Below are 57,671 nucleotides of genomic sequence, written 5' to 3'. Positions count from 1 at the left end.
CGTGTAATCGCGGTAGTTGCGCGCCAGCACCACGCCATTGCGGTCCGTGATCTCGCCGCGCCTCGGCGCGATCGGCACCACGGCAATGCGGTTGCGGTCCGCCCTGGCCGCCAGCCCCTCGTAGCGCACGACCTGGAGCTGCCACAACCGCCAGCCCAGGATCGCAAAGCAGGCCAGCACGAACAGGCCGGCCACCAGCACGCGCAGGAAGATGCGGCGGCGCTGGAGATGGCTGGTTTTCTTGAACTCGAACATGCCGGAATCCCGCCTAGACGGAGCCCGCATCCCCGGCATCGCGCCGGCGCTGTGGCATGAGCAGCAGCATATCGGCCAGCGGCCAGAGCGCAACGGTCAGCAATGCGGACAGGGCCCAGCCCCAGCCGGCCCAGCCGCCCATCAGCCAGGCGTAGGCGATCTGCCGGATGGCCATGGCCAGCACGAACACGGGCAGCAGATGGACCGCCTGCACCACGGCATTGAAGCGGCGCAGCCGGCGCGCCAGCAGGACGGCGCCATAGGCGACCAGCGTATAGGAAAGCGCCTGGCCGCCCAGCAGCATACCGTCGTGCACATCCAGCAGCAAGCCGAAGAAGAATGCGGTGAGCAGGCCGACGCGGCGCGGCTCGTTCAGGGCCCAGACCGCGATGACCAGCAGCAGCAGGTCCGGCGCCGGCGCCCACTGCCGCCACGGCAGCAGGGAAATGAGCCAGGCCAGGAGAATCGTGAACCAGATGAATACCGGGCTGGACGGCTGTTTGAACGGCGCCGTATCCACCGGCGCCAGACGGCTGAGCGACGTACCGGCCGCGCGTCCGCTTCTGGCCGCGTTCATTGAACGCCCCCCTCGGCATCGCCCGGCGCCCCGAACGTGTTCTCGACCAGCAGCACCAGGAAATGCCGATAACGCTCCGGATGCGACAGCGGCGTGGCGACGCCTACCGCGAAACCGGAGGCGGTATCGTGATCGATGCGATCCACGCTGGCGACGGACAAGCCGGCGGGAAACACGCCGCCCACGCCGCTGGTGATCAGCACGTCGCCCTCTTCCAGGTCGACGTCCTCGGTCAGGTAGCGCACCTCGACCTTGCCGCTCGCGCCCGCGCCGAATGCGATCAGGCGCAAACCGTTGCGCATGACCTGCACCGGGATGGAGACGGCTTCGTCCGTCAGCATGGCCGCTTCCGCGGTATAGGGGGTGACACGCACGACCTGCCCCACGATGCCGCCCTCGTCGATGATGGGCATGCCCGGCCTGATGCCGCTGCTTTCCCCCTTGTTGAACACAAGGTGGCGCGTATAGCGGTTGGCGGGCTCGTACAGCACCTCGACGGCGACCGACGGCTGCGTGACCGTGCCGGCCACGTTCAGCAGGCGCCGCAATTGTTCGTTTTCAGTGGAAAGCTGCGCCGCATGCGTGGCGATCTGGGCCAGTTCGATGCGCTGGCGCTGCAGGGCTTCTTTTTCGGTGCGGGCGATTGCCGCGCCATCGATCCAGTACTGCACGTGGCTGACAGCATCGCGCGGCGCCAGGACCAGACGCTGGAAGGGGTAGATGCCGACGGAGACAGCTCGGCGCAGGGGCTCCAGCGTCTGCCAGCGCGCATCGGTGATCAGCAGGGCGAGCGCGGCCAGCACCAGGATGACGAGACGGACCTCGGCAGCAGGTCCGCGCCTGAATAGCCTAAGCGATCCGTTGTCTTGCATGAGTCTGCGTACCAGGGTCCAAGGTCTGTAACACTATAGCCGACCGTCCCTCATGCGAGGCGCCTGATCTATCGGGCTAACAGACCCTTAATCGCGTTACCGGCGCCATTGCCGGACCGCGCGCCTGGCAAGCGCCCGCCCCGGCACCGTACCGGACGTTTCGTCAATCGTAGATGAAGACAGTGCCGAGGCGTTCGAGATGTTCGAGCGCTTCGCCGCAGCCGCGCACCACGCACGTCAGGGGGTCTTCGGCCACGATGACCGGCAGGCCGGTCTCTTCCTGCAACAGGCGGTCGAGGTCGCGCAGCAGCGCGCCGCCGCCGGTCAGGGCAATGCCCTTGTCGGTGATGTCCGCCCCCAGTTCGGGAGGGGTCTGTTCCAGCGCCGTCTTGACTGCGGAGACGATCTGGTTCAGGGGATCGGTGAGGGATTCGAGGATTTCGTTCGAGGAAACCGTGAAGCTGCGCGGCACGCCTTCGGACAGGTTGCGGCCCTTGACCTCGATCTCGCGGATCTCGGAACCGGGGAACGCCGTGCCGATTTCTTTCTTGATGAGTTCGGCCGTGGGTTCGCCGATCAGCATGCCGTAGTTGCGGCGGATATAGTTGATGATGGCTTCGTCGAACTTGTCGCCGCCGACGCGCACCGAGCCCTTGTAGACCATGCCGCCCAGCGAAATGATGGCCACTTCGGTCGTACCGCCGCCGATATCCACCACCATCGAGCCGCTGGCGTCGGAAACGGCCAGGCCGGCGCCGATGGCCGCCGCCATGGGCTCTTCGATGAGGAACACCTGGCTGGCGCCCGCGCCTTCGGCCGATTCGCGGATGGCACGGCGCTCGACCTGCGTGGAGCCGCAGGGCACGCACACGATGATGCGCGGGCTGGGCGCGAACATGCTGCGCGGATGCACCATGCGGATGAACTGCTTTAGCATCTGCTCGGTCACGGTGAAGTCGGCGATGACGCCGTCTTTCATGGGCCGGATGGCTTCGATGTTGCCGGGCACCCGGCCCAGCATCTGCTTGGCCTCCTGGCCGACTGCCTGGATGATCTTCTTGCCGTTGGGGCCGCCATCGTGCCTGATGGCGACGACGGACGGCTCGTCCAGCACAATGCCCTTGCCACGCACGTAGATGAGCGTGTTGGCCGTGCCAAGGTCGATCGCCATATCGCTGGAGAAATAACTGCGGAGGAATCCGAACATGGGCGCTCAGCTCATAGAAATCTGGGTTGGGAACGCATTGGCCGCACCGCTCGCGCACAGGCCGTGTACAGACGGCCGCAAAAGGCCGCCGTCGACCAACGGTTCTAAACCGATAATGATAACTTATAATTGGCATTCGCCAGGAAAGCAGGCGCCTGTTTTTCCGTTTTTTTCAGCAACGCCGCCGTTGCGGAAACACGGCCCGCCCCGCTTCTCCCCACATACCTTCATGCAGGAAACACATCCTCCCATGACCATCAACGATCAAGATCTGCTGCGCCTGGCCAAGCTGTCGCGCATCGAGATCACTCCGGAAGAACTGGCCGGCACGCGCAACGACCTCAACCGCATCCTGGGCCTGATCGCCGACCTGCAAGCAATCGATACCAATGGTATCGAACCCATGGCGCACCCGCTGGAAGCGCACCAGGACATCGCCCTGCGCCTGCGCCCCGACGAAGCCGCCCCCACGCAGACGGCCGAGCAGCGCTCCGCCCTGATGCGCAACGCCCCCGCACAGCACGACGGGCTGTTCCTGGTGCCCACGGTAATCGAGTAAGCCATGCCGACGAACACACTTTTCCAATACAGCGGTATCGCAGCGCTGCGCAAGGCGCTGGCCGAACGCCATACCAGCGCCACCGAGCTGGCCCAGGACGCACTGGCGAACCTGAAGGCCCAGGCGCACCTGAACGCATTCCTGCACGTCGATGACGATCTTACCCTGGCGCAGGCCAGGGCCGCCGACGCCCGCATCGCGGCGGGCAGCGCCACCGCCCTGACAGGCATCCCCATCGCCCACAAGGACAATTTCGTCACGCAGGGATGGCGCACCACCGCCGCCAGCAGGATGCTGGCCGACTATGTCAGCCCGTTCGACGCCACCGTCGTGCAAAAGCTCGGCCAGGCCGGCGCGGTATCGCTGGGCAAGCTGAACTGCGACGAATTCGGCATGGGCTCCTACAGCGAGAACTCGGCCTTCGGCCCCGTGCGCAATCCCTGGGACACCGATGCTGTGCCCGGCGGTTCTTCGGGCGGCTCGGCCGCCGCCGTGGCCGCCGGTCTCGCCGCCGCCACGACAGCCACCGACACCGGCGGATCCGTGCGCCAGCCCTCGGCGCTGTGCGGCGTCAGCGGCATCAAGCCCACCTACGGCACGGTCTCGCGCTTCGGCATCATCGCCTACGGCTCCAGCCTGGACCAGGCCGGCATCATCGCCCGCAGCGCCGGCGATCTGATGGAAGTGCTGGACACGATCAGCGGCTTCGACCCGCGCGACGCCACCAGCCTGGAAACCTGCGACGGCGCGCCCAACGCGCCCGGCCGCATCCGCGCCGACTACGCCGCCGCCGCGCAATCGTTCGACGCCGCCGGCGCCAAGCCCCTGCTGGGGCTGCGCATCGGCGTGCCGCGCGAGTTCTTCGACGCCGGGCTCGACGCCGAAGTCGCGCATGCCATCGAAACCGCGCTGCAGACGCTGGAATCCCTGGGCGCCGTGCGCGTCGACATTTCCCTGCCGCTGACGCGCCTGTCGATTCCCGCCTATTACGTCATCGCGCCCGCCGAGGCCTCGAGCAACCTGTCGCGCTACGACGGCGTGCGCTACGGCCATCGCGCCGCGCAATACGGCGACCTGGAAAGCATGACGGGCCGCTCCCGCGCCGAAGGCTTCGGCGTGGAGGTCAAGCGCCGCATCATCGTGGGCACCTATGTGCTGTCGCACGGCTACTACGACGCCTACTATCTGCAGGCCCAGCGCGTGCGCCGCATGATCGCCAACGACTTCCGCAAGGCGCTGTCCGAGTCCTGCGACATCATCCTGGGCCCCGTTGCGCCCCATACGGCAAAGCGCATCGGCGAAGACCGCGACGACCCGACCGCCGCCTGGCTGTCCGACATCTATACGCTGGGCGTCAGCCTGGCCGGCCTGCCGGCCATGTCCATTCCGTGCGGCTTCAGCAATGCCGGCAAGCCCCTGCCCATCGGCATGCAGCTGATCGGCAACTACTTCAACGAAGGCAGGCTGCTCGCCGTGGCCGACCGCTTCCAGCAACACACCGACTGGCACCAGCGCAAACCGGGACAATACTGATATGGAATGGGAAACCGTCATTGGGCTGGAAGTCCACGCCCAGCTCTCCACCGCATCCAAGATCTTTTCCGGCAGCAGCACCCGCTTCGGCGCGCTGCCCAACACGCAGGCCAATGAAGTCGACATGGCGCTGCCCGGCAGCCTGCCGGTCATGAACCTGGGCGCGGTCGAGCGCGCCATCCAGTTCGGCCTGGCCGTCAACGCCACGGTATCGCCGCGCTCCATCTTCGCCCGCAAGAACTACTTCTACCCCGACCTGCCCAAGAACTACCAGATCAGCCAGTTCGAAATCCCGGTCGTCGTCGGCGGCAGGATCGATTTCTTCGTCGGCGAGACCGAATCCAGCGTCAACCTGACGCGCGCCCACCTGGAAGAAGACGCCGGCAAGTCGCTGCACGAGAACTTCACCGGCCCGCATGGCGAATCCTCCACCGGCATCGACCTGAACCGCGCCGGCACGCCGCTGCTGGAGATCGTGTCCGAGCCCGAAATCCGCTCCGCCGCGCAGGCCGTGGCCTATGCCCGCGCCCTGCACAGCCTGGTCGTCTGGCTGGGCATCTGCGACGGCAACATGCAGGAAGGGTCGTTCCGCGTCGATGCCAACGTCTCGGTGCGCCCCAAGGGCCAGGCCGAGTTCGGCACGCGCTGCGAGATCAAGAACCTGAACTCCTTCCGCTTCCTCGAGCGCGCCATCCTGCACGAAGCCCAGCGCCAGATCGAACTGATCGAAGACGGCGGCAAGGTGGTGCAGGAAACCCGGCTGTACGATGCGGACCGCGACGAAACCCGCAGCATGCGCAGCAAGGAAGACGCCAACGACTACCGCTACTTCCCCGATCCGGACCTGCCCCCGCTGGTCATCGGCAGCGACTGGATCGACCGCGTGCGCGCCGCCATGCCCGAACTGCCGGCCCAGAAGCGCGAGCGCTTCACGCGGGACCTGGGCCTGAGCGCCTACGACGCCGCCCAGCTGACGCAGGATCGCGCCACGACGGACTACTTCGAGGCGCTGGTGGCAGCCCTGCCGCAAGGCCAGGCCAAGCCCGCCGCCAACTGGGTGCTGGGCGAGCTCTCCGCCACGCTCAACCGCGAAGACCTGTCCATCGCCGAAAGCCGCGTGGCTCCCGCCGCGCTGGCCGGACTGATCGCGCGCATCATCGACGGCACCATCTCCAACAAGATCGCCCGCGATGTCTTTGCCGCCATGTGGGAAGGCGAGCACGAAGGCAATGCCGACGCCATCATCGAGGCGCGCGGCCTGAAGCAGATCAGCGACAGCGGCGCCCTGGAAGCCATCATCGACGAAGTCCTGGCCAACAACCAGAAGTCGGTCGACGAGTTCCGCTCGGGCAAGGACAAGGCATTCAACGCGCTTGTAGGCCAGGTCATGAAGGCCAGCAAGGGCAAGGCCAACCCCGGCCAGGTCAGCGAACTGCTGAAGGCCAAGCTGGGCTGATACCCCTCCCCTCGATCTTTCGTTGCAGGCCAGGCCGGGCGCCTGGCCTGTTTTTACGTCCAGTCCACGCAAAAACAACAATACGCATGAAGACGCTGATTTCGCAGACCCTGAAATTCCTGTTCCTGATCTTTGCCGCCGTCGTACTGAGCAAGCTCATCTTTACCTTGCTCAATCCGAACCTGCGTGCGCTGCTGTCCACCGAAGGCAATGCTGCGAGCCTGCTTTGGGGCCTGAAGCTGGACCTGAGCGCGACGGCGGCGCTGAGCCTGCTCGCGACCCTAGCCTACTTTGCGGAGAATTTCTGGTCCAGGCGCTTTCCGCTGACCCGGATCGTGCTGCTGGCCTGCCTGTTCTGGGCCGTCGGCAGCACCGCCGTCGATGCCATCTATACCCAGGACGTGGGACGCCACATCACCTTCGAGCTCTTTACCGGCGCCGACATGGAAGGCGGCCTGATCGGCACGGCGCTGTCCGACTATCCCGCGCACTCCGCCATCGCCCTGCTGCTGCTTGCCGTCAGCGCCATCCTTTGCAAGCGCCTGGCGCTTCCCGGGTTTTCCATCCATTCAAGCTACGCGGGCCTGGCGCTGTTCTGGGTGGCGAGCATCGGCCTGCCGGTCACCGCCGTGCGCGGCGGCTGGATGGATGTTCCGCAGACACCCATGAGCGTCTACAACATCGGCAGCCCCGAACAGGCCAAGCTGGCCTGGAACGCGCCCTACGCCATGACCTATTATCTGCGCAAGGGCTCCAGAAAAGCCGCCCGGCAACTGAGCGCGGCCCCGCGCGAGGAGGATCTGCAGCGCGTCCGGCAGTGGGCCGCCCCGCGGGCCCCGGCGCTGGACGGACTGAAACACGCCAATATCATCCTGGTGCTGCTGGAAAGCTGGACCGCCGCGGACCTGCACAGCTATGCCGCCGAGGCGGATGCCGCGCCGTTCTTCGACAGCCTGCGCGCCGGCAGCTTCAGCACCTCCAGCATGTACGCGGACGCACAGCGCACGGTGGAAGGCATGTTCTCCGTTTTCTGCTCATTTCCCAATCCCATCGGAACCGGCGTGGCCGGCACGCAATTGCAGACGCTGCCTTACCGGTGCCTGCCGCGCCTGCTGCAGGAAGCGGGCTGGCAGACGCATTTCGTGCAGGGCAGCGGCAAAGGCATCGTGGGCGCTTTCGCGCAAAGCCTGGGATTCGAGCATTCGTACGGTAAGTCCGATCCCGGCTTCGAGGGGCCGACGAACCACTGGGGGTACATGGACGACGGCGTCTATGCGTTCGCGCAACGGACCATGCAGGCGCTGCCTTTTCCCTTCTTCATGGCCATCAACACCAACAGCACGCACGACACGTTCCTGCCCGACGAAGCGGACTATATCTACGGCAAGGAGAGTCCTGTCGCCATCCGCAGGGCGGTGACCCGCCATGCGGATGGCGCCCTGGAACGCTTCATCAAGGCAGTCAGGGAAGCCGCCAAAGAACCGACGCTCGTCGTCCTGGTGGCAGACCACACCAAGACGGCGGACGGCCCCGGCACAACGGGCAAGGCCATTCCTTTCCTGATGTTCTCGACCGATGGATCGCTACCCGCGCAGCATCGCCACGTCAACGCTTCGCAGCGCGACATTGCTCCCACCATCATGGAATGGCTGGGCGGCTATGTTCCCTGGTTCACGGGCAAGTCGCTGCTGAACGGCGGCTACGACGGCAAAGCCAGCTTCTCGCAGGGCAGCATCGTCAACTGGCTGGAGAAGGACAGGATGATCAGCTTCGACAGCGCCAACGAAGCGGCGCCAGCCCAGTGCTTCAATCTGGACGACGCAGGCCTGTCCCAGACGCGCACAGCATGCGATGCGCCGGACTTCCGCGCCATGCTGGAAGACGCCCTTGCCTATACGCGCTACACACAGGACCTGCTCTTCTCGGGCAAGACGGCGCAATATCCTTTTGCGCCGGGCGAAGCGCTGCGATCAGACCCCGTAGCGCCGCCTGTAGGCAGCAACCGCCTCGCGGTGCGCTGACAGCCCGGCATTGCCTTCCAGGAATTGCATGATGTCCGCCAGCGACGCGATGCTGACCACCGGCATGCCGTAGCGCTGGCTGACTTCCTGCACCGCCGAGTGCGCCGACAGAGCGTCGTCCGCGCCGGCGCGCTCCATGCGGTCCAGCGCGATCAGCACAGCCGCGGGCTCGGCCCCGGCCTGGCGGATGATCTCCACGGATTCGCGCACGGAAGTGCCGGCCGTGATCACGTCGTCGATGATCACTACCTTGCCCTGCAGGGGAGCACCCACCACGGTGCCGCCTTCGCCGTGATCCTTGGCTTCCTTGCGGTTGAAGGCGAACGGAACGTCGGCCTGCCCGCGCGACGGGTGCTGCGCCAGCGCGATCGCCGTGGCGGCCGCCAGCGGTATGCCCTTGTAGGCCGGACCGAACAGCATGTCGAACTGAAGGCCGGAATCGACCAGCGCCTGCGCGTAGAATTGCGCCAGGCGACCCAGCGATGCGCCGGTATTGAACAGGCCGGCATTGAAGAAATAGGGACTCAGGCGGCCGGATTTCACCTTGAATTCGCCAAAGCGCAGTACATCCTGCTGCAGGGAGAAGCGCACAAAATCCGTACGGTTTGCTGATTGTTCGACTGACATGCCTGGATCATCCGGTCATATTGAATGAAAACGCGTCATTATCCGGCAAAAGCGGCAGCACCGCCACACGGAACATGGAGGCACCGGAAGCAGCATCCCCGCTGCCGGTTCCGGGCCCCTCCGGGGCAAATCCCGGCGTAAGCCCATATACTGTTGGCCTTCAACGCTTTCACCACGATCACAGGCAGGAGCATCAACGTGCTACGCATTACATCCCTGAACGTCAACGGCATCCGGTCCGCCTTCCGCAAAGGTCTGCAGCCCTGGCTCGAAGCCAACAGCCCGCACATCGTATGCCTGCAGGAAATCAAGATCAGTAGCGACGACCTGACCGAGGACCTGCGCAATCCGCCCGGCTACCAGGGCTTTTTTCATCATGCCGAAAAGAAGGGCTACAGCGGCGTCGGCATCTACCTGCGCGACCAAGCCGCCAGCATCGCGGAAGGCATGGACTGCCCCGAGTTCGACCGCGAAGGCCGCATCCTGCGCGCCGACTGGAAGGACTTTTCCGTCATCAGCGCCTACCTGCCGTCAGGATCCAGCGGCGACGAGCGCCAGCAGGCCAAATACCGCTTCCTGGACCATTTCGGCGACTGGATCGACGCCCTGATGCAGGAACACCGCAGCACCGGACGCGAGTTCGTCATCTGCGGCGACTGGAACATCGCGCACAAGGAAATCGACCTGAAGAACTGGAAGGGCAACCTGAAGAACTCGGGCTTCCTGCCCGAAGAACGGCAATGGCTGACCGAGGTCTTCGACCGGCGCGGCTTCGTCGACGTGTTCCGGCAACTGGTGCCCGACGCGGAGCAATACACTTGGTGGAGCAACCGCGGCCAGGCCTGGGCCAAGAACGTGGGCTGGCGCATCGATTACCAGATCGCCACGCCTGGCCTTGCCGGCAAGGCCAGGCAGGCGTCCATCTACAAGGACGAGCGCTTCAGCGACCACGCGCCCCTGACGATCGACTACACCTGGTAAGCAGGCAAATTTTCATATTACAAGTTGTCACCAATATTCACAAGTGAATATAATGAAAAGAATTTATCAAACTTACACTGTCAATATAGTCATACCCGGCATTTGATTTTCGACGCTTCCATGGCGGCGCTTCCCGCTCGCGCCGGGCCAACCCTGATGCGCAGAGACTTCTTTTCCTCAAGCAAAGCCTATCGCCAATGAATCAAATGCCCATCGATATCCTGAAGCGGTCCCGCATCGCGACCCTGGTTGTCGATGACGAGGGCGCCATCCTGCTCTTCAATGCGGGCGCGGAAGCGCTCTGGCAACGGCGGGCCGAGGAAGTGCAAGGCCGGAAGCTGGCGACGCTGCTTCCCGCGCACACCGACGGCGCCACGGGCAGGCCGCAACTCAAGCCGGGCGCATTCCTGCTCGTGCGCGACGCCAAAGGCCGCCAGCACCCCATGCGCGTGCTGACCGATACGCAACAGCACGACGGCCGTACGCTGCACACGCTGTTTTTGTACGACGATCCCGTGACCGGCATGCAAAGCACGGCGCTGGATGCCGTCATGCAGGCACGCCCGCTGCACGACACCCTTCAGCGGCTATGCGCCGATCTGGAACAACTGATGCCCGACAGCCGGGCGATCCTGCTGCTGGCCGACGAGCGCGGCCGCCTGCATCATCCGATCGCTCCGGAAGATACGCCTCCGGAATTGCTGAAGGCGTACGAAACACTCGAAACGAGCGGACGCATGGATATCTGCTCCATGGCGGCCAGCACCGGAGACGACCTGTACGCCGGCGACATTTCGGGCCATCCTCACTACATCCACTGCCGGCGGGCCGCCGTGAATGCGGGGATGCGCTCCTGCAGCGCGCTCCCAGTCAAGAGCGACAGCGGCGCCGTACTGGCCGTGCTGGCCCTGCTGTCCAGGAACGAGATCCAGTATCGCCCGGACAGCAACCCTCTGGTGCGCACCTGTCTGCAATTCTGCCGGATCGCGCTGGAGCGCGAAAAAACGCGCGAGCACATCCATCACCTGACCTTCTACGACAGCAGCACTGGCCTGCCCAACCGCAGCATGCTGCAATCCAGCGTGACGCGCCTGCTCTACCGCCATCGGCACAGCGCCCTGCCGCTGTCCCTGTTGCTGATCAAGCTGCACGACATCAACCGCGCGGCCGCCGCGCATACCGACGACAGCATCGACAGCCTGCGTCAAGCCTTGATCCGGCGCATCCAGAATGCCACGCGCCAATCCGACATCACCGGCATCATCGCAGTCGATAAAATCGTCATCGTGCTGCCATGCTGCTCCACGCAGCAAGCGCTCGCGGCCGCGGAACGCTTCCTGCATGAACTGCGCAAGCCCGTGCTGCTGGACGACAGCCTTTCGTATCAAAGCAACATCAGCATCGGCATCGCCGCCAGTCCGGACGACAGCGACGACTTCGACACGCTGGTGCGCCACGCATCGGTCGCCATGCAATATGCGGCCGACGACAGCCGCCAGAGCATCCGCGTATTCCAGCCCGACATGAACCAGGTGGTACAAGAACGCCTGCGCCTCGAAAACGACCTGCGCGATGCGCTGCGCACGAACAAGCTGCACATGCACTACCAGCCGCAGGTCGGCAGCGATCCCGATACAGGCTTGCTGGGCCTGGAAGCCCTGACGCGCTGGCAGCACCCCGAACTGGGCAACATCCCGCCCGCGAAATTCATCCCCCTTGCCGAAGAGTCCGATCTCATCGACGACATCGCATTCTGGACCATGGATCACGCCTGCAGGCAGCTCGCTCAATGGCGCAGCCGCGGGCTTCCCATTCCGCGCGTCGCCGTCAACCTGTCCGCGGTCAACCTGCAGAACCCCGGCCTGCCCGGCAAGGTCGCCGCCATCCTGTCCGCCTGCAAGCTGCAGCCGTGCGACCTGACACTCGAGATTACGGAAAGCGCCGTCCTGCATCCGGACCAGACCATCGGCATCAATGTCTCCGCCCTGCACGACCTGGGCATCCTGCTGTCATTGGACGATTTCGGCACCGGCTACTCCAGCCTGGGCCATCTGCACCATCTGCCCATCCAGGAGCTGAAGCTGGACAGCAGCTTTATTTCCGATCTGGAGCACAGCACCACGGCGCAGATATTGACGCGCTCGATCCTGCAACTGGCCGAGAACCTCGGGCTGCACGTCGTGGCGGAAGGCGTGGAAACGGAAAAACAGCGCGAGTTCCTGCAGCGCCAGCACTGCAACGCCCTGCAGGGCTACCTGATCTCCCGCCCCCTGCCGCCGGCCGAACTGGAACGCTGGCTGGCGCGGCAGGACTGAGCGGGCCGCTACGAGCCCTTGGCGAGCGAAGCCAGCTTCTCTTCCAGCGCTTCCTGCGTCATGGCGCCATTGACGCGGCTGCCGTCGGCAAACACGATGGCGGGCGTGCCCTCGACCATCAGGCGCCGGCCCAGCGCCATGAGATCGTCCAGCGGCATGTCGCACTCAGCTTCCGGCGGCGTCTCGCCGTCGAGCATCCAGGCCTTCCAGACTTTCGCCTGGTCCTTCGCGCACCAGACATTGCGCGACTTGACAGTGGAATCGTCCGACAGAATGGGGAACAGGAAGGTGTACACCGTCGTGTCGCCGACTTCCTGCAGCGTCTTGTGGAACCGTTTGCAGTAGCCGCAGTTGGGGTCTTCGAATACCGCCAGCTGATGCGTGCCATCGCCATACACCTGCTTGACGGCGATCTCCAGCGGAAGGTCGGAGAACGCCACGCGGCTCAATTCCTCGAGCCGCTGCGCGGTCAGGTCCTTGCGGCTCTGAGTGTCGATCAGCGCCCCCTGGAGCAGGAAATCGACATTGGCATCCGCATACAGCAGATCCCGCCCGATGCGAATCTCGTACAGGCCGTCGAAGGGCGTGTCGCGCACCTCGCTTACCTCGACGCCAGGGAACCTGGCCTCGAAGCGTTCCTGGATCTGTTCCGGCGTTGCGATCGTGACGGCGGTCACTTCCTGCCTGACGGCTTCCTGCGCCGCCTCCGGTTGCGGCGCCGAGGGCTGTGTTTCATCGGCCCAGGCCGGACCGGCCCCTATGAGCAAGGCCGCGCCCGCGGCGGCCAGACTTTTCCAGTACATGCGATTGACTCCTTGTGTTACTCGTTTGCGCTTCCTACTGCCTGCCGGCGGCGCCCGCGATGAGAAGCTGCTTGAGCAGCGGCGCGCGGTCGACCAGCGCCATGCCCGCGTTGCGCGCCCATGCGATCGGCGGCGCCTGTACGGAAAACAGGCGGTGCAACCCATCGGTCGCCAGCCGCATGGCCAGCAGCGGCTCGGCCCGCCTGCGCCGATAGCGGCGCAGCACGGCCAAGTCGCCGGCGCGGCGGAAAGCTTCTTTTTGCGCCAGCACCTCGACCAGCGCCTGGACGTCGCCCAGCCCAAGATTCAGCCCCTGCCCCGCCAGCGGATGCACGCGGTGCGCGGCATCGCTGACCAGGGCCACGCCCGGCGCAATCATATCGCTGTGCTCCAGGAACAGCGGAAAGCCGAACACGGGACTGCGGACCTTCAGGCGGCCCAGCGCGCCTTGCGTTGCATGCGCAAGCCGGGCTTCCAGCCACTGCGCCTGCTCCTGCGCGGGCAATGCCAATAAGGTTTCTGCCTTGCCGGCCGGCATGGACCAGACCATGGACACCTGCGCGCCCGCCGCCGTATCCGGCATGGGCAGCAAGGCCAGCACGCTGTCGCCCATAAACCATTGCATCGCCGCGCCCTGATGCGGCAATTCGGCATCCAGATGCGTCACCACGCCCGTATCGCCATAAGGCGAGGAATGATGCGCAATGCCCGCCGCCGCGCGCACGGCCGACGATGCGCCATCTGCGCCGACGACCAGGTCCGCGGCCAGGCGCTTGCCGGACTCGGCGACTACCGCGCCCGGCTCCAGCGAACGCAAGGCCTCGCCGTGCCAGGGCACGCCCAGCACATCGGCCACCTGACGCAGCGCGCGCTCCAGCTCGCCCGACTCGACGATCCAGGCCAGCGCCGGCTGCGCCGCCTGCCAGGCGTGCAGATTCACTTCGCCGCTGGCATCTCCGAACACCTGCATGGATTCCACTGCCGTCACGCGCCGCGCATCCATCAGGCGCCAGGCGCCGAGCTGCGCCAGGAACTGCTGGCTGGCCTGCGAAATGGCGTAGACCCGGGGATGATAGGCATCGTCGCGAGCCGGCGGCAAAGCCACCTGCGGCCCCAGCAGGCTGACCCTGAAACCCTTCTTGAACAGGCCGACGGCGGCCGCCAGCCCTGCAATGCCTGCACCGCAGACAACAATCGTATCCTGACTCATCGTGCCGAAGGCGCTCCTGCCTGCTTGGGCCACAAGACCCACATTTCACCCTGCTGCTTCATGCGCCCAGCCTGGGCGCCAGCCTGGTCTCCGAAGCCCCAATAGTAATCGGCCCTGGCCGCCCCCTTGATGGCGGCCCCGGTATCCTGGGCGAACACCAGGCGGCGCAGCGGGCGCTGCTCCGCTGGATACTGAGTCGCCAGGAACACCGGCGCGCCCAGGGGCACGAATTCGGGATCCACGGCGATCGCCCGCTCGCCGACCAGCGGAATGCCGTAGGCGCCCTTGGGCCCCAGCTCCGGATCGATGACGGGCTCTTCGCGGAAGAACACCATGGCCTTGTTGGCGTTGAGCATCTCCTGCACGCGCGCGGGATTGCGCTGCGCCCAGGCCTTGATGTTCTGCATGGAAGTCTGCGCCAGAGGCAGCTCTCCCTGGTCGGCCAGCCAGCGGCCGATGGACGAATACGGCCAGCCATTGTGATCGGCATAGGCCAGGCGGATCATGGAGCCATTGGGCAGCTGCGCACGCCCCGATCCCTGTATCTGCAGGAAAAACGCCTCGACTGGATCATCGACCATCACGATGGCCTTCGGCGGGGACGCCGCGGCCGCGATATCGGCCCGCGTATCGTAGGGAACCACGCGCTTGCCCTGCAGCTTGCCGCGCACCCGCTTGCCCGCCAGCTCGGGATACAGCGACCCCAGGTCGATGGTCAGCAGATCGTCCGGCGCGGCGTAGAGCGGCCACTGGTAGGCGCCGTCGCGCTTGCGCGACGCCCGCACCAGCGGCTCGTAATAGCCCGTGACCGTATTGCGCGCCGGTTTGCCCGCCGCATCCAGCAGCCGCCAGGGCTGCAGATGCTGCTGCAGGAATGCCCGAACTTCCGCCTGGCCCGCGCTTTCGCCCATGGCGGCCGCGGCCTTGCAGACCGGCTGCCAGGCGCGCGGCGCGGCGCGCGCGGGCATGGCCAGCGACCCGGAAACGGGACGCATCAGACCCTTGCAGTTATTCAGGAACCCCTTCCAGACCAGGGACAGGTCATCCTCGTTCCAGCCGGGCAGCGCCGCCCAGGTCACGGCCAGGAACTTCCCCTTGAGCACGCGCGGACTGGTTTCCGGCAATACCGACAGATCGGGCACCTGCAGCGGACGGGCGGCGATGTCGTCCACCGCAGGCTTGCCGCTTTCGCCAGGCTCGGCGGGAAAGCCCGTATCGTGCGGGGGAACCGAGGAACAAGCGGCCAGCAGCGCCAGCAGGCCGAAGGAGGAGAGTCGTTTCAGATTCAGCATTCAGCAATCTTTCGGTATTTCGGATGACGGCTACGGCCGGATCGGCGCCCGCCCATGGTGGGCGGCCGCGCATGCCCGCTGCACCGGGGACGGCCCCGGGAGCGGCATCCGGAACGAACACCGGACTGCCCGGCGGTTCTGCCGGGCAGTCCGGGCGGGAAAACTGCAATAATGGCACAGTAACGCCAAACGGTGTCCCGAACAACCTGTGAAACTCATTGTTCCATGTCAAATCTTCCGCTGCCGCCCGCCCGCATATCCCCCAGTCTCCTGGCCGCCGATTTCGCCCGCCTGGGCGAAGAAGTCCGCAACGTCATCGCGGCCGGAGCCGACTGGATTCACTTCGACGTGATGGACAACCATTTCGTTCCCAATCTCAGCATCGGACCCATGGTCTGCGAGGCCATCCGCCCGCACACCGAGGCGCCGATCGACGTGCACCTGATGGTGGAGCCCGTCGATGCGCTGGTTCCCCAGTTCGCCAAGGCCGGCGCAAACATCATCACCTTCCACCCGGAAGCGTCGCGCCACCCTGACCGCACCCTGTCCCTGATCCATGACCACGGCTGCCGGGCAGGCCTGGTATTCAATCCCGCCACGCCGCTGGCCTGGATGGATCACGTCATGGACAAGCTGGACATCGTCCTGCTGATGTCGGTCAATCCAGGCTTCGGCGGGCAGGCCTTCATCCCCTCCACTCTGGCCAAGCTGAAGCAGACCCGCGCGCGCATCGACGCCTGGGTGCAGGCGGGCGGACAGCCCATCGCCCTGGAGGTCGACGGCGGCGTCAAGGCCGACAATATCGCCGCCATCCGCGCGGCGGGCGCAGACACCTTCGTGGCCGGCTCCGCCATTTTCGGCAAACCCGACTACAAGGCGGTCATCGAAGAGATGCGCAGGGAAATCCTGAAAGGGGAGTCGCTGCAAGCGTAAGCGCTTCGGCCGCACTGGCCGGCGCGGCTTGAGCTTCATGCCGCCTGGTACGCGCCGGGCCCCGGCTCAGCCCGAGGCCGCCACTCTTCTGGCGCGCAGATCGGCCAGCTCCGACGCGCCTGGCTCGCGTTGCCTGGCCGGTATTTCCCGAGGCGTGCTGCGGCGCTCGACGAACATGGCATTGCCAGCCGTCTTCTTGGCCTGCGCCTTGGCCGAAGCCGCCAGCTCCGCCACGAAATGGCTGGACAGCCCTGTGTTGCCTGGAATGGTGGTGATGCCCAGCGAGATCGTGACCAGGTCGTGGAAGACCTCCTGGCCTTGCCTGTTGCGGGTGGTGTAGCCTCCGGCCAGCACGTCGGCCTGCCTGTAGATGGACTGCGTAGCGGGCATGAAGCGCTGCAGAATGGTTTCGCAGCGCTCCCGCCAATCGGCGCTGCCGAACACGATGATGAAATCATCGCCGCCCACATGCCCGAGGAAATCCTTGTCCGGATCCGTGCATTCGCGCAGGAGGTCGGCCGTCATCTGAATGACTTCGTCCCCCTTCAGGTAGCCGTACAGATCGTTGAAGGGCTTGAAGTTGTCCAGATCGCAGTGGCAAACCGCAAACGGTTCGCCTGCCCGCAGCAGCCCTTCGATGTATTCGCTGACCGGCACATTGCCCGGCAGTTGCGTCAGGGGATTCGCATACCGCGCCGCCTTCAGCTGCATCTGGGTGATTTCGCGGATCAGGTCCTGGCCGTTGCCGACCCCGATGCACCGCCCATCCTCGACGATGATGAAGCCGTCGCTCAAGTGCTGCGGACTGACCTCGGTGATCAGGTGCCCCAATTCCTGCAGGCTGGTTGCATGATCCACCACCAAAGGCTCGTTTTCGATGAACTGCGAACAAGGCTTGCCGCCATACAGTTCGCGGTGATAGGGCCTGGCCAGCCGCTCCAGCATCCGCAACCGGTTGATCAGGCCGATCGGCTTGCCATGGCGCTGCACGACCAGCGCCTGCAGATCCGCCTGCTGCTTGAATATCTCGTACACCTCATTGGTCCGCGCGCTGTGCTCCACCACCGGCACCGAGCGCAGGATGCTGCGCGCCGTCGGCTTGCGCACAGCCACCGATATGGCGCGGTCGCCGCGATGCTCGGACATCGCGGCCATCGTCTCCAGCAGCGACTGCGGCAGCTTCCTGGCTGGCATGCCGGCCGGCCTTGACAGATAGAAACCCTGCCCCAGCGGAATGCCGATGCGGATCACGGCCTCGAGCTCGGCAGGCGTCTCGATGCCTTCGGCGATCACCAGGGAGCAGGACTGGCGCGCGATTTCCAGGATGGACCGGACGAACTGCCGCTTGACCGGATCGGACTCCAGCCCGCGGATGAAATACTTGTCTATCTTGACGAATTCCGGCCGCAGCTCGGACCATAGCCGCAGGCTGGAAAAGCCGGCGCCCAGGTCATCGATGGCGACCTGCAGGCCATAGCTGCGGTAATCGGCCGCGGCCTGCCGCAAGCGATCGTAGCTGGAGGTGGAAGCGGATTCGGTCAGCTCGATGACCAGGGAGCCGATGTCGTCATCGCCCGCCCCAGACCGCTGGTGCAGGATATCCAGGCCTTGAGCCGGGTGCAGCAGTACTTCAGGGCTGACGTTCAGGAATAGCTTGCCCTCCAGGCCCAGCTCATGGAAGCGCGCGATGTGCGCGGCGCGGCAAAGGCTTTCGAGCTCGAGGGAGCGCCCGCTTGCGCCGGCGACGCGGAACAACACTTCGGGGGAAAACAACTGGCTGTCGACCGGGCCGCGGATCAGGCCCTCGTAGCCGACGATGTCGCCCGTACGCAGATCGGCAATGGGCTGGAACAATGGCGTAAGCGCCCTGCGTTCCAGGATATCGCCAAAACCGCTCAACAGGCGCGTGTGCGCCTCCGGAACGGGAGATGCATTGACACCGGCAACGGGGTCGCCATAAGGTTTCATGGGTTCGGCTTGCTTGCCTCGCGGGGGGACCGATTTGCGGGATGCGGAACCGGCAATTGCGTAACGATACCGTAATGCCCCGCCAGTCGCAAAATCAAAACTGTGCCACACTAATAAAACAATGAATGATACGCATCAAGAATGACCAAATGATGAAGTTCTCCGCAGTATTGCTGGATCTGGACGGCACCCTGCTGGACTCGCTGCCCGATCTCGCCCAGGCGGTCAACGGCATGCGGGCCGATCTGGGCCTGCCCGCGCTGGACACCGGGCGCATCGGAACCTACATCGGCAAAGGCGCCGCCGTGCTGGTGCAGCGCTCCCTGTCCGACGCCCCCGGACAAAGCCATCAGGAAGCCATGGCGCGGTTCCGCCATCATTACCAGGACTGCAACGGCCGCCATGCAAAACCCTATCCCGGCGCCATGGAGGGCCTGTCGCGTTTGCGCGACATGGGCCTGAAACTGGCCGTCGTCACCAACAAGCCGGCGCAGTTCACCCAGCCGCTGCTCGAGCGCACTGGCATCGCTCCTTTCGTCGATGCCTCCGTCTCGGGCGACACCTGCGCACACGCCAAGCCGCACCCCGAGCCGCTGCTGCATGCCTGCCGGTTGCTTGGCGCGACGCCCGCCCAGGCCGTCATGATCGGCGACTCCGTCAACGACGCGCAGGCCGCGCGCGCCGCAGGCATGCGCATGCTGGCCGTTCCCTACGGCTACAACGAGGGCCACGACGTGCGCAGTCTCGAAGTCGATGCTATAGTTGCGTCAATCCTGGATGCCGCCGAATGGCTGGCGGCGCACTGAAAAACCCAGGCAAGTCCATCCACGCACCAGACCGCACACCATGACTACCGCAGCCGCCCGGCACCTGAACCAGACCTCCGCCTATTGGCGCTGGTGGCGTTCGCGCCATTCCGGGTAGCGGCAGCATGCTCCCGGCGCACACCAGTCACACGCCTGTCGCGCGCCGAAGTCCCCATCATCCGCACACCGCCCGGAACCTTTTTATGGCCGGGCTTTTCGTGTTTGCGTCCGGCCTCATGCAAAAAACCCACGCATCGAGACACACATGACAGAAATTGAATTCAAGGCACTGGCATCCCAAGGCTACAACCGCATTCCCCTGATCGCCGAAACCTACGCCGATCTCGACACGCCGCTCGGCATCTACCTCAAGCTGGCGCATGGCGGTCCCGAGGGGGGACGCAACAGCTGCCTGCTTGAGTCCGTGGTGGGCGGCGAACGCTTCGGCCGCTATTCCTTCATCGGCCTGCCCGCCAAGACCATCATCCGCGCCACAGGCGACACCACCGAAGTCGTGCACAAAGGCCAGGTCATCGAAACTCACAAAGGCGATCCGCTGCAATTCATCGCCGATTACCAGGACCGCTTCAAGATCGCCATCCGCCCCGGCATGCCGCGCTTTGCGGGCGGCCTGGCTGGCTATTTCGGCTACGACACCGTGCGCTGCATCGAGCCGCGCCTGGGGCCGGCGGTCAAGCCGTTCCCCGCCGGACAGGACGAGGGCACGCCCGACATCCTGCTGCTGCATGTCGACGAGCTGGTCATCATCGACAACCTGGCAGGCCGGACCTATCTCGTCGTCTACGCCGACCCCGCCCTGCCGGAAAGCTACGTCCAGGCCAAGCGCCGCCTGAAGCAACTGCGCGAGAAACTGCGCATGCCCGTCTCCATTCCCTACGCCTACGCCAGCATGCAGACCGAGGCCCGGCGCGACTTCAGGAAGGACGACTACCTGACCGCCGTGCGCAAGGCCAAGGACTACATCATGGCCGGAGACCTGATGCAGGTGCAGGTCGGCCAGGTCATCGCCAAACCGTTCCGCGATTCGCCGCTGTCGCTGTACCGCTCGCTGCGTTCGCTCAACCCTTCGCCCTATATGTACTACTGGAATTTCGACAACTTCCAGGTCGTGGGCGCATCGCCGGAAATCCTGGTGCGCCAGGAAAACGTCGTGCGCAACGGCGAGCAGAAGACGCAAGTCACCATTCGTCCGCTGGCCGGCACGCGCAAGCGCGGCGGCACGCCGGAAGAAGACGCCGCGCTGGCCGAAGAACTGCTGGCCGATCCCAAGGAACGCGCCGAGCACGTCATGCTGATCGACCTGGCGCGCAACGACATCGGCCGCGTCGCCGAGACCGGCACGGTGGAAGTCACCGACACCATGACCATTGAGCGCTACTCGCACGTCATGCACCTGGTGTCCAACGTGACCGGCATCCTGAAGCCCGGCATGAGCAATATGGACGTGCTGCGCGCGTCCTTCCCCGCCGGCACGCTGACAGGCGCGCCCAAGGTGCGCGCCATGGAAATCATCGACGAGCTCGAGCCCGTGCGCCGCGGCATCTACGGCGGCGCGGCGGGCTACCTGAGCTACGGCGGCGAAATGGACCTGGCCATCGCCATCCGCACCGGACTGATCAAGGACGGCATGCTGTACGTGCAGGCCGCCGCGGGCATCGTCGCCGACTCCGACCCCGAGAAGGAATGGCAGGAAACCGAAGCCAAGGCCCGCGCCGTGCTGCGCGCGGCCGAGCAGGTGCAGTACGGCCTGGACGAGCCCATCTGAACATGCCCTGAAAGCATTGTCCGGCGCCATACGGGATACACTCCCGACTCGTATGGCGTACAGGAACCCCTGCTTGTGAATCACCCAGCCTCCGGCATCGTCTCGCCCCTGCTTCGGCTTCTGACCGCCTTGTTCATCGTCGCGACAGGCATCTGGGGCATGTTCGCGCTCTGGTACCAGGCGCAGGGGCCGCTTGCGGCCCGCATCGTCGGCATCGCGCTGTGGCTGGGCGCGGGTGCGCTTGCTCTGCGTTCGCTGCGCACGCGCCGCCGGGTCGTCGTCGGCTACATGATCGTCTTCGCCCTGCTGCTGGGCTGGTGGAGCATGCTGAAACCCAGCCACGACCGCATCTGGGCCGATGACGTGGCGCAACTGCTGCACGGGCATATCCAGGGCGACATCGTCACGCTGGAGAACGTGCGCAACTTCGCCTGGCGCAGCGAAACCGACTATACGCCGCGCTGGGAGACCCGCGAATATGATCTGTCGAAGCTGGAATCCGCCGACCTGATCCTGTCGTACTGGATGGGGCCCGCCATTGCGCACACCCTGGTTTCCTTCGGCTTCAGCGACGGACGCCGGATCGTCTTCTCCCTGGAAATCCGCAAGGAGCGGCACGAATCCTTTTCCGCCATCGCCGGCTTCTTCCGCCAGTATGAAACCATTATCGTCGCCTCCGACGAACGCGACATCGTACTGACCCGCACCAATGCTCGCGGCGAAGACGTATATCTGTATCGGCTGGACTTGCCGCCGGAAGCCCTGCGCATCGCATTCCTGGCCTACGTGGACCAGGCCAACCAGTTGGCCCGGACGCCCGACTTCTACAACACGCTGACCAGCAATTGCACCACCATCGTGTTCGATCTTGCGCGCCTGCTCGACCCCGGCCTGCCGCTGGACTACCGGCTGCTGGCCTCCGGCTATTTTGCGGAATACGCCTACGACCACAAGGGCCTGGCCCCCGGCATCCCTTTCGAAACCCTGCATGCGCGCGGCCGCATCACCCAGCGCGCGCTGGCGGCGGGAGACACGCCGGAGTTCCCCCGGCGCATCCGCGAAGGCGTCCCAGGCATCGACACCTCTCCCGTCCCCGCCCGATCCGAACAATGACGCCACACCCTCTTCTTGGAGTCCTGCTCCTGCTCGCCTCGACCTGGTCGCTGTCCGCGCTGGACACCGCCGGCAAATGGGTCATGGGCCTGGGAGTGTCGCTGCTGTTCATGTGCTGGGTGCGCTACATCGTGCACCTGGTGCTGGTGCTTTCGCTGGTGATACCGTCCAAGGGCCTGAAAACCCTGCGCAGCGTCTATCTGCCCAACCAGATCCTGCGCGGGCTGCTGATGCTGATGGCCACCATGTCGTTCTTCATGACGCTGAGCCGGCTGCCGCAGGCGGAGGCCACGTCCATCAACTTTCTTGCGCCGCTCATCATGCTGGCCACCGCGCCGTGGCTGCTGAAGGAGCCCATGCGGCTGTCGCGCTGGCTGGCTGCCGGCATCGGCTTCGCGGGCGTTCTGCTCATCATCCGCCCGAACGGTGGCCTCGATCCGATCGGCGTGGCGTTCGGCCTGTTGACGGCCTGTCTGTTCGCAGGGCAATTCATCGCCACCCGCCGCGTGGCCGCCGACAATCCCTTCACCACCCTGGTGTGGAGCGGCCTGGTCGGCACCATCTGCCTGACCGCCGTCCTGCCGTTCAGCCTGCCCGCCGCCCTCCCCGCGCTGCAGACCTTCACACCTCTGCAATGGATGATCCTGCTGTCCACCGGCGTTTTCGGCGCATTGGGCCACCTGCTGCAGATCCAGGCCTACCGCCACAGCCCCGCCTCGATGCTGTCCCCCTTCCTGTACCTTCAGATCGTCGCCGCCACTACCTACGGCTGGCTGGTCTGGCGGCAGATACCCGACGCCGTCACCTGGGCGGGGATCTGCACCGTATGCCTCAGCGGCATGGGCATCGCCGCCCACGAGTGGCGTCAGAGCCGGAAGCGATGATTTTCTGATATTCCGAAATTTCAACAGCTACTTCCAGGCAGGCCTGATAATTTCGGAATATCAGAAATAATGCTTGATTGCACATGAAGTCCATGACAATTTCGGAATATCAGAAATCATCAGACAGAACATCATGCGCCACAAACTCTTGCGCGTCGCTGAAGAGGCGCCGTCTGCCGCATCCGCCGCAATACTTCAGCCCGTCGTGCAGCTGTCGGACATTGGCTGGCGAATCAGGGAAGTACGGCGTGCGCAAGGCTTGCGCATCGATGATGCCGCCAGCCTTTGCGGCGTATCCGTAGACTTGCTTTCCCGCCTTGAAAACGGCAAGGGCGGCATCGGTACGGACAAGGTGCTGCAAGTATTGTCCGGCCTGGGCTTGCAGTTGCTGGTCGCTTCCAAAGAACATACGGGTTTACGGCGCCTGATCCGCCAGGACCACGAACATGACTGAAGCCGCTTCGCTTGAAATATGGTCGGACGACGCACATGTCGCCACCATTGCACACCAGGCCAGGGACGATGCGTGGCAGCTGGAGTACACCCGGCAATGGCGTGAACTCCCTGAAGCATTCGCGCTGTGTCCCAGCCTGCCCCTGGAGCCCGGCCGGCCGCCCGCCGCGTCGCCCAGCCGTTGCTGGACAGCATGCCTTATTCCCCCGCGCAGCGCCAATTTGCCCAACAAATCGTCGATTTCGTACTGCGGCAGGCCGCATGGCTGGAAACAACGGCAAAGCAGGCAGCCGAAGTTTCACCGGACATGCTGAACCCATTCAATCCATCCCCCTGACTTCGCGCCACAACGAAGTTTCGATGCAGATGGGTCACTCCCGGCTGAAGCCGGGAGTGACCCCGCCATCCTACGGGGAAGCTGCGGCACCGAAGGCTTCCTGGCACCATATCTCCATTGGAAATATAAACATGACAATTCATTCGTTCTTCGGAATATGGGCCTCTGGTAACTTGTGAGCCATCCCACCTTCCATCTCAAGGAACACTGTCAGTCATGTTGAAACGCATCGTTCTTGCGACAGCCGCCGTTGCCGCGCTGTCCGCCTCACCCGTCAAGGCCGAGGAAACCACCACCATCCTCAACGCCTCGTACGATATTTCCCGCGAGCTGTTCGCCGCCATCACCCCCAAATTCGTCGAACACTGGAAAGCCACCACGGGCAAGGACGCCAAGGTCGACCTTTCCTTCGCCGGCACGTCGCGCCAGGCGCAGGACATCATCCAGGGCAAGAAAGTCGATACCGTCACGTTCAACCAGGTGACCGACATCGAGATCCTGGCCAAGCGCGGCCTGGTGAAATCCGACTGGCAGCAGGCATTCCCCAACAACAGCTCGCCCTACTACAGCACCACCGCATTCCTGGTGCGCAAGGGCAATCCCAAGAATATCCGCAACTGGGACGATCTGGTGCGCGACGACGTGAAGGTCGTGTTCCCCAACCCCAAGACCTCCGGCAACGCGCGCTATTCCTACCTGGGCGCCTGGCTGTACGCCAATGAAGCGTTCAAGGGCGACGACGCCAAAACCAAGGAATTCGTCGGCAAGCTGCTGCGCAACGTCGTGAACTTCCCCACCGGAGGCCGCGCGGCCACCGTGGCGTTCGCGCAGAATCAGCAGGGCGACGCGCTGCTGACCTTCGAATCCGAAGTCATCAACATCGCCCGCAGCGCCGAGTATGCATCGTATGGCTTCGAAGTCATCGTGCCGCCGGTGTCGGTGCTGGCCGAATTCCCGGTCGCCGTGGTCGACAAGGTTGCCGATGCCCGCGGTTCGCGCAAGCTGGCCACCGACTACCTGAACTACCAGTACACCAAGGAAATCCAGGAACTGCTGACCACGTTCAACTACCGCGTCCACCACCCCGAAGTCGTGGAAGCGGTCAAGGACCAGTACGCGCCCGTGCGCACCATCGACCCGACGAAAGTCCTGGGCACATGGGACGAGATCCAGGAAAAACATTTCGCCACCAACGGCATCGTGGACGAGCTTCTGGCACAGCGCCGCTGATACGGCAAGCCGATTCCCATGCTGCTGTCGCGCATTCGCAGTCTGGACTGCAAGTGCGCGGCAGCGCTTTTCCGCTTTCCGAGCATCACGGCGGGCACACCCGATTTCCCCATGCAACCCCTACGCTTTTTCAAACGGACACCCCTGTTGCCAGGCTTCGGCCTGACCTTCGGTTTTTCCACGCTGTACATCAGCCTGGTCATCCTGCTGCCCTTGTCCACCCTGCTGATCTACGTCAGCGGCATGTCGTGGGCGCAATACTGGGCTGCCATCACCGACGCCCGCGTCGTGCAGAGCTATCGCGTCACCCTGCTGGGCGCCTTCTATTCCACCATCATCGTCACGCTGATCGGCTTCCTGCTGGCCTGGATCATTTCCCGCTACCAGTTCCCCGGCAAGCGCCTGCTGGACTCGCTGGTCGACCTGCCCTTCGCCCTGCCGACCGCCGTGGCCGGGCTGACGCTCTCGGCCCTGTTCGCCCATAGCGGCTGGATCGGCCAATGGCTGGCCGCGGCCGACATCAAGGTGGCCTACGCGTTCCCGGGCATCGTGCTGGCCATGGTCTTCACCAGCATTCCGTTCATCGTTCGCGCCGTGCAGCCCGTGCTGGAAGACATGGACAGCGACGTCGAGGAAGCCGCCAAGCTGCTGGGCGCCACACCCATGCAGACCTTCTGGCGCGTGCTGCTGCCCGCGCTGGCCCCGGCTCTGATCACCGGCGCCTCGCAGGCCTTCATCCGCAGCCTGGGGGAATTCGGCGCCGTCATCATGATCGCGGGCAACATTCCGTTCGAGACCGAGATCACATCGCTGATGCTGTTCGTGCGCATGCAGGAATACAACTACCAGGCGGCGGCGGCCATCGCCTCCGTCGTGCTGCTTGCCTCGCTGACGCTGCTGTTCCTGCTGCAGATCGCGCAAACCCGATTCCTGAAACGCTGACCGCCATGACCGCAAAACGTCCTTCCAGTCCCGCGCAATGGCTGCTGATCGCAGGCGGCATCCTGCTCGCCTTCATCCTGCTGATCCTGCCGCTGGCGCTGATCTTCACCATAGCCTTCAGCGAAGGCCTGCAGGCGCTGTGGCAGAACCTGAGCGCCGACTTCATGATCCATGCCATCGGCCTGACGCTATTCGCCGCCGTCGTCTCGGTGCCGATCAACCTGGTTTTCGGCATCATGCTGGCCTGGTGCGTCACGCACTACGATTTCTTCGGGCGCAGGCTGCTGGTTGCGCTGGTCGACATCCCCTACGCCACATCCCCCGTCGTGGCGGGCTTCTGCTACCTGATCCTGTACGGCATGGAAGGTATCCTGGGGCAGTGGCTGTCCGACCGCGACATCCAGCTGATGTTCTCCTGGCCCGGCATCCTGATGGTGACGGTCTTCGTCACGTCGCCGTACATCGCCCGCATCCTGATCCCGCTGATCCAGGCGCAGGGCACGGACGAGGAAGTGGCCGCGCTGTCGCTGGGCGCGACCGGCTGGCAGATCTTCCGCCGCGTCACGCTGCCCAACATCAAGTGGGGCCTGCTGTACGGCACGGTCATCACCAATGCCCGCGCCGTGGGAGAGTTCGGGGCCGTTGCCGTGGTGTCGGGCACCATCATGAACCAGACGCTCACACTGCCGCTGCTGGTGGATCAATTGAACAATAACAACAAGGCCGCAGCGGCCTTCACCGCCGCCAGCCTGCTGGCCTGCATGGCGCTGCTGACCCTGTGCCTGAAGACCTTCATGGAATGGCGGCGCGCGCACCTGGAGCGGCGACTGCCACAGGAGAGGCCCGCCGGGGCTTGATGCGACCGGGCCGCGCCCGGCTCTTTACGCCTATCTCTCGGCCTGCGCTGCGTCTGAATTCATCAGGCGCAGCGCAGGCCGAAGCTTTTTCCGGGCCGGACACACGAGACAGCGGGAAGGCATCGTCTTCCGTACAAACCGAAGCGACAAATCCATTCACTGCTTCGACGAAAGCCTGCCGAGTCGGCCTATAGTCAGCCCTCCTGTCTGCGCAAGACACTACGAGGCTCTTTTCGCCAGCGCTCCACAGTGAGTCACTCCCGGCTGAAGCCGGGAGCTTCCCCGCCACAACACGGGAGGCGCCTGCGGTGCCACATGAACACTGCCTCGCTTGACCTCGGACTGAAGTCCGAGGCTTGTGCTTGGGCGCGTGGTCAGAGATCATTTTGGCAAAAGATAGCATTCAGTGCTATATTTTAACCGGTGAAGCAATGAGAAAAGAACCTCCTCGTTTCTTTAAGACCAGAGCATTCACCAAATTGGCTGCGAGGGCGGAAATTTCCGATGAAGTCTTGTTGAAAGCCGCCGCCGATCTGCTTGAAGGCAAAGGTGACAATCTCGGTGGAAACGTCTGGAAAAAACGTCTCAACAAGAACATGCATCGAAGTATCGTTGTTGAAAAGGCGGGAGACTGGTGGATCTTTGTTTTCATGTATGCGAAGAAAGACCGCGACAACCTCGACCAAGCCGAAGAAAGAGCATTCAAGCTACTGGCCAAACAATACGAAAGAATGACCAGCGCATAACTTGACGATCAGATCGCGAAACAGGAACTTCTGGAGATTGTCGGCCATGACCACTACACCCCGATTCAAAAGCGATGCTTTCGAAGCCATCCATAGCGCTGCTTCCGGCCTTCATCGTTCTGGCGTGGTCGGCAAGCAGACAATGCGGGAATTCGATGCCTTATGTCTCGCGGAAGCACCGCATTTCGATGCGAAATCGATCGCGGCAATCCGCAAGGCAGCCAAGGTCAGTCAACCCGTCTTCGCGAAATATCTGAATACCAGCACATCTACCGTGCAGAAATGGGAAAGCGGTGCAAAGCAGCCTAGCGGCATCGCGGCAAGGCTATTGCAAGTCGTCAAAAAGCACGGCTTGGACGTGCTCGTCTGACAAGCCAAGCGTCAAGTACAAGATCCACGACATCAGGCTTGCCAAGGAACTGGCACGCACCCTGAGAAATAACGAGGACAACCCGCCATGAGCCAGAAAGCCTTCAAGGCCGACGACCTGCCCACCTTCGGCCCGGCACGCTACCTGCGCGATGACAAGGACATTGCCGCTTACCTGACGCAAGTCATCGAGGAGGGAGACACCAGCGAGCTTGCCCATGCATTAGGCGTGGCAGCCCGCGCTTCGACACGATCGCCAAGGGGAGACGCACTCCCGCCGGCTGATCCCGCTTCGCTTACTTGATCGTGCGCAGCCAGCCGTGCGTATCGGCCACGCGGCCGCGCTGGATGCCGACCAGTTGGTCGCGCAGTTTCTCCGCAACCGGACTTTGGCCGTTGCCGATCGTGAACGAACCGCCGCGATGGCGGACTTCGCCGATCGGCGCGATCACCGCGGCCGTGCCGCAGGCGAACACTTCGCGCAGCTTGCCGCTGGCAGCGTCGGCCTGCCATTGCTCGAAGCTGTAGGGAGCTTCCTTCACGTCGATGCCCTGGGCCTTGGCCAGCTGGATGACGGAGTCGCGGGTAATGCCGCGCAGGATCGTGCCCAGCGGCGTCGTCAGCAGACTGCCGTCGTCCATGACGAAGAAAATGTTCATGCCGCCGAGCTCTTCCACCCAGCGATGCTCGGCCGAGTCCAGGAAGACCACCTGGTCGCAACCGTTTTCCGTGGCCTCCATCTGGGCCACCAGGCTGGCGGCGTAGTTGCCGCCGCACTTGGCTTCGCCCGTGCCGCCGCGCGCCGCGCGCGTGTACTCGGTCGATACCCAAAGCGCCAGGGGCTTTGCGCCGCCCTTGAAATAATTGCCCACCGGCGATGCGATGACGCAGAAGACGAAGTTGCGCGACGAGCGCACGCCGAGGAAGTTTTCGTTGGCGAACATGAACGGACGCACGTACAGGCTGCTGCCGTCCGCGCCGGGGATCCAGTCGCGGTCAATGTCGACCAGGCGCTCCACGGCTTCGAGGAAGACCTCTTCCGGCACTTCGGGCATGGCCAGGCGCTGGGCCGACAGATTGAAGCGGCGCGCATTCTGGTCCGGGCGGAACAGCGTGACGCTGTTGCCTTCGGCGCGATACGCCTTCATGCCCTCGAAGATTTCCTGGGCATAGTGCAGCACGGAGCTGGCCGGATCGATGGAGAACGGCGCCCTGGCCCTGACCTGCGCATCATGCCAGCCCCGGCCTTCCGTCCATTCGATCGTGACCATGTGGTCGGTGAAAACGGTACCGAACCCCCCCTGGGCCAGAAGCTTCTCGCGCTCCGCCGCCGGCACCGGCGACGGATTGGGGATGACGGAAAAACTGATGTCTTGCTTTTGACTCACGAAACGATCTCCGGTACTGAGGGGGCGGCGCTGAAGGACATGCAGGCGGCCCCATAGGGAACCGCCTCCGTAAACTCTGAATTCTGCCAGAAAAACGACATGATAATCCTGTTGACGGCAAAATCGCCACAGGAGCCCCTCCCGTGAGTCACTCCCGCCTGCAGCCGGGAGCTTCCTCGCCACAATACGGGGGGCGCCTGCGGCGCCGTATGAACACTGCCTCGCTTGACCTCGGCCTGAAAGGCCGAGGCTTGCGCTTGGACGCGTGGTCAGGCCGCGTCGGAAGCCTGCCAGCCATAGAGGCGGGCCGGATTATGCGCCAGTACCGCTGCGCGCATGGAGGCGTCCGGCAGCCAGCCGGCCAGGGCCGACAGGGCCGCTTCGTCGTCGATGGGATGGAAAGGCTCGATGCGGTCGGGGCTTCTGGCAACTCCCGGCCACGCCCCCGGATGAGGCCAGTCGCTTCCCCACAGCAACCGGTCCGGCCGGAGCGCCGCCCATGCACGCACCATACCGGCTACCGCGCCATAGCCGGCTTCTCCCGTTACCCGATGCGCCGCGGACAGCTTCACATAGGCCTTGCCCGAGCGCATCAGTTGCATCAGCTCCGCCATGCCGGGCTGATCCATGCCCAGCTCCGGCCGCATGCCGGCAAAGTGGTCGAACACGACCGGCGCCGGCAGGTCCTGGAAGACACCGGACAGGCCGGCAATGACGATCGGGTTCGTATAGACCTGGATATGCCAGCCCAAGGGAGCCACCTGCCCGGCCACATGCAGCAAGCGCTCGCGCGCCAGCCCCGTGTCCATCACGCCGAAAGTCTCGAGATTGATGCGCACGCCGCGAGCGCCAGCATCGTGCAGGCTTTCCAGTTCGCCGCGCCCGGCCTGTCCATCGATGACGACGACCGCCCTGGCCCGATCGGCTCCGTCCCGGTTCAGGCTGCGCACGGCGTCCAGCGTGCAGCGGTTATCCGTGCCATACGGCGACGGCTGCACGATGACCGTGCGGCCGATCCCCAGCCGTCCGTGCAGCGCCTCGAGCTGCGCCACCGAAGCCTCGCCAGGCGTGTAGGTCCTGCGCTGCGCGAACGGATATTGCGCCTCCGGTCCGAAAACATGCGTATGGCAATCGCATGCCTGCGCGAATGCGGAACCGCTCTCCTGCTTGTTTGCTGCTGCCGATATTCCTGTCATTCTCTTGCCGCATTCCTGTTGTCTGGTCCGATGGCGCCGCCCTGGGCCATTCACTGCTTGGGCAGATTGGTTTCCTTCATCACCTTGCCCCAGCGCTCGATATCCTCCAGTTGCCGCGCGCGCAGCTCCTCCGGCGTGCTGTGCCGGGCGACCATGCCCAGCTCGATGAAGCGCGACTGGATTTCGGGAAGCTCCAGCACTTCTTTCAAGGCGCTGTTCATGGCCGCAATGGCTTTCTCGGGCGTGCCCTTCTTTGCGGCCAGACCGTTCCATGCCGTGACCACGTAGCCATCCAAACCGTTGCCGGAAATCGGCTTGACATCCGGCAAGGCCGGGAAGCTCTCCTTGCCCGTGATGCCCAAGGCCTTCACGGCGCCAGCCTTGATCTGTGCCACGACAGGCGTGATCGTTTCCACCATCAGCTGCACATCGCCGCTGCGCACGGCGCTGACCACGTCACCCGAGTTCCGGTACGGCACCGTAACCGCATCGATGCCGCTCATGCTTTTGAACAGCTCGGCGGCAAAGAACTGGGCGCTGCCCACCTGGACGGTTCCGATGCTGAGCTTGCCCGGATTGGCCTTTGCATACGCGATCACGTCGCCGATGCTGCCGAACGGAGAGTCCGATCCGACCGCGAAGACATAGTCGAATGCGGCAGCCTGCGACACCATGACGAAATCCTCGACTGGATCGAACGGCAGGCTGTTGAACAGCACCGGCGTAATGCCGAAGTTTCCGGTCGCCGCCAGCACGTAGGTATGCCCATCGGCGGGCGCCTGCAATGCGGCCTGCGAACCCACGATGCCGCCTGCGCCCGGGCGGTTCTGGATCACGATAGGCTGCCCGATGCGCTTGGACAGCTCCGGCGCGATCGTGCGCCAGCTGATGTCGGCGGTCCCGCCAGCCGCGTATCCCATCATGATCTGGATCGGCTGGGTGAAAAGCGATTCCGCCGCAAATGCGCTTCCCATGGCCAGCGGCATGGCCGCCATGCCTTTCAATAATGTCCTTCGACTGATGCTCATGTCTCGTTTCCTTTGATTTTCATTGGCGCGCCGATACGAAATCCATCCCTCATATCAGGCTCCTTTCGGGTACTCGATACTCGAATCATGGCGATACGGATTGCAAAACCGCCCGCCCGCGCATGCAATCACTGCGCCGCGATGCCCGCCTCTTCGATCACCCGTTTCCATTTGTCGTATTCCGAGGCGATGTAGGCGTTGAACTGCCCGCTGTCGCCATAGGCCACCGTCAAGCCCTGTCCCTGCAGGCGCTCGACGAGCTCCGGGGTCTGCATGGCTTTTTCGATTTCCTTGTCCAGCCGCTCGATCCTGTCTTTCGGCATGCCCTTGGGACCCACTACTCCGAACCAGGTGGCGGCCTCGAAGCCGGCGACTCCCGCCTCCGCCACGGTAGGCACATCCGGCAGCTCCGGCGAACGCTGCGCCGTGGAAATCGCCAGGGCCTTCAGCTTTCCGCTTTTCGCAAACGGCATGGCGGCCGACAGATTGGAAAACATCACGGGAATCTGGTTGCCGACGACATCCGTCAACGCAGGCTGCTCTCCCTTGTAGGGCACGTGCGTCATCTTGACTCCAGCCATCAGGCCAAGCAGGGCCGCCGCCATATGCGGCGTCGTGCCCACACCGCCGGAACCGTAGTTCAGCTGCCCGGGATTACGCTTCGCGTACGCCAGCAGATCCGGCAAGGTCTGCGCCTCGAACGCCGGATTCGCCACCAGCAGCAACGGCGAACTGGCCACCTGGCTGACGCCGGTCAGCGCCTTCAAGGGATCCAGGCCGGAATTCGGATTCATCAACGGCGCGACGGCAAGCGTCGTCTGCGTTCCCAACAACAAGGTATAGCCGTCGGGGCTTGCATTGGCCACATAAGACGTGCCTATCAATCCTCCCGCGCCTGTGCGGTTCTCCACGATGACCGTCTGCCCGATCTGCGTGGAAAGCTGCGCCGCCAGTGAACGGGCGACATTGTCCACGCCGCCTCCGGCGGCGAATGGCACCACGATGCGGATAGGCTGCGCCGGCCACGACTCCGCTTGCGCAACGCCCGCGCCGCCGAGCAGCAGCGCCGCTGTCCACACACCCCATGCAAATCTGAACTTACGCATTTTGTCTCCTCCTTATATGTGAGTCACAAAGCCGACCTTTATCCGCGGCTCTTCAATCCTTCCCGCACACCCTGCACCCACTGGTTGGCCGCCGTCGCAAGAAAGCTGGCATCCGTTTGCGTCGTCACGAACTGCGCGCCATTGCGGATGGCGCCGATCTGGCGTTCCACGTTCCGGTTGCCGCCGCAACCCGCATACTTGCCGTGCTTGCGCGCTACCTCGATGACGCGCGCCTGCGCCGCCACCACTTCCGGATCGTCGAACTTGCCCGCCTTGCCGATACTGGCGGCAAAGTCGTTGGTACCCATGTGGATAACATCGATGCCGGGCGTCGCGCAGATTTCCTCGATATTCGCCAGCCCTTCCGGGGTCTCGATCATGCAGACCAGCAGGCATGCCTCCTCAAGCTCAGGCACCGACTGCGACAAAGGAACGGAGCGGAAATCGAAATGCGGATATCCCCCGGACACGGAGCGCTTGCCCACAGGCGCGAAACGGCAGGTATCCACGGCGCGGCGGGCATCCGCCGCCGTATTGACGTCCGGATAGACGATGCCCGTCACGCCGTTGTCCAGCAGCAGTGATACATCGGGATCATTGATGCTCTTGACCCGGACAACCGGCGCAATGCCGATGGCAAGCGCCGTCTGCGCCATGTAGCCGATGGACTCGATATTGAAGATCGAATGCTGCGTATCGATGAACAGGAAATCGTGCCCCGTCGCCTTGGCGATGCGGGCGATATCGGGCGAGCGGGACAGGCGCACGCTCATGCCGAGCGCCACGTCGCCTGCGCGCAGCCGTTGTTTGACGGGGTTGGTCAGTGCAAATTCAGACATCTGGAAATCCTTGCTGGAAGATCAATAAACAATCGGCAGCCGCCCGGCAACATCTCCGCGCGGCGCCGCCATTCAAACCACGCGGAACTCGGGCTCGTTGCCCTGCAGGATGCTGTAGAGCTCCTGCGCTACTTTCAGGGAACTCTGCTGTTGCGTTTCCACCGTGCCGCCGCCCGCATGCGGTGTCGCAACCACATTCGGCAGGCTCAGCAGCGGATGGCTTTGCTCCGGCGGCTCCCGCTCCGTCCAGACATCGATGCCGGCTCCGAACAGATGCCCCGAGGCAAGCGCGTCATGCAGATCCGCCTCGTTGACGATGCCGCCCCGCGATACATTGATGACGATGCCGTTGGGCTTCATCAGCGCCAGCCGCTTCGCCGAAATCATGTCCCGCGTCTGGTCCGTCAGGGGCACATGCACCGTCAGCAGGTCGGACTGGCTGCACAGCGCATCCAGGTCATCCAGGCGCTCATGCGGCACCTGCGCCCACGGATCCTTGCCGTTGCGCGGTGCGTAATATGGGTCGTACGCCAGGATGCGGCAATCGAAGGCCGCCTGGAACTTGCGCGCGGCCCGAACGCCGATATTGCCCATGCCGATCACGCCCACGGTCTTGCCCTGCAATGCGAAACCAAGAAACTTCGGACGCTCGATGGGCTCGCCCGCGCGGATCATGCGATCGAACTGCGGAACACGCCGCGTCACGGCCAAAGCCAGGGCCAGCGCCATTTCGGAGACGGCCTCGCTATTGATGCCGGGCGTATTGGCCACGGTGATGCCGTGCCTGCGGGCGGCATCCAGATCGATGGTATTGACGCCGACCCCCTGTTTCACGACGGCCTTGAGCCTGCCCGCCCTGGCGAAATCATCCTCCGTCAGGGGATGCATGCGCACCATGACGCCATCGGCATCCTCGTGCCAGTTCTTCGCCCTGGGATCGCCGAAAGGAATCAGTTCCACCTTGCCTTCCAGCCACTCGGGGCCGGAGGGATGAAAGGCGTCGAGCACATAAATACGTTTCATGAAGCGTTCTCGCAAGCGTTATCAAGTAGAAATGGAACATTCGCGTCGAGGCAGAGCCGGCGTATCTTTTCCACCAGCGAAGAGGCAAGCGGAATCCCCTCCTTCAGCCGCCGCTCGCGCGCCTGCGCCTCGGGATCGCCGTGCACCAGCACCGGCAACTCCGGGTCCACAGGCTCGGCGGCATGCAGGGTGTCGATGACGGCATCCAGGTCCGATTCGAACTCGCCTTCCTCGCGGAAGCTGGCAGGATCGATAGCGCAGAAGAAATGTCCGAGGTTGTCCGGATCCTCCGGACGCTGCGTCTTTACACGGATCGGCGAGAAGGATGCACCCGACAGCGTTCCGGCCAGGATGTGCACCATCATGGCCAGGCCATATCCCTTGTGGCTGGCCATCTGCGGCGTGCCTCCGAGCGGCGTCAGCCCGCCGCCCATGTGCTTGGGCCTGCGGAACAGGATCTCCATGGCCTGGGACGCATCGGTGACAGGCTGGGCGTGTTCGTCCAGCACCCAGCCGGCGGGCAGGGAATCGCCGCGCAGCTCGTATACCTTGACCTTGTTCGATGCCGAGCTGCTGGTCGCCATGTCCAGCGAGAACGGCCGGTTCCGGCCAGCAGGCGCGGAAAACGCGATAGGGTTGGTTCCCAGGACCGGCACTCTGGCGCGCGTCGGCACGGTATTGATCGTGCGCGTCGCGCTCATGCAGAGCCCCAGCAGCCCCTGCTCGCTCGCCATTCTCGCGTAATAGCCCGCAGCGCCGAAATGATGCGAATTGCGCACGACCACCACGCCGACGCCTACGGCGCGGGCGCGCTGCATGGCAAGCTCCATGCCCATCAAGGCCGCCGGGTGGCCCAGGCCGGCATCCGCATCCACCACCGCCGTCACCGGCGTCTGGCGCACGATGCGCGGCTTTGCCCGCAGGTTCAGCTTGCCGGAGCGCCGCGACTGGTCGTAATCCATCAGCATGGAAATGCCGTGCGAATCCACGCCCGACAGGTCCGTTTCCACCATGACGCGCGCGGTATCCCGCACCTGCTGCGCATCCATGCCCCAGGCTTCGAGCAGCGCGACGATCTGCGCCCTCACCTGATCGGCGGCAACGTGGACCGGGACGGACGACTGCCCGCCATTGGACGGCGCCGTCTCCATTATGGCCGCTCCTGCGGCGCCAGTTGGATGACGACGGCATCTTCCAGCGAATCGCCGAAATACGCCTTGACCGCCGCCTGGTGCGTCTCCAGATAGCTTGCCCGCCCATCCCGCAGCACCATCGGCACATCGTGGCCGGGCACCACCATCGTTCCCGGCCGGCTGCGCCAGCGGCGCCATATTTCCCGGATGGATTCCGTCGACAGCGCATGATCCAGGCTGGCCTCGCCCTTTTCGGACACCAGCTCGGCGCGCGTCTTGGCCGCATCGCCGGTGAAGATCACGTCATGCTCGTCCCCCTGCAGGACGAACACCAGGTGTCCCGGCGTGTGGCCCGGCGCATCGAAAGCCGTCAGGCGCGGCAGGATTTCACTGCCTTGCGCGATCCGCACTGTGCGCGGCATCGTGGAAAGCTCGCGTACATAGAGCTCGGGCACGGGCGTCTCGCCCCAGGGTTGCTCCAGCGACCATTCCAGCTCATGCGCGCCGATATGGATGCGCGCATTGGGAAACATCGTCCAGTTGATCGAGTGGTCATGATGCGAATGCGTCAGCAGCACATCCGTGATGTCGGCCGCAACCAGGCCGTGCTGCTTCAGCTTATCGCGGATCAGGCTGCGCATGCCGATGGGGCCCGTATCGATCAGGACCACCCGGCCATGCCCCTGGAGCAGCGCAACCGTGCTCCAGCCCAGGCCGCCATGGCAGACCGATTTTCCGGGAAATCCGACAACCAGCAGATCCAGCGTGTAGCCCGCAATATTCATGTTCATATTTGTCGCCTCCAGCCATTTATAGTGAATGATCCATCTATAATTAACCAATCAATTTTTTGGCCATCCCCATAAGGTTTGCTTAGTTGTGTTTACGATGCGCCACCTGGAGGTGTTCCACGCCATCATACAGACCGGCTCCGTCACAGGCGCGGCCAGGCTGCTGAACGTCTCCCAACCAGCCATTACGTCGGTGCTGAAGCATTGCGAGGCGCGCGTCGGCCTCAAACTGTTCACGCGCACGGGCGGCCGCCTGCAGCCCACCCCGGAAGCCATTGCGCTGTTCCCCGACGTACACGAGATCTACAGCAGGCTCGATGCCGTAGGCCGGCTGGTGCAGGACCTGGCCGGAGGACGGCTGGGATCCCTGTCGATCGCCGCCTGCTTTCCCGTGGCGAATGGATACCTGGCAAAGGCCGTGGCCACCTTCCTGCAGGACAGGCCCGGCGTGCGCGTGGCATTGCAGTCGCTGACCTCGCCTCAGGTCGTGGACAGGGTGGCCAACCGCGAGGTGGAGCTGGGCATCGCCTACGAGCCCGTGGTCAATCCCGCGGTCGAAACCGAAGTTCTGGTGAATTCATGCGTGGCCTGCATCATGCGCGAGGATCATCCGCTGGCGCAAAACAAGGCCGTCAACGTCAAGGACCTGCAGGCCTATCCCATCATCACCTATCTGCCCCAGGCGCTGCTGCGCAGCTATGTGGACCGGTCATTGAGCGACGCCGGCGTCATGCCCAATATCTCGGTGCAGGTGAGCCTTTCCCTGACCGGGCTGATCATGGCCTATCACGGAGCGGGCATCGCCCTGGTCGAGCCGTTCCTGCTGGCATCCCTGCCGCTTCCCGGCCTGGTGGCACGCTCCCTGGAGCCTCGCGTGGAATTGAAGACCCTGCTGGTGCGCGCCAAGTCCTCCACTGAATCGGAAGTGATGCGCCAGTTCGTGGATTACCTGCGCCGCGAGGTCAACACAGTGCAGGACGTCCTGGCCGCCGACCTGCGCTAGCACGAAGTCATGCAAAAAGCCGGGCGACCTGATGCATAGGCAGGAACAGGCGCAGCGGTGCGCGTTGAAAGGGAAGAAAATCGAAGTGCTGGTAAAAACGCTCAGCGCTTTGATCCTTGGCATCCACAATCACCGCCATTGCTCCAATCTGTCGCGCCGTTTGCAGACTGCGGTGCAGCGCATCGAGCAACAGGAATTCACCAACCCCTTGCCCTTTCACCCTCCGGTCAACAGCCAGACGTCCCAACAATACAACCGGCAGGTAATCGTAGCGCGGCAGCTTCTTCCTCATGGCCTGAGGCAATTCTTCCAGCGGGACGAGCGACGCCGATAGGGTATAGAAGCCGACAACCGCGCGGTTGTCGGGGTCTTGCAAAACGAATGGCGCAGCGACGTGCCGTTCGGCGTCTTGCTGCGCTTGATGGCGCAGGTAGCGGTTCAACTCTTCGTTGCCACTCTACGTTATTGCCCAGCCCCGCATAAGATCGGAAACTACGCAGCGACAGAATCATCACCCCGGCCCGGATCAGATAATGATCCGCAATCCCATCTGTCGGATGCGGGCCTTGTTTTATCCACCAGGATGTTTTTGCCCAATTTCATGGGCGCATCGGTTCGCCTATGCTTTTGCCGGCAATCAGCATCCGCATCAACACTCCGGCCCCTATCCAGGTGTTGTAAATATTGACATCAAACAGATCTGTTGTTAGGATATACAACATGAAGGCGACACTGCTGACCCGCTTTCGCTCCGTCGATGAACACGGTGGAGTCATTGAAATGGTGATCTGGCATGTGCCTGAACCCGTTCCTCCCACAACACACGGCTTCAAGTATCGCTTGGTCTATCTCAGAAATGGGCGACGCATCGTAGGCTTTGACAACGAACGCGGAAAAGGCGACCACATGCACCTGGGCAGCCAGGAGCTGCCATACTCTTTCAGCGATCTGGATACATTGATCGAAGACTTCATTGCCGAAATCGAGTACTTGAAGGAGATGTGATGACAACCGGAACCCTGACGATTACAACCGATCCTGATTGGAAAACCGCGCTGCGCAAAGCCGGTGGCATCGCTCAAAAATCCCTGACCACAAAACAGAACCAGCCGGACATCCTGAACTTCGAATCCCCCGGCGCATTCTTTGCCAATCTGAACGAACGCCGCTGGGCCTTGCTGCGCATCATGCTGGGTCAAGGCACGGTGGGAGTACGCGAACTGGCCCGTCGGGTCGGCCGCGACGTCAAAGGCGTTCATACTGACGCCAGCGTGCTGGTATCGCTTGGCTTATTGCAGCGAAACAGCAATGGCGCCTTATGTTGTCCCTACGACAGAATCCGCGTCGATATGCTTATGGAACCCGAGCCGGCTCCATAAGTTCCCCCCTATTCCTCCATCCCGTCCACCAGTCCCTGCGACGCCTCCACCACGCGCTGGCGGAACCAGACGTGCGGCTCGCTGTTCTGGTTGTCGTCGTGATAGAACATCGAGATCGTCAGCAGCGGCAGCTCGACGGGAACGGGGCGGATCTGTATCGGCAATTGCCGCCGGGCATACAGGGCCACGCTCAGCGGCAGCACCGAGATGAAGTCCGTGCGCATCAGGATGGCGGGCACCACGTTGTAGCTGGGCGCGGTCAGCGCGATCTTGCGCACCACGCCCAGCTTGCGCAGCGCGCGCTCCAGCTCTTCGGAATAAGAGCCCGACGATACCGAAGCGATGGCAACATGCGAATACGCCAGAAACGTGTCGATGCCGAAATCCGCCTGCTCCGGATGGCTGCCCGACATCACGCATACCATGCGCTCCTGCAGCAGCTGGCGCACGCGCAGGTTCTCCGGCGCCTTGTTGTAATAGCCGATGGCCAGGTCCACTTCGTGGTTGGTCACCATCTCCAGCCGGCGGAACGGATTGGTGGGCACGACGCTGACCGATACTTCGGGCGCGTGCGCCTGCAGCACCGGCATCAGGTGCGGCAACAGCAGCAATTGCGTGTAGTCCGACGCCAGGACAGAGTAGGTCTTGGCGTGCGCTATATTGCCCGGCTCGCCCAGCCCCTGCCACAGGGCCAGCGCCCCGGCCATCTTCGTATGGATGTCGAAGGCCTTCGGCGTGGGCAGCAGCCGATGCCCCGAGCGGATCATGACGGGGTCGTCCAGCAGCGCGCGCAGGCGCTTCAGCGCCGCGCTGACCCCGGGTTGCGACACGCCCAGCACTTCGGCCGCGCGAGTGGCGCTGCCGTACTTGATCAGCGCATCCAGATAGACCAATAGATTCATATCCGGCATATTCATGATTGCCGCCCACCCATAAATACCAGTTATGCCAATTATAAAAGCAGCCGCCTTGTGATGGTCCGCCGCAGCCCATAGACTTCCGTCAATACGCAGACAAATCAAAGGCGAAAGCAATATGACCGACAACAAGCCCATACTGATCTGGGGCGCGGGAGCAATAGGCGGAGTTATAGCGGCGTACCTGGCGCGCGCCGGTTTCCCGGTCATTGCCGTCGATGCTTCGGAGGCACACGTAGATGCCATCCGGCGCGACGGCATCCGCATCAGCGGACCCGTCGACGATTTCACCCAGGCCCTGCCCGCATTCACGCCCGACACTATCACCGGCCAGTACGACATCATCATGCTGTCGGTGAAAGCGCAGCACACGGAAACCGCCGTACAGCAGCTGCTGCCGCACCTGTCGCCCGAAGGCGTCGTGCTGTCGCTGCAGAACGGCCTGAACGAGCTGCGCATCGCCGACCTGGTCGGCAAACACCGCAGCCTGTGCGGCTTCGTCAATTTCGCGGCGGACTACATCGAGCCCGGCCACATCCTGTACGGCAATGCCGGCGCGCTGATGATCGGCGAACACGACAAAGGCGTCACGCCACGCCTGCAGGCTCTGGAGTCCATGCTGCAACACTACCATCCCGACGTGCGCGCCGTGGATGACATCTGGGCGTACAAATGGGGCAAGCTCGCCTACGGCAGCCTGCTGTTCCTGACCGCCGTATCCGACGAGACCATCGCCGACAGCGTGTCCTGCCCCGATTTCGCCCCGGCCTTCACCCGCCTGGTCGGCGAAGTGCTGTCCGTTGCGCGGGCCGCCGGCGTCGCGCCGCTGGGTTTCGACGGCTTCGACCCCGAAGCCTTCGCTTCGGGAGATGCCGATACCGCGCGCGCATCGCTGGACGCCATCGCCGATCACTACCGGCACTCGGCCAAGCAGCGCAGCGGCGTCTACCGCGACCTGGCGGTGCGCAAGCGCAAGACCGAAATCGACAGCCAGATCGGCGAGATCCCCCGCATCGCACGGCCCCTGGGCCTGCAGACGCCGGTCACCGATCTGCTCATCCGCTACATCCACGAAATCGAAGACGGCGCCAGGCCCATGCGACGCGAGAACCTGGCCGAATTCACCGCCGAGGCGCAGCGCGCATGAGCCAGGATTCCCGCCGCCCCATCGTCATCACCGGCGCCTGCGGCGCCTACGGCCGCGAGCTGGCCCGGCACTTCTCGGCGCACGGCCACGACCTGGTGCTGGTAGACATACTGCCGCAACACGACTTCCTGCACGAGCTAGCCAACCCGGAACACGCCGTCTACCTGCAATGCGATCTCGGGCGGACCGATGCGGTGTTGCAACTGACCGACGACATCCTGCGGCACGGCACGCCGCGGGCGCTGGTCAACAATGCCGGCATTTTCCCCTTCGACGAACTGATGGACATCCCGCCGGACACCATCCAGTCCATCATGGCCATCAACTTCATGGCGCCCGTCCTGCTGATGCAGCGCCTGGGCGAGGCCATGAGCCGCGCGGGCGGCGGCGGCATCTGCAACATCAGTTCCGGCGCAGCCGAAGTCGTGAGATCGAACGGCGCCGTCTACGGGGCCTCCAAGGCGGCGCTGGAACAGATCACCCGCGCCTTCGCGGTCACGCTCGGCCCCGGCAAGGTGCGCGTCAACGCCGTGCGCGCCGGATTGCGCACGCGCAACCTGTTGTCCCCCATGCTGGCCGGACACGAAGCCCGCATCACGGCCAGCATCCCCCTGCGCCGCCTGAGCGAAGACGGCGAGCTCGCCAGCCTGGTGTATTTCCTGTGCTCGGACGAAGCCCGCTTCATCACCGGCCAGACCATCGGCGTGGACGGCGGCAATACACTCAACCGTCGCCTGCAAACCATGGAGACCACACAATGACCCAACTGCTTTCCCCCCTGAAGATACGCGCTCTGGAACTGAAGAACCGCCTCGTCATGTCGCCCATGTGCCAGTACAGCGCCATCGACGGCATGCCCGGCCTTTGGCACGACATGCACTACGGCGCGCGCGCCCAGGGCGGCGTCGGCCTGGTCATGCTGGAATCCACCGCCGTCAGCCCGCAGGGCCGCATCTCGCCCAGTTGCCTTGGCCTGTGGAGCCAGCAACACCTCGAAGCCCATGCCCGGCTCGCCGAGCGCCTGCACGCGCTGGGCAGCGCGGCCGGCGTGCAGCTGAACCACGCCGGCCGCAAAGGCTCGCACAGCGCGCCCTGGCAAGGCGGCGCGCCCCTGCCCATCGCGCAAGGCGGCTGGGTCCGCACAGCGCCCTCGGCCAGCGGCCCCGGCATGGACGTGAGCCCGATCCAGGCGCTGTCGACGCAAGACATCGCCGCCATCGTCGACGACTTCCGCCAGGCGGCCCTGCGCGCCGTCGAGGCTGGCTTCGACGTCATCGAACTGCACGCGGCCCACGGCTACCTGCTGCATCAGTTCCTGTCGCCCCTGGCGAACCAGCGCACCGACGCCTATGGCGGCGATTTCGACGGCCGCGCGCGCCTGACGCTGGAAGTCGCCCAGACCGTGCGGGAAGCCATCCCCGACACCATGCCGCTGTTCGTCCGCCTGTCCTGCGTCGACAGCAAAGAAAGCAACGAAGGCTGGACCCTGGAAGAATCCATCGCCCTGGCGCGCAAGCTGCAAGCCATCGGCGTGGACCTGCTGGACTGCACCAGCGGCGGCATCAGCGCTCCGCCCACGAAACGCGAAGGCGCGTTCAATGCGGACTTGGCCCGGGCGGTCCGCACACAAACCGGACTGCCAACCGGCTCCGTCGGCGGCATCGACAGCCTGGCGCTGGCCGAATCCCTGCTGTCGGACGGCGCCTGCGACCTGATCTTCGCGGGCCGCGCCCTGCTGCGCGACCCTTACTGGCTGATCCGCCAGACAGCGCCGCAGGGGGCCGGCCTGGTTCCGCCCCAATACGCCCGCGCCGGTTTCTAGAAGGACACACCAATGAATCATATGCATGACGACAGCCGCATCCATTTCCCCGACTACATCTGGCCGGAAGGCAAACGCTGCGCCGTTACCTTCAGCATGGACCTGGACGCCGAATCCCCCTACCTGTGGATCCATCGCGGCCAGCAGATGCGCTCGCTGGGCGAAATCGAACAGCGCCGCTACGGCCCGCGCCAGGGCGTGAAGCGCGTCGTCGAACTGCTGGCCGAATACGGCATTTCCGGCTCGTTCTTCGTGCCCGGCGTCGTCGCCAGCACCTATCCCGGCCTGCTGCCCTACCTGGTGGAAAACGGCCACGAAATCGCCTACCACGGCTATTATCACGAGCGCATCGACGCCATCGGGTCCGACCTGGCGCGCGACTACACGGAAAAAGTCATCGAAGTCTTCCGCCAGCAGACCGGCCAGACCGGGCTGGGCTACCGCGCCCCATCGTGGGAAATGACCATCGAACTGCTGACCCTGTTCAAGGAACTGGGCATTTCCTACGACAGCTCGCTGATGGGCTTCGACCACCCCTACGACGTCAACGGCCTGGTGGAAATCCCCACGCAGTGGATGACGGATGACGCCCTGTACTTCCGCTACACCAACTCCGCGCGCGACAAGACGCACCCCGCCAACCCGGTCGCCGTGCTGGAAAGCTGGATCGAAGAATTCGAAGGCGCGCGCAAGTACGGCGGCCTGTGCATGCTGACCATCCACGACTGGATCTCGGGCCGCCCGCAGCGCCTGCTGATGCTGGAGAAGTTCATCCGCCACATCCGCCAATACAACGACGTATGGATCGCCCGGGCCGACGAGCTGGCCCGCTGGCACCAGGCATCGGCGAACCACAACCGTTTCACAACCGCAGGACAACATATTCAAACGCAGTTTCCATTTTCCGAGGTGAACCCATGAATTCATTCTTCCTACCGCGCCGCCTTGCCTGCGGACTGCTGGCCGCAGCGGCCGCCACCTTGTCTGTCGTATCAGCTCCCGCATTGGCCGCCGACAACTATCCATCGAAACAAGTGCGTGTCGTCGTACCGTTCCCGCCCGGCGGCAACACCGACTACGTCGCGCGCCAGATCACCGAAAAAATGTCGCAAAGCCTGGGCCAGACCTTCGTTATCGAAAACAAGGGCGGCGCGGGCGGCAATATCGGCACGGAACAGGTTGTGCGCGCCAATCCCGATGGCTACACCCTGCTGGCCAGCACGCTGTCCACCTATGCATTGAACGCCGGCCTGTACAAGAACCTGTCGTTCGACGCCCGCACCGACCTGGAGCCCATCGGCCTGAGCATCCTGGTGCCGCTGGTGCTGGTCGTGCCGTCCGAACTGCCGGTCAACAACCTGCAGGAATTCATCCAGTTGCTGAAGGACAACCCTGGCAAGTACAACTACGGTTCGGCGGGCAACGGCACATCCAGCCACATTGCCGCCTTCCTGTTCAGCAAGATGACGGGCACTGACGTATCGCACATCCCTTATCGCGGCACCGGCCCCGTCATGACGGATCTGCTGGCAGGACGCCTGAATTTCGTGCTGGACGCGCCCTCCATCGTGGCTCCCCATATCGAAAGCGGAAAGCTCAAGCCCCTGGCCATCGCGCTGCCGGAACGCCTGAAGACCCTGCCCGACGTGCCGACCATGGACGAAGCCGGCCTGCCGGGCTACGAGGCCTACTCCTGGAACGCCATGTGGGCGCCCAAGGGCACGCCCGAAGCCGCCCTGGACAAGCTGCACGCCAGCCTGGCCGAAGCCATGGCCGACCCGGAACTGTCCGGCAAACTGGAACAGGCCGGCCTGGTCACCTACAAGCCCATGACCCGCGCCGAAGTCAAATCCTACATGCAGGAACAGTACGAGAAGTGGGTTCCGCTGGTGAAGGAATCCGGCGCCCAGGTCGAGTAAGACATTACGCACGAACCGGCGGGGGGCTGCCCCCGCCCGCGCACGGCCCGGACGCGACAGCGCCCCGGGCCGCTTTCCCATCCACGGCAATGCCTTGCCGCCCGCCACGAGACACCACGACATGCACACGACACAAGACACTCTGATCGCCGGCATCCGCAAATGGGTGGAGATCGAAAGCCCATCGCAGCGCCCCGACACCATCGCCGCACTGGCCAATGTCATCGCCGGCGACGCGGCGGCGCTAGGCCTGAAGACCAGCCTGCACAAAGTCGGCAGCTTTGACGCTCCCGCGCTGCGCATCAGCAACCGGGCTGATGGCAACACCCGCAAAGGCATCGTCGTGCTCGGACACATGGATACCGTCCACCCCGTCGGCACGCTGCAGGAAAACCCCTTCCGCATCGAAGACGGCCGCGCCTACGGCCCGGGCATCTACGACATGAAGGCCGGCGACTACCTGGCCATGTCCGCCCTGGCGCACGAGCCGGAAACCGCCCTGCCCGTGGACATTCTGCTGACGCCGGACGAGGAGATCAGCAGCGTCCACTCGCGCGGCTTCATCGAAGACTTCGCCCGCACATATGCCAAGTACGTGCTCGTCGCCGAACCCGCCCGCCCCAACGGCGGCAGACTTGTCACCGAACGCAAGGGCATAGGCCGCATCCGCCTGTGCACCTGCGGCCGCCAGGCGCACGCCGGACTGCAGCACGCGCTGGGCCGCAGCGCCATCAAGGAAATGGCCCGCCAGGTGCTGGCCCTGGAAAGCCTGACCGACTACGAACGCGGCATCACGGTCAGCGTAGGCACCATCCACGGCGGCACCACGCCCAATGTCGTGCCCGGCCGCTGCGAAGCCGAAGCCGATTTTCGCGTGCCAGACATGGATGCGCTGCAACAGCTGCAGCAGCGTATTGAGTCACTGCGCACGGCAGACGCGGACGTCGGCCTGCAAGCCTCGCTGAACCTGCGCCGCCCGCCCATGAACAAAACCGCCCAGACCCAGGCATTGCTGGATACCTTGCTGCAATTGTCGGCGCAAGCTGGGCTGAACATCGAAGAAGCCCCCATGACAGGCGGCGCCAGCGACGCCAATTTCACCGCAGCGCTGGGAATTCCTTCGATCGATGGGCTGGGAGCGGATGGAGATGGCGCGCATACGCTGCATGAGCATATCCTGGTGGATACGCTGGTGAAGCGGCATGAGTTCTGGAGGCTGGTGTTGCGGGGGTTGGGGTAGGGATTACGTGGTATGACAGCCACAGAATCGCTCTACCATATGGGACATCTTGAAACTAAAGTGCCATCTCCCCGGATATCAGAAAACAGAATCAATAATAATTCTTATTATCGAATTCAATATCCAGGAGATGAATCATGAAACGATACGAACAATCCATGCAAACCACGTAGACACGCCATTCAGCACAAAAACGCATGCAGTTTTTCAGTCTGACTTACTCGACAAAATTACGAATTTCGTTTCATTTACGTATATATAAAAACAAATAGCACGTACTCATGCACCCCTCGTTGAAGCATATTGCCTGTTCCGTCGTGCCAATGTAGCTCTTATCAACGCGCTATACTTCCTCCACGAATATCAAAAAACCTCCCAGCCAACATACTGATACCACTGCAACACCTGAGTAGCTGCTTTTCTTACTCCTTCACCAGTACGCTTTCCACAGTCATATTCCGCCCAACCTGCATCAGCAAGGTCCTAAGTTTCCTTGTACACAACACACATGCGTAAAAAGCATTTTCGAGCTCCAGTCCTTGCTGAACGTTACCCTCTGGCCCTGCTTGCAGGCCTGATCGATGTCTTTCTGGTACTTGGCAGTGCCTTTCTAGCTTACTACTGGCGTTTCGGCACATGGAGCATGTCCGAACGCTACGAGATTGCGACTCTGGCGTTGGTACTGCTGGGCATACTGTGCCAGACCATGGTGAACAGCTATGGATCATGGCGTGGCCGACGCTTGCTCAACAGATTGGGCCGCGTCTATACAGGCTGGCTGATTGCCTTCGCCATGCTGTTCGGCCTGGCGGTACTTCTCAAAGTCTCTGTCAATTACTCGCGCCTGTGGGTGATAAGTACGTTCGCCCTAGCCCTGGTCGCTGTCACACTGTTCCGCCTCAGCATGTTCCTATTGCTGAGATTCGTACGCAGCCACGGCAAAAACCTGAAACAAGTGCTCGTAGTAGAAGGCCAAACCCCTTCCGCGGAACTCGATGCCAAGCTTCCAGTGCTGCCCGAAGACGGCTACCGGGTCGCACACCGCATGACGCTGCGTCATACTCCCGAATGGCTTGAAGAGCTGGAAGAACAGGTCATACAGACGGGCGCGCATGAGGTATGGCTATGCTTGCCCCTACAGGAAGGCGAGGCTATCAAAAGCATCCTGCACGGGCTACGCCACCTGACAGTCGAAGTGCGCTTCATTCCCGATCTGGGTGACTTGCCTCTGCTTAACCATCAAGTCAGCCATATTGCCGGTTTGTATGCGCTGGATATTAGCATCAGCCCCATGGATGGCCCTGCAAGACTGGTCAAGCGCCTGGAGGACTTAATCATCGGCAGCCTGATTTCCTTGCTGATATTGCCTGTATGCATAGGCATTGCTATTGCAGTCAAAGCAACATCGAAGGGGCCGGTGATTTTCAAGCAATACCGTACCGGCATCAACGGCAGGCGCTTCAAAGTCTACAAATTCCGCTCCATGGAAGTCCATTCAGAAGGCAATGGCCAGGTCACCCAGGCCAAGTTCGGTGACCCTCGGGTCACCCGTCTTGGCGCCTTCCTGCGCCGTACCAGCCTGGACGAGCTTCCCCAGTTCTACAACGTATTGCAAGGCCGAATGTCCATCGTAGGGCCGCGTCCGCATGCCCTAGCCCACAATGAACATTACAAGGATCTGGTTGAATCCTATATGAAGCGCCACAAGGTAAAGCCCGGAATTACTGGCTGGGCGCAGGTCAATGGCTATCGGGGAGAAACCGATACCATCGAGAAGATGCAGAAGCGCGTGGAGTATGACCTCTGGTATATCAACAACTGGTCGTTGTGGCTGGATATCAAGATCATTTTCCTGACGGTATTCAAAGGGTTCATCAACAATAAACCCTGAGGCGGGCTGAGGCTATCAGCCCTTCATCAGATCCACGCCATGCTTAAAACTTGGGAGCGACTGCAAATGTATCCGCAGCCGCATCCTTCTCAGACACGAGTATCTGCATATCGGGTCCCGCCGGCCACTCAATGGCCAACTCTGGTGCGTTCCAGACAATCGCTCCTTCTGAAGCCTTGTTATAGTAGTTTGTTGTTTTATATAGGAAGTGGGTATCGTCCTCCAGCGCCAGAAAACCATGCGCGAACCCTTCTGGAATCCACAGCATACGACGATTATTTTCTGAAAGTTCTACCCCTACCGCCTTGCCAAAGGTAGGTGAGTCTTTGCGAATATCCACCGCCACATCATAGGCTGCACCACGCACTACACGCACCAATTTCCCCTGAGCATATGGCGGCAGTTGGTAATGTAAACCGCGCAGCGTTCCCTGTTTAGAGCAGGAGTGATTATCCTGTACAAAAGCGTTTGGCACTGGAAGCCCCAGTTCTTGCAAACCTCTATGAAAGCGATTTTCGTTAAAGCTTTCCATGAACCAGCCACGATCATCCCCAAAAACAGCAGGTTCGATAATAACCACATCCGGCAGATCTGTCTGTATAAGCTTCACTTTAACGATTTCCTGCTTGCAAAAGGCGCAGCAAATACTGGCCATAGCCAGTTTTGCTTAAACGGTTCGCCTGAGCCTCGAGGCTTTCGGCATCCAGCCACCCTTGACGGAATGCAATTTCCTCAAGGCAGGCAACCTTCAAACCTTGTCTCGCCTCTATCGTCTGTACGAAGTGACTGGCCTCCATCAGCGAATCATGCGTGCCTGTATCCAGCCACGCGAACCCTCTACCCAACAGACTGACATGCAGGTCGCCACGGTGGAGGTAGGCATTATTGACATCGGTAATTTCCAGCTCACCACGAGCCGAGGGTTTTACCTGTTTTGCAATATCGACGACATCGTTGTCGTAGAAATACAGACCAGTGACTGCATAATTTGACTTTGGTTGCCTGGGCTTTTCTTCGATGGAGACGGCCTTACCTTCCACATCAAAATCAACGACTCCGAAGCGCTCGGGGTCACTAACATAGTAGCCGAATACCGTTGCGCCCTGCGGACGCGCGCCAGCCTCACGCAGCAAAGCACTAAAACCGTGGCCATAAAATATGTTGTCACCGAGAATCAGGCAAACATCGCTATTACCGATAAATGATTCACCAATCAAAAATGCCTGTGCCAGCCCGTCTGGGGACGGCTGCTCGGCATACTGCAGGTTGATGCCATAGGAAGAACCATCGCCCAACAATTTGCGGAAACTAGGTAGATCTTCGGGTGTAGAGATAATCAGAACATCCTGGATGCCTGCCAACATCAGCACAGACAATGGATAGTAGATCATGGGCTTATCGTAAATAGGCAGCAACTGCTTCGATACACCAAGCGTAATGGGATGCAAACGAGTGCCGGAACCGCCCGCAAGAATAATGCCTTTTCGTTTATTCATATCAGTCTCACATCAGTTTTCTGCAGTCAGGCCCAAACGCTCTCGTCTATAGCTGCCATCCTGGACTCGCCGACACCATTCCAAATTATTCAAATACCACTGAACTGTTTTCCTGATACCTGACTCAAAGCTTTCCTGAGGCATCCAACCCAATTCCTGCTGTATCTTAGAAGCGTCAATCGCATATCGCACATCATGACCCGGCCTGTCTGCCACATGCGTGATCAAATCTACATGAGGCGTCACTGGCGAATCGGGATGCAATTCATCCAATAATGCACAGATAGTCTTGACCACTTCAATATTCTGCTTCTCGTTGTGTCCGCCGATATTGTAGGTAGCGCCAGGCTCTCCTCGGGTAAATACGGCATACAATGCACGAGCATGATCTTCCACATACAACCAATCCCGTATCTGTGTGCCCTCCCCGTAAACAGGTAAAGACTTGCCTTCCAACGCATTCAAAATAATAAGAGGGATCAATTTCTCGGGGAAATGGTACGGCCCGTAATTGTTCGAACAGTTCGTAATCAATGCAGGCAATCCAAACGTACGCGCCCAGGCACGCACCAAATGATCCGAGCCAGCCTTGCTGGCTGAATATGGCGAACTAGGATCATAGGCCGTCGTTTCTGTAAAAAGATGGCTGCTACCCTCTCCTAGGTCTCCATATACCTCATCTGTTGAAATATGGTGAAATCTGAAAGCGGCTTTTCTCTTTTCATCCAAGGTCATCCAATAGGTTCGTGCTGCCTCAAGCAATGTATATGTTCCCACCAAGTTCGTCTGTATAAACTCCCCTGGCCCATCGATAGAGCGATCCACATGCGACTCCGCAGCCAGATGCATGATGCCATCAGGCTTGTACTCCAACAGAATCCTGTTTAACGCAGAGCGATCACAAATATCAACTTGCTCAAATGCATAGCGTTTGTTATCTCTGACAGAAATCAAAGACTCAAGATTTCCCGCATATGTCAACTTATCTACATTAACAACACAGTCATTCGTATGTTGAACTATATGTCGAATCACAGCAGATCCAATAAAGCCAGCACCGCCGGTCACCAGGATTTTCATCTTAAATAGCCTTAATTTGGATAGAGACTCAAGAATAATTGCTCATATTCTTTCAGAATTTTTTCCCAAGTAAAATTTTCATGGAAGCGCTTACGGCTAGCCTCCTTCATTTGTGCTTGACGCTTCTCATCATACAGTAGAGTATCAAACAATTTTTCGCAAGCAATCTCATCAGAGAAATAAGCAGCACCATCACCTGCCACCCATTTATTAAAGTGATTAGCATGCGCTATTACGGCACAACCTGCACCAAGTGCTTCAACCAAGGATGGATTCGTACCACCTACTCGATGGCCGTGCAGATAAAAGCGCGCAAAGAATCTTAAAGCTCGAACAATCTTCGCATCATAAATTGCCCCAGGAAACAAAACCTCTTCAGATGCAGCATTCATTACAGCCTTATGAAAATCATTTTCATGAGGCCTAAAACTCCCCAAAACTACCAGCTTGTGACTCCGATTTTTCCGGCTAAAAGATCTAACCATTTCTAAAAAAGAATTTTCCGGCTCCGGCCGAGCAATTACAATCGAAAATTCGTTTGGTTTTAAATTATAGGCTGATAACACTTGAGCATCAGCCTCAAGAACTTCATCTCCACCATAAGGGATCATGGTAATTTTGCTTTTCCTAACCCTTGTCGCCAAATGCTCTTTAATTTTCGGATGATCCGCGACTAAGTGATTACCCACCCAGCAACCAGCTCTCTCGTTTAGCCAAAACCAAATTTTCGCCATCAACCCCCATTTATCCCTTCTCCATTCAATTCCATCCATATTTATTATATTAAATTGCCCTTTAAAATATTGCACACAATTGAATATTGCAGTGTTATAACCAAGCGTCAAGAACAAACCATTTTCTTTGGCAGCATGGCAGATTGATTTTAAATCGAATATGATAGTACCCAAGGCGCCAGAGTTATTCACTGGTATATGAATTCTTCTAACTCCTCGCCAATTCGTCTCAAATAAATCGCCCTTTCCCTCCTCTTGACAATATACCGCCACGCTCCATCCCGCATCATGCAGATATAAAGACAAGCGCTCAGCGAAAGTTTCAAACCCTCCATGCTGGGCGGGAACTCCACGGGTACCCAAAATAAATATTCTCTTATCCTTCAAAGCAATCCCCAAAATCGATATTTAAGTAAATTTATTAGTGAAACTCTGTCTTGACATTGCAATCAACACGGCTGGCAGCAGGAAAGATGTTATATTAAGGGTATTCTCAGAAACAGCAGAAACTGCAATTAAACTCGACAGCAAAATCAATGGAGTTCTGTTCCTATTTGACAATGGAAAAATTGCCAACACCATCAGAAATAGCCAAAAGAACAAACCTAAAGATCCTATCTGCCCCAATAATGACCCAATATAAGTATCACTAATACCTTTTTCATAATAAACGGAAAGATCGTCTGAAAACATTTTCGCATAATTACCCACAGAGCCGATTCCGTAACCAAATATATTTATATTGGTTATAGAATTATACAAGCCGGAAAGATGAATATTTATACCCGTTTTATTTGGAATCACCAAATAAACCATTAAGGGCATAAGCGCACAAAAAAAACGAATCACCAACGGGATAAATCCATTTAATACCGTCAAGGCTACAAACAATTGCAGCATCGCCCCTTTAGAAAATGTAAGAGTCAGACCCAACAAAGAGATAAATAAAAATAGCGCCCTATACTTACCAAAAGACTCTTTTTTATAAAATGCCAGTATAAAAAAACAAGCAAAAAAATGCCCTAAGCTAATTGGGTCCAAAAAAGAGGATGTCATTCTTTCACGATAACCGATAATTGGCTCATAAAACATATAAGACAAGCCATATTGGTCAACCGGAATTCCTTTCAGAGTAAAAAATAGCGATAAGTCTGCTTTTTTCCAAAGCTCAAAATATAGCTCTACTCCACCCCATAAAAACACAACAAACAAATTAAGTTTTAAAAAACCATATATCGCACGAACATCAAAGCCAGACAATCTGATTGAGCAAAAAAAATACAGCACAACAATAGGAGCGATCAATTGCCTAATATTTGCCACTGGGTTTCTATAATCAAAATTCAGAAATATATAATTAGAAAATAAATAAATTAAAAAAATTGAAATTAAAATCGAAACTAGTAATTTTTCCCGAAAAAACAACCATCGAGAAACAGAACAGATCATTAGGAGATAAACAGGCGCATCTTTAATAGCATAAACCATCCCATTATGGACACCCAGCTTTATTAGCAACAAAACAAATATTGAGGACCAACATCCCCAAAAAATCAAAAAACAAATCAAATATCGCTCAAATAAAAAATTATTTTGCCTTTTGATTTCCATTAATAAGTTCCTCAGCTATTTTCTGGAACTCGCCCGATATTGATCCCGGCAAGAAATTTCGATTGATAGCAAGACGCAAGTATTCTTTCTTTTTTCCATGCTTAACAAAAAAATCAATCTCACGCATAAGGCTGCTCACATCAGCACATGGCGCGCAAACAATCTCATTTAAATCGAAATAAGACTCTCTGTCTCCATTGAGATAAGACTCCAGATCGGGCATATAGAAAAATATAGGGTTCCCTGTAAATATATAATCCAGGCAAACGCTAGAGTAATCTGTAATTAAACCGTCCGAGCAGCCTAACGATTCATATAGTCCGAAAGGCAAATTTTTCACAATCTTAACATTACCACAGCACTCTTCTTCATAGTTTTGATTTTCATAATAATGAGGCTTTATAATCACTGTAATATCATGAGTTTGAAGAAAGCCATTTAGCCTCTTCATATCATCTATCAATCCTTTAATCTTCCACCCACTTTTCCCTTCATTCCTATGAGTTGGCAAATAGAAGAAAATATACTTTGTATCTATATTTAATTGATTGCGCAAACAATCTCTAGTATCGTCGTTTACCATAAACCCATCACAACGAGGGTATGCGCAATGAATTATATTATCTTCCTTTACCTTAAACGCCGAACAAAATATATGATCAAAAGAGCTCGATGGCGATAAAATATAATCATAAGAGTCTATAGTGTGTCTTCTAATAGCCAAGAGCACTCTTTTAATCCAACGCTCTTCCTTAACATCAAATCCAATTTTTTTTATTGGAAGACCATGCCATAATTGAATGACAACACATCTCGGATTAATAGACGAAAAGCAAAAATCTTTAGAATTAACTGAACAAAAAAACACTCCTGCCCGTGCTTGCAGATAGAGCCCATAGAGTGAATACGCCAGGTAACATTCATAGCCTTTAGCCACAATCTCTTCTAATAATTTTTTATTTTTTGTTATCCAAACCTTTCTAATAGCTTTCTCTGATTTTGCACGAAAAGCATAGCTTGAATTATCATCAAATCTATTACCAAACCACTCGCCATATAGCCATAAACATTTACTTTTCGGAAAAACCAACGACACAAAGAAATTAATGCAATGAAAAACCAGAGCTCCACTTTTTTTAATAAACAAATTAAGCATAAATTATTTTTTAATAAATTTTAAATTTAGATTTAAAATACTTACCCCATAGGAGCGAGCCATCTGCCAGAATCTATAATCCGAGCATGAACTACGTTGTAGTTTTAGCGGCATTATGCTCTCCCGTCAAAGTGTGATAGATCATTCTAGACTTATATGCTCTTAGGCACAAAACTAAAGACTCTACCAAAATAACAGTCAAGCTGATATGTAAAGCTAGTATCCACTCATTTACATAACATACACCTAACAAGAGCACCTGTAAAAGGCCTCCATAGATTACGCTTCTGTTTGCTGTTCTCACATCGCCTAGCGCACCTAGAAATGGATATCCAAGTAAGACAGACGGTACTGTTATAGAAAAACAGATTAAAAATACGAGTAATATTTCATACGATCCAATAAATTCAACACCAAATAATAGAACTATTATCTCTTTCCCTAGAAAAATCCCAACAATAACGCCAAATAATGCTAAAACAATCGCTATTTTTAATATCTTGAAAAATAGTCCATAATTTCTATGTTTGGCCATATAGGGCAATAGAGCCTGTGCAACAGGAGAAAAAATTGATTGCGCTCCTCGATATAGCTGCTCTGCAACTGAATATAAAGCAATTTGAATTGGAGAGGAAAAAACACCAAGAAAAAACACTCCACCAGCTGTATAGGTACTTACAGCAGCTCTTGACAAGAAAAACTCACTAGATTCCTTAAACACTACTTTGGTAAATTGGTACCCACCCCATTTTGGCTTATATCCGAGTTTATACAAAAGAAAAACCCCGATAAAAAGAGCAACTAGAGTTCCAAGTCCATTAGAAACAGCAATATAATAAATATCCTCTTTGCTTTTTACCAGGAAAACAACCAATATAAGATATACTATTCGGGAGAAAATGGTATATATCGTGATATAGCCCATCTTTTCTATTCCCTGATAGAACCATATTGGCTGGAAACTTTGCCCTATCAGGGGTAGCACTAAAAGAAGAAAATAAAGCCAATAGTCTATATATCTACCATGAACAAAAAGAAAGATAGAAAAAATAAGAAAACATATTAGCACTAAGAATATCTTGCAAACAAAAACAGCTCCGAGTATTCTTTCCAAGTAGTCTTTATCGTCTCTTTTTTTAGAGATTGATAGGGTTGCTGATAAAGAGAAGCCATAATCGGTTATTACCAAGGCAATTTGAAGCATAGATAGACCAAATACGGCTATACCAAATCCAGCAACCCCCAAGACTCTTGCCAGATATGGGAGCATCAATAATGGAATAGCATAATTTGCTATCTGTATTAGGAACAAGAAAGCTGTATTTCTAACTAATACTTTTGAATGCTTATTAGCCATAAACCAATTCCGGTGGCTACGCCATTAGCTTCGGGATATTCGGCAACATACCGTCCCATAGTCGATATCCTAACCCTCTAAGATACACTTGTATTCCTTCTATAGCGTCACAATAAATTGCACCGGCTCAACTAATAATATTTTATGACCTTCAGCGAAACAATACGGTCCGAGAAGGCCATGAATTTAGCTATTAAAAATATCTGCTACTGTTGTTAATACAAAATCAGGTTTTATAGCTGCTGTTTCTAGTTGATCTCGAGTCGTTTCTCCAGACAGAACTAAGAGGCTAAGACATTTAGCCTCTTTCGCCATTCGAATATCAGTATGTAGCCTATCACCAATAATTAAGGTTCTGGTTAAATCAATCTTCAAATTATCAACCAATGGTTTTAACATCGACACAGAAGGTTTACCAAAAATTAATTTGGCGGTTTTCCCAGTAGTTAATCTAATCATCTCCAACATAGCCCCTACATCGGGAACAGGGCCATTTTCTGTTGGACAAAACACATCACAATGCGTTGCTAATATATCTACACCCTTATTGATATAATTACACGCATCCACTAATTTTTGATAAGTTAACTCTGTATCATAACCAATAACCACATATTCGGGATTATCTGCATCGACATCAAAACCAAAATCCCTTATTGTAGATTTTAAACTTTCCGTACCAAGAACATGAACCTTTTCTATATTATTTTCTTTTAAATACCCAATCAATCCGTCAGTCGATAAAATTATATCGCTATCAATACAATCAATCCCTATTTTTCTCAATCTTTTAACATAATCTTTTTTATTTTTTGATGAGTTATTAGAAAAAAAGAAGACCGATTTTCCCATTTTTCTTATTTGGTTAACGCTTTCTACTGCGCCCGGAATCACATCTTTTCCGAGATAGACAGTTCCATCTAGATCAAATAGGAAATTATCTATATTCTTTACGGACTTATCAAAATTCGAGAACTTTCTATCTGAAATTGCTAGATCTTGATAATTATCGATTTCAACCCAGTCCAGACCAGCGATATCACAAGGATAGAAGCTCATCTCTTGGGTGGAGAAGAGTTTATGCATCGCAACCTCGGTCCAATCTTTTAAATTCCTATCTACCTCTATTATTTCTTTTATTTTCTTAAAAAATATTAAACTGGATTTTCCTGAGAATTTATAGAAATCAATCGAGCAGGCAAAGGAATCTTTTTCAGCCACAGCCTTAGATATACCAGAAATAGTTCCATTATCCCGAACTGTTACCTTCATTGATTCGTCATTGAATATACCAGTATCTACAGCCACTGCATCAGAAGCCTCAAATGACAATAATTTCTTCACAATAGAAGAATCAATACTTAAATCTGCATTATTTAATATAAAAGGTTTTCCATCCACATATTCTCTAGCCAGGTATAGAGAATACATATTGTTGGTATTTTCATAATCTTGATTATCAATTATTTTTATACTTATATCTTTTATATGCTTGCAATAATCTTTTATGGCCTCCCCTTCATATCCCACGATGATGAAAATTTCTCGTATCCCTGCCTCTTTATAGGCATCAATCTGATACTGAATTATTGCTTTGCCTGCTGTCGTGACCAAACATTTAGGCTTATCATTCGTCATCGGCCTAAGACGCGATCCAACACCCGCAGCAAGAATTACACCGTACATAGAAATCTCCACTGTAAAAATTTATCTAGAAATTAATTGTTTTCAATGATCGTATTAGGGTCATCAATTTCTAATCTAAGCCTTTCTATCTCTTCCCTCAACAACTCATACTCCACCATCTTCCGCTGCAAAAACTGCACGGTCATTTCCGCCTTTTCCGCAATGCCCTTGGGCGTCAACAAGTAAGCGTACACCCGCTTGTTCTTGTTGTTCCGGAAGTTCTGTATCTTGACCAGTCCCTTGTCGATCAGAGCATTCAAACAATAGTTCACCTTGCCCACACTGACACCCAGCGCTTCGGCCAGTTCGCGCTGGCTTAGCTGCGGGTTGCTTTCCAGCAGGCGCAACACCTTCAGGTGGCTTTCTTCGTAGAGGGAAGACATGAAAGAAAAAGTCCAGGTTCGAATGGAGGCCGGCAGAAGGCTTTGCCGGAATGAGGAAAATCGCCATGCAGCAGTGCATGGCGACGGTATCGTTCAGTCATTGAACGAAAATATAACATGTCGCGGTCGGTTCCAGGAGGCGGCCGCATAGATGAATTCGCTGACCAGGCGCTGCTTGGACCCGCTGCGTCGGTAGTCACGCTCGAGTACCTGT

57 protein-coding genes (1 of these 57 running past the window's edge) are annotated in these 57,671 nt (G+C 59.6%); 29 read left to right on the top strand and 28 right to left on the bottom strand.

The window, feature by feature from the left end:
* The 4 genes from mrdA to EV686_RS11165 form a co-directional block, all read right to left on the bottom strand.
* A protein-coding gene (gene mrdA, locus EV686_RS11180; RefSeq protein WP_132477029.1) for a penicillin-binding protein 2 crosses the window boundary here: on the bottom strand, positions 1–255 show its beginning. Its footprint begins 1,767 nt before the window's first position; 255 of the gene's 2,022 nt are visible here — the first part of the coding sequence; the start codon lies at positions 253–255; its stop codon lies off the left edge, out of view.
* A gap of 13 nt (positions 256–268) precedes the next feature.
* Positions 269–832, bottom strand: coding sequence for a rod shape-determining protein MreD (gene mreD / locus EV686_RS11175; protein ID WP_132477028.1), 564 nt, complete (start codon positions 830–832; stop codon positions 269–271).
* Positions 829–1,704, bottom strand: coding sequence for a rod shape-determining protein MreC (gene mreC, locus EV686_RS11170; RefSeq protein ID WP_132477027.1), 876 nt, complete (start codon positions 1,702–1,704; stop codon positions 829–831). The genes mreD and mreC overlap by 4 nt, the downstream gene beginning before the upstream one ends.
* 163 nt (positions 1,705–1,867) lie before the next feature.
* Complete coding sequence (locus EV686_RS11165) at positions 1,868–2,911, bottom strand: rod shape-determining protein (protein ID WP_132477026.1); 1,044 nt, start codon at positions 2,909–2,911, stop codon at positions 1,868–1,870.
* 250 nt (positions 2,912–3,161) lie between these two features.
* On the opposite strand from EV686_RS11165, the gene gatC reads away from it, so the two are divergent.
* The 4 genes from gatC (at position 3,162) to EV686_RS11145 (ending at position 8,480) form a co-directional block, all read left to right on the top strand.
* Positions 3,162–3,470 carry an Asp-tRNA(Asn)/Glu-tRNA(Gln) amidotransferase subunit GatC gene (gatC, locus tag EV686_RS11160; RefSeq protein WP_132477025.1) on the top strand — a complete coding sequence of 103 codons (309 nt, stop codon included), beginning with the start codon at positions 3,162–3,164 and terminating at the stop codon, positions 3,468–3,470.
* A gap of 3 nt (positions 3,471–3,473) precedes the next feature.
* Positions 3,474–5,003 (top strand): Asp-tRNA(Asn)/Glu-tRNA(Gln) amidotransferase subunit GatA, encoded by a 1,530-nt coding sequence (gene gatA, locus EV686_RS11155; protein ID WP_132477024.1) that lies wholly within the window; start codon positions 3,474–3,476, stop codon positions 5,001–5,003.
* 1 nt (position 5,004) lies between these two features.
* Complete coding sequence (gatB, locus tag EV686_RS11150) at positions 5,005–6,459, top strand: Asp-tRNA(Asn)/Glu-tRNA(Gln) amidotransferase subunit GatB (protein ID WP_132477023.1); 1,455 nt, start codon at positions 5,005–5,007, stop codon at positions 6,457–6,459.
* 86 nt (positions 6,460–6,545) lie between these two features.
* On the top strand, positions 6,546–8,480 hold the full coding sequence (locus EV686_RS11145) for an LTA synthase family protein (RefSeq protein WP_132477022.1): 1,935 nt from the start codon (positions 6,546–6,548) through the stop codon (positions 8,478–8,480).
* On the opposite strand, the gene pyrE is transcribed toward EV686_RS11145, so the two are convergent.
* Complete coding sequence (gene pyrE / locus EV686_RS11140; protein WP_132477021.1) at positions 8,430–9,107, bottom strand: orotate phosphoribosyltransferase; 678 nt, start codon at positions 9,105–9,107, stop codon at positions 8,430–8,432. The genes EV686_RS11145 and pyrE overlap by 51 nt on opposite strands.
* A 198-nt stretch (positions 9,108–9,305) precedes the next feature.
* On the opposite strand from pyrE, the gene EV686_RS11135 reads away from it, so the two are divergent.
* The gene (locus EV686_RS11135; RefSeq protein ID WP_132477020.1) at positions 9,306–10,088 is read left to right on the top strand and encodes an exodeoxyribonuclease III; all 783 of its coding nucleotides are present in this window, start codon (positions 9,306–9,308) and stop codon (positions 10,086–10,088) included.
* 197 nt (positions 10,089–10,285) lie between these two features.
* On the top strand, positions 10,286–12,403 hold the full coding sequence (locus EV686_RS11130; RefSeq protein ID WP_132477019.1) for a putative bifunctional diguanylate cyclase/phosphodiesterase: 2,118 nt from the start codon (positions 10,286–10,288) through the stop codon (positions 12,401–12,403).
* Positions 12,404–12,411: 8 nt separating this feature from the next.
* On the opposite strand, the gene EV686_RS11125 is transcribed toward EV686_RS11130, so the two are convergent.
* The 3 genes from EV686_RS11125 to mltA are packed head-to-tail and all read right to left on the bottom strand — an operon-like array spanning position 12,412 to position 15,699.
* Positions 12,412–13,206 carry a DsbC family protein gene (locus EV686_RS11125; RefSeq protein ID WP_132477018.1) on the bottom strand — a complete coding sequence of 265 codons (795 nt, stop codon included), beginning with the start codon at positions 13,204–13,206 and terminating at the stop codon, positions 12,412–12,414.
* A 34-nt stretch (positions 13,207–13,240) separates the two neighbouring features.
* Positions 13,241–14,416 carry an FAD-dependent monooxygenase gene (locus EV686_RS11120; RefSeq protein WP_132477017.1) on the bottom strand — a complete coding sequence of 392 codons (1,176 nt, stop codon included), beginning with the start codon at positions 14,414–14,416 and terminating at the stop codon, positions 13,241–13,243.
* A complete protein-coding gene (gene mltA / locus EV686_RS11115) occupies positions 14,413–15,699 on the bottom strand; it encodes a murein transglycosylase A (protein WP_207901760.1) in 1,287 nt (428 codons plus the stop codon). Before mltA ends, EV686_RS11120 begins: the two co-directional genes overlap by 4 nt.
* Positions 15,700–15,933: 234 nt before the next feature.
* Here mltA and rpe point away from each other — a divergent pair, with 234 nt between their 5' ends.
* Positions 15,934–16,641, top strand: coding sequence for a ribulose-phosphate 3-epimerase (gene rpe, locus EV686_RS11110; protein WP_132477015.1), 708 nt, complete (start codon positions 15,934–15,936; stop codon positions 16,639–16,641).
* Positions 16,642–16,707: 66 nt separating this feature from the next.
* Here rpe and EV686_RS11105 read toward each other — a convergent pair whose 3' ends face one another.
* The gene (locus EV686_RS11105; RefSeq protein WP_132477014.1) at positions 16,708–18,609 is read right to left on the bottom strand and encodes a GGDEF domain-containing protein; all 1,902 of its coding nucleotides are present in this window, start codon (positions 18,607–18,609) and stop codon (positions 16,708–16,710) included.
* Between the two features lie 149 nt (positions 18,610–18,758).
* Here EV686_RS11105 and EV686_RS11100 point away from each other — a divergent pair, with 149 nt between their 5' ends.
* The 12 genes from EV686_RS11100 (at position 18,759) to EV686_RS11045 (ending at position 28,436) form a co-directional block, all read left to right on the top strand.
* On the top strand, positions 18,759–19,415 hold the full coding sequence (locus tag EV686_RS11100; protein ID WP_132477013.1) for a phosphoglycolate phosphatase: 657 nt from the start codon (positions 18,759–18,761) through the stop codon (positions 19,413–19,415).
* A gap of 265 nt (positions 19,416–19,680) precedes the next feature.
* A complete protein-coding gene (gene trpE, locus EV686_RS11095; RefSeq protein ID WP_132477012.1) occupies positions 19,681–21,201 on the top strand; it encodes an anthranilate synthase component I in 1,521 nt (506 codons plus the stop codon).
* A 75-nt stretch (positions 21,202–21,276) separates the two neighbouring features.
* On the top strand, positions 21,277–22,314 hold the full coding sequence (locus EV686_RS11090; RefSeq protein ID WP_377748247.1) for an Lnb N-terminal periplasmic domain-containing protein: 1,038 nt from the start codon (positions 21,277–21,279) through the stop codon (positions 22,312–22,314).
* Entirely contained in the window at positions 22,311–23,198 is an 888-nt protein-coding gene (locus EV686_RS11085; protein WP_132477011.1) for a DMT family transporter, read from the top strand. The genes EV686_RS11090 and EV686_RS11085 overlap by 4 nt, the downstream gene beginning before the upstream one ends.
* 133 nt (positions 23,199–23,331) lie before the next feature.
* Entirely contained in the window at positions 23,332–23,652 is a 321-nt protein-coding gene (locus tag EV686_RS11080; RefSeq protein WP_132477010.1) for a helix-turn-helix domain-containing protein, read from the top strand.
* A 126-nt stretch (positions 23,653–23,778) separates the two neighbouring features.
* Complete coding sequence (locus tag EV686_RS11075) at positions 23,779–23,988, top strand: hypothetical protein (RefSeq protein ID WP_132477009.1); 210 nt, start codon at positions 23,779–23,781, stop codon at positions 23,986–23,988.
* 216 nt (positions 23,989–24,204) lie between these two features.
* Positions 24,205–25,218, top strand: coding sequence for a thiosulfate ABC transporter substrate-binding protein CysP (gene cysP, locus EV686_RS11070; protein ID WP_132477008.1), 1,014 nt, complete (start codon positions 24,205–24,207; stop codon positions 25,216–25,218).
* Between the two features lie 111 nt (positions 25,219–25,329).
* Entirely contained in the window at positions 25,330–26,160 is an 831-nt protein-coding gene (gene cysT / locus EV686_RS11065) for a sulfate ABC transporter permease subunit CysT (RefSeq protein ID WP_132477007.1), read from the top strand.
* Positions 26,161–26,165: 5 nt separating this feature from the next.
* Positions 26,166–27,017: a sulfate ABC transporter permease subunit CysW gene (cysW, locus tag EV686_RS11060; protein WP_132477006.1), complete on the top strand. Its 852-nt coding sequence runs from the start codon at positions 26,166–26,168 to the stop codon at positions 27,015–27,017.
* Between the two features lie 431 nt (positions 27,018–27,448).
* On the top strand, positions 27,449–27,763 hold the full coding sequence (locus tag EV686_RS11055; protein ID WP_132477212.1) for a type II toxin-antitoxin system RelE/ParE family toxin: 315 nt from the start codon (positions 27,449–27,451) through the stop codon (positions 27,761–27,763).
* Positions 27,764–27,809: 46 nt separating this feature from the next.
* The gene (locus EV686_RS11050) at positions 27,810–28,133 is read left to right on the top strand and encodes a helix-turn-helix domain-containing protein (RefSeq protein ID WP_132477005.1); all 324 of its coding nucleotides are present in this window, start codon (positions 27,810–27,812) and stop codon (positions 28,131–28,133) included.
* Positions 28,134–28,220: 87 nt separating this feature from the next.
* A complete protein-coding gene (locus EV686_RS11045) occupies positions 28,221–28,436 on the top strand; it encodes a helix-turn-helix domain-containing transcriptional regulator (protein ID WP_207901742.1) in 216 nt (71 codons plus the stop codon).
* Here EV686_RS11045 and EV686_RS11040 read toward each other — a convergent pair.
* From EV686_RS11040 to EV686_RS11005, 8 genes are all read right to left on the bottom strand, one after another.
* The gene (locus tag EV686_RS11040) at positions 28,429–29,520 is read right to left on the bottom strand and encodes a branched-chain amino acid aminotransferase (protein WP_132477004.1); all 1,092 of its coding nucleotides are present in this window, start codon (positions 29,518–29,520) and stop codon (positions 28,429–28,431) included. The genes EV686_RS11045 and EV686_RS11040 overlap by 8 nt on opposite strands.
* Positions 29,521–29,789: 269 nt before the next feature.
* On the bottom strand, positions 29,790–30,716 hold the full coding sequence (locus EV686_RS11035) for an amidohydrolase family protein (RefSeq protein ID WP_132477003.1): 927 nt from the start codon (positions 30,714–30,716) through the stop codon (positions 29,790–29,792).
* Between the two features lie 50 nt (positions 30,717–30,766).
* Positions 30,767–31,744: a Bug family tripartite tricarboxylate transporter substrate binding protein gene (locus tag EV686_RS11030; RefSeq protein WP_243650859.1), complete on the bottom strand. Its 978-nt coding sequence runs from the start codon at positions 31,742–31,744 to the stop codon at positions 30,767–30,769.
* A 128-nt stretch (positions 31,745–31,872) separates the two neighbouring features.
* The gene (locus EV686_RS11025; RefSeq protein WP_132477002.1) at positions 31,873–32,850 is read right to left on the bottom strand and encodes a Bug family tripartite tricarboxylate transporter substrate binding protein; all 978 of its coding nucleotides are present in this window, start codon (positions 32,848–32,850) and stop codon (positions 31,873–31,875) included.
* A gap of 38 nt (positions 32,851–32,888) precedes the next feature.
* Positions 32,889–33,689, bottom strand: coding sequence for an HpcH/HpaI aldolase family protein (locus EV686_RS11020; RefSeq protein ID WP_132477001.1), 801 nt, complete (start codon positions 33,687–33,689; stop codon positions 32,889–32,891).
* A 72-nt stretch (positions 33,690–33,761) separates the two neighbouring features.
* Positions 33,762–34,712 carry a hydroxyacid dehydrogenase gene (locus tag EV686_RS11015; protein WP_132477000.1) on the bottom strand — a complete coding sequence of 317 codons (951 nt, stop codon included), beginning with the start codon at positions 34,710–34,712 and terminating at the stop codon, positions 33,762–33,764.
* Positions 34,709–35,863 (bottom strand): Ldh family oxidoreductase, encoded by a 1,155-nt coding sequence (locus EV686_RS11010; protein ID WP_132476999.1) that lies wholly within the window; start codon positions 35,861–35,863, stop codon positions 34,709–34,711. Before EV686_RS11010 ends, EV686_RS11015 begins: the two co-directional genes overlap by 4 nt.
* Positions 35,863–36,636, bottom strand: coding sequence for an MBL fold metallo-hydrolase (locus tag EV686_RS11005; RefSeq protein WP_132476998.1), 774 nt, complete (start codon positions 36,634–36,636; stop codon positions 35,863–35,865). Before EV686_RS11005 ends, EV686_RS11010 begins: the two co-directional genes overlap by 1 nt.
* A 97-nt stretch (positions 36,637–36,733) precedes the next feature.
* Here EV686_RS11005 and EV686_RS11000 point away from each other — a divergent pair, with 97 nt between their 5' ends.
* Positions 36,734–37,639, top strand: coding sequence for a LysR family transcriptional regulator (locus tag EV686_RS11000; protein WP_243650873.1), 906 nt, complete (start codon positions 36,734–36,736; stop codon positions 37,637–37,639).
* 7 nt (positions 37,640–37,646) lie between these two features.
* On the opposite strand, the gene EV686_RS10995 is transcribed toward EV686_RS11000, so the two are convergent.
* Complete coding sequence (locus EV686_RS10995; RefSeq protein ID WP_132476996.1) at positions 37,647–38,081, bottom strand: GNAT family N-acetyltransferase; 435 nt, start codon at positions 38,079–38,081, stop codon at positions 37,647–37,649.
* Between the two features lie 278 nt (positions 38,082–38,359).
* Here EV686_RS10995 and EV686_RS10990 point away from each other — a divergent pair, with 278 nt between their 5' ends.
* Positions 38,360–38,644: a toxin-antitoxin system TumE family protein gene (locus EV686_RS10990; RefSeq protein WP_132476995.1), complete on the top strand. Its 285-nt coding sequence runs from the start codon at positions 38,360–38,362 to the stop codon at positions 38,642–38,644.
* Positions 38,644–39,018, top strand: a complete 375-nt coding sequence (locus EV686_RS10985; protein ID WP_132476994.1) for an HVO_A0114 family putative DNA-binding protein — start codon at positions 38,644–38,646, stop codon at positions 39,016–39,018. Before EV686_RS10990 ends, EV686_RS10985 begins: the two co-directional genes overlap by 1 nt.
* Before the next feature lie 8 nt (positions 39,019–39,026).
* On the opposite strand, the gene EV686_RS10980 is transcribed toward EV686_RS10985, so the two are convergent.
* Positions 39,027–39,920 (bottom strand): LysR family transcriptional regulator, encoded by an 894-nt coding sequence (locus EV686_RS10980; protein WP_165972578.1) that lies wholly within the window; start codon positions 39,918–39,920, stop codon positions 39,027–39,029.
* A gap of 133 nt (positions 39,921–40,053) precedes the next feature.
* Between EV686_RS10980 and EV686_RS10975 the strand changes: the two genes are divergently transcribed.
* From EV686_RS10975 to EV686_RS10945, 7 genes are all read left to right on the top strand, one after another.
* Positions 40,054–41,082: a ketopantoate reductase family protein gene (locus tag EV686_RS10975; protein WP_132476992.1), complete on the top strand. Its 1,029-nt coding sequence runs from the start codon at positions 40,054–40,056 to the stop codon at positions 41,080–41,082.
* Positions 41,079–41,843 carry an SDR family NAD(P)-dependent oxidoreductase gene (locus EV686_RS10970; RefSeq protein ID WP_132476991.1) on the top strand — a complete coding sequence of 255 codons (765 nt, stop codon included), beginning with the start codon at positions 41,079–41,081 and terminating at the stop codon, positions 41,841–41,843. Before EV686_RS10975 ends, EV686_RS10970 begins: the two co-directional genes overlap by 4 nt.
* Positions 41,840–42,904, top strand: coding sequence for an NADH:flavin oxidoreductase/NADH oxidase (locus EV686_RS10965; protein ID WP_132476990.1), 1,065 nt, complete (start codon positions 41,840–41,842; stop codon positions 42,902–42,904). The genes EV686_RS10970 and EV686_RS10965 overlap by 4 nt, the downstream gene beginning before the upstream one ends.
* Positions 42,905–42,916: 12 nt before the next feature.
* Positions 42,917–43,825 (top strand): polysaccharide deacetylase family protein, encoded by a 909-nt coding sequence (locus EV686_RS10960; protein WP_243650858.1) that lies wholly within the window; start codon positions 42,917–42,919, stop codon positions 43,823–43,825.
* Positions 43,822–44,823, top strand: coding sequence for a Bug family tripartite tricarboxylate transporter substrate binding protein (locus tag EV686_RS10955; RefSeq protein ID WP_165972577.1), 1,002 nt, complete (start codon positions 43,822–43,824; stop codon positions 44,821–44,823). The genes EV686_RS10960 and EV686_RS10955 overlap by 4 nt, the downstream gene beginning before the upstream one ends.
* 121 nt (positions 44,824–44,944) lie before the next feature.
* Complete coding sequence (locus EV686_RS10950; protein ID WP_132476988.1) at positions 44,945–46,063, top strand: M20 family metallopeptidase; 1,119 nt, start codon at positions 44,945–44,947, stop codon at positions 46,061–46,063.
* A gap of 508 nt (positions 46,064–46,571) precedes the next feature.
* Complete coding sequence (locus EV686_RS10945; RefSeq protein WP_132476987.1) at positions 46,572–47,954, top strand: undecaprenyl-phosphate glucose phosphotransferase; 1,383 nt, start codon at positions 46,572–46,574, stop codon at positions 47,952–47,954.
* Between the two features lie 43 nt (positions 47,955–47,997).
* Here the strand turns inward: EV686_RS10945 and rfbC are convergent, their stop codons facing one another.
* From rfbC to EV686_RS10900, 9 genes are all read right to left on the bottom strand, one after another.
* Complete coding sequence (gene rfbC / locus EV686_RS10940; protein WP_132476986.1) at positions 47,998–48,564, bottom strand: dTDP-4-dehydrorhamnose 3,5-epimerase; 567 nt, start codon at positions 48,562–48,564, stop codon at positions 47,998–48,000.
* A gap of 1 nt (position 48,565) precedes the next feature.
* Entirely contained in the window at positions 48,566–49,450 is an 885-nt protein-coding gene (gene rfbA / locus EV686_RS10935; RefSeq protein WP_132476985.1) for a glucose-1-phosphate thymidylyltransferase RfbA, read from the bottom strand.
* Positions 49,451–49,462: 12 nt separating this feature from the next.
* Positions 49,463–50,530 carry a dTDP-glucose 4,6-dehydratase gene (rfbB, locus tag EV686_RS10930; protein ID WP_132476984.1) on the bottom strand — a complete coding sequence of 356 codons (1,068 nt, stop codon included), beginning with the start codon at positions 50,528–50,530 and terminating at the stop codon, positions 49,463–49,465.
* 11 nt (positions 50,531–50,541) lie between these two features.
* On the bottom strand, positions 50,542–51,651 hold the full coding sequence (locus EV686_RS10925; RefSeq protein WP_132476983.1) for a DUF1972 domain-containing protein: 1,110 nt from the start codon (positions 51,649–51,651) through the stop codon (positions 50,542–50,544).
* Positions 51,652–51,672: 21 nt separating this feature from the next.
* Positions 51,673–52,875, bottom strand: coding sequence for a hypothetical protein (locus tag EV686_RS10920; protein ID WP_132476982.1), 1,203 nt, complete (start codon positions 52,873–52,875; stop codon positions 51,673–51,675).
* Positions 52,853–54,031 (bottom strand): CDP-glycerol glycerophosphotransferase family protein, encoded by a 1,179-nt coding sequence (locus EV686_RS10915; RefSeq protein WP_132476981.1) that lies wholly within the window; start codon positions 54,029–54,031, stop codon positions 52,853–52,855. The genes EV686_RS10920 and EV686_RS10915 overlap by 23 nt, the downstream gene beginning before the upstream one ends.
* A gap of 91 nt (positions 54,032–54,122) precedes the next feature.
* Positions 54,123–55,388, bottom strand: coding sequence for an oligosaccharide flippase family protein (locus EV686_RS10910; RefSeq protein WP_132476979.1), 1,266 nt, complete (start codon positions 55,386–55,388; stop codon positions 54,123–54,125).
* Between the two features lie 186 nt (positions 55,389–55,574).
* The gene (locus EV686_RS10905) at positions 55,575–57,074 is read right to left on the bottom strand and encodes an HAD-IIA family hydrolase (RefSeq protein ID WP_132476977.1); all 1,500 of its coding nucleotides are present in this window, start codon (positions 57,072–57,074) and stop codon (positions 55,575–55,577) included.
* Positions 57,075–57,106: 32 nt separating this feature from the next.
* Positions 57,107–57,457 (bottom strand): MarR family EPS-associated transcriptional regulator, encoded by a 351-nt coding sequence (locus tag EV686_RS10900; RefSeq protein ID WP_132476974.1) that lies wholly within the window; start codon positions 57,455–57,457, stop codon positions 57,107–57,109.
* Between the last annotated feature and the right edge of the window lie 214 nt (positions 57,458–57,671).

Origin of the sequence: Paracandidimonas soli, from assembly GCF_004342005.1 — a bacterium.
GTDB lineage: Bacteria > Pseudomonadota > Gammaproteobacteria > Burkholderiales > Burkholderiaceae_B > Paracandidimonas > Paracandidimonas soli.
The sequence above is the reverse complement of the archived record's forward strand: the minus strand, read 5'-3'. Positions and strand labels throughout refer to the sequence as shown.

Coding starts and splice junctions, on each gene's coding strand:
- EV686_RS11025 (WP_132477002.1), bottom strand. CDS start 32,850: ATGCGTAAGTTCAGATTTGCATGGGGTGTGTGGACAGCGGCGCTGCTG.
- EV686_RS11130 (WP_132477019.1), top strand. CDS start 10,286: ATGAATCAAATGCCCATCGATATCCTGAAGCGGTCCCGCATCGCGACC.
- EV686_RS11085 (WP_132477011.1), top strand. CDS start 22,311: ATGACGCCACACCCTCTTCTTGGAGTCCTGCTCCTGCTCGCCTCGACC.
- EV686_RS10945 (WP_132476987.1), top strand. CDS start 46,572: ATGCGTAAAAAGCATTTTCGAGCTCCAGTCCTTGCTGAACGTTACCCT.
- EV686_RS10960 (WP_243650858.1), top strand. CDS start 42,917: ATGAATCATATGCATGACGACAGCCGCATCCATTTCCCCGACTACATC.
- gatC (WP_132477025.1), top strand. CDS start 3,162: ATGACCATCAACGATCAAGATCTGCTGCGCCTGGCCAAGCTGTCGCGC.
- EV686_RS11005 (WP_132476998.1), bottom strand. CDS start 36,636: ATGAACATGAATATTGCGGGCTACACGCTGGATCTGCTGGTTGTCGGA.
- EV686_RS10955 (WP_165972577.1), top strand. CDS start 43,822: ATGAATTCATTCTTCCTACCGCGCCGCCTTGCCTGCGGACTGCTGGCC.
- EV686_RS10920 (WP_132476982.1), bottom strand. CDS start 52,875: ATGGAAATCAAAAGGCAAAATAATTTTTTATTTGAGCGATATTTGATT.
- EV686_RS11035 (WP_132477003.1), bottom strand. CDS start 30,716: ATGACAGGAATATCGGCAGCAGCAAACAAGCAGGAGAGCGGTTCCGCA.
- EV686_RS10915 (WP_132476981.1), bottom strand. CDS start 54,031: ATGCTTAATTTGTTTATTAAAAAAAGTGGAGCTCTGGTTTTTCATTGC.
- trpE (WP_132477012.1), top strand. CDS start 19,681: ATGACAGAAATTGAATTCAAGGCACTGGCATCCCAAGGCTACAACCGC.
- EV686_RS11010 (WP_132476999.1), bottom strand. CDS start 35,863: ATGGAGACGGCGCCGTCCAATGGCGGGCAGTCGTCCGTCCCGGTCCAC.
- EV686_RS10975 (WP_132476992.1), top strand. CDS start 40,054: ATGACCGACAACAAGCCCATACTGATCTGGGGCGCGGGAGCAATAGGC.
- EV686_RS10965 (WP_132476990.1), top strand. CDS start 41,840: ATGACCCAACTGCTTTCCCCCCTGAAGATACGCGCTCTGGAACTGAAG.
- rpe (WP_132477015.1), top strand. CDS start 15,934: ATGTCAAATCTTCCGCTGCCGCCCGCCCGCATATCCCCCAGTCTCCTG.
- cysP (WP_132477008.1), top strand. CDS start 24,205: ATGTTGAAACGCATCGTTCTTGCGACAGCCGCCGTTGCCGCGCTGTCC.
- EV686_RS10970 (WP_132476991.1), top strand. CDS start 41,079: ATGAGCCAGGATTCCCGCCGCCCCATCGTCATCACCGGCGCCTGCGGC.
- EV686_RS10980 (WP_165972578.1), bottom strand. CDS start 39,920: ATGAATCTATTGGTCTATCTGGATGCGCTGATCAAGTACGGCAGCGCC.
- EV686_RS11045 (WP_207901742.1), top strand. CDS start 28,221: ATGAGCCAGAAAGCCTTCAAGGCCGACGACCTGCCCACCTTCGGCCCG.
- EV686_RS10985 (WP_132476994.1), top strand. CDS start 38,644: ATGACAACCGGAACCCTGACGATTACAACCGATCCTGATTGGAAAACC.
- EV686_RS11050 (WP_132477005.1), top strand. CDS start 27,810: ATGACCACTACACCCCGATTCAAAAGCGATGCTTTCGAAGCCATCCAT.
- rfbA (WP_132476985.1), bottom strand. CDS start 49,450: ATGAATAAACGAAAAGGCATTATTCTTGCGGGCGGTTCCGGCACTCGT.
- EV686_RS11100 (WP_132477013.1), top strand. CDS start 18,759: ATGATGAAGTTCTCCGCAGTATTGCTGGATCTGGACGGCACCCTGCTG.
- EV686_RS11020 (WP_132477001.1), bottom strand. CDS start 33,689: ATGTCTGAATTTGCACTGACCAACCCCGTCAAACAACGGCTGCGCGCA.
- cysT (WP_132477007.1), top strand. CDS start 25,330: ATGCAACCCCTACGCTTTTTCAAACGGACACCCCTGTTGCCAGGCTTC.
- pyrE (WP_132477021.1), bottom strand. CDS start 9,107: ATGTCAGTCGAACAATCAGCAAACCGTACGGATTTTGTGCGCTTCTCC.
- gatB (WP_132477023.1), top strand. CDS start 5,005: ATGGAATGGGAAACCGTCATTGGGCTGGAAGTCCACGCCCAGCTCTCC.
- EV686_RS11125 (WP_132477018.1), bottom strand. CDS start 13,206: ATGTACTGGAAAAGTCTGGCCGCCGCGGGCGCGGCCTTGCTCATAGGG.
- EV686_RS10905 (WP_132476977.1), bottom strand. CDS start 57,074: ATGTACGGTGTAATTCTTGCTGCGGGTGTTGGATCGCGTCTTAGGCCG.
- cysW (WP_132477006.1), top strand. CDS start 26,166: ATGACCGCAAAACGTCCTTCCAGTCCCGCGCAATGGCTGCTGATCGCA.
- EV686_RS10950 (WP_132476988.1), top strand. CDS start 44,945: ATGCACACGACACAAGACACTCTGATCGCCGGCATCCGCAAATGGGTG.
- EV686_RS11015 (WP_132477000.1), bottom strand. CDS start 34,712: ATGAAACGTATTTATGTGCTCGACGCCTTTCATCCCTCCGGCCCCGAG.
- EV686_RS11120 (WP_132477017.1), bottom strand. CDS start 14,416: ATGAGTCAGGATACGATTGTTGTCTGCGGTGCAGGCATTGCAGGGCTG.
- EV686_RS11030 (WP_243650859.1), bottom strand. CDS start 31,744: ATGAGCATCAGTCGAAGGACATTATTGAAAGGCATGGCGGCCATGCCG.
- rfbB (WP_132476984.1), bottom strand. CDS start 50,530: ATGAAAATCCTGGTGACCGGCGGTGCTGGCTTTATTGGATCTGCTGTG.
- EV686_RS11080 (WP_132477010.1), top strand. CDS start 23,332: ATGCGCCACAAACTCTTGCGCGTCGCTGAAGAGGCGCCGTCTGCCGCA.
- mreC (WP_132477027.1), bottom strand. CDS start 1,704: ATGCAAGACAACGGATCGCTTAGGCTATTCAGGCGCGGACCTGCTGCC.
- EV686_RS10990 (WP_132476995.1), top strand. CDS start 38,360: ATGAAGGCGACACTGCTGACCCGCTTTCGCTCCGTCGATGAACACGGT.
- EV686_RS10900 (WP_132476974.1), bottom strand. CDS start 57,457: ATGTCTTCCCTCTACGAAGAAAGCCACCTGAAGGTGTTGCGCCTGCTG.
- EV686_RS11000 (WP_243650873.1), top strand. CDS start 36,734: ATGCGCCACCTGGAGGTGTTCCACGCCATCATACAGACCGGCTCCGTC.
- EV686_RS11055 (WP_132477212.1), top strand. CDS start 27,449: ATGAGAAAAGAACCTCCTCGTTTCTTTAAGACCAGAGCATTCACCAAA.
- EV686_RS11165 (WP_132477026.1), bottom strand. CDS start 2,911: ATGTTCGGATTCCTCCGCAGTTATTTCTCCAGCGATATGGCGATCGAC.
- mreD (WP_132477028.1), bottom strand. CDS start 832: ATGAACGCGGCCAGAAGCGGACGCGCGGCCGGTACGTCGCTCAGCCGT.
- gatA (WP_132477024.1), top strand. CDS start 3,474: ATGCCGACGAACACACTTTTCCAATACAGCGGTATCGCAGCGCTGCGC.
- EV686_RS11145 (WP_132477022.1), top strand. CDS start 6,546: ATGAAGACGCTGATTTCGCAGACCCTGAAATTCCTGTTCCTGATCTTT.
- EV686_RS10910 (WP_132476979.1), bottom strand. CDS start 55,388: ATGGCTAATAAGCATTCAAAAGTATTAGTTAGAAATACAGCTTTCTTG.
- EV686_RS11105 (WP_132477014.1), bottom strand. CDS start 18,609: ATGAAACCTTATGGCGACCCCGTTGCCGGTGTCAATGCATCTCCCGTT.